The sequence below is a fragment of the Streptomyces sp. NPDC041205 genome, from assembly GCF_055591765.1.
Genome location: NZ_JBVIZH010000003.1, coordinates 111,020 through 167,132, shown reverse-complemented (window position 1 = coordinate 167,132; position 56,113 = coordinate 111,020). Strand labels below are relative to the sequence as shown.

At 73.1% G+C, this 56,113-nt stretch carries 47 protein-coding genes and 1 pseudogene (1 of these 48 only partly in view); 25 read left to right on the top strand and 23 right to left on the bottom strand.

Annotation, left to right across the window (positions count from 1 at the left end; genetic code table 11):
- Nucleotides 1-90: 90 nt before the first annotated feature.
- Both ACZ6BG_RS14930 and ACZ6BG_RS14925 read right to left on the bottom strand, forming a co-directional pair.
- Complete coding sequence (locus tag ACZ6BG_RS14930) at nt 91-339, bottom strand: holin (protein ID WP_469000658.1); 249 nt, start codon at nt 337-339, stop codon at nt 91-93.
- Nucleotides 340-593: 254 nt separating this feature from the next.
- The gene (locus ACZ6BG_RS14925) at nt 594-1,598 is read right to left on the bottom strand and encodes a LysR family transcriptional regulator (RefSeq protein WP_469000656.1); all 1,005 of its coding nucleotides are present in this window, start codon (nt 1,596-1,598) and stop codon (nt 594-596) included.
- A gap of 70 nt (nt 1,599-1,668) precedes the next feature.
- Here ACZ6BG_RS14925 and ACZ6BG_RS14920 point away from each other — a divergent pair, with 70 nt between their 5' ends.
- Together ACZ6BG_RS14920 and ACZ6BG_RS14915 are read left to right on the top strand one after the other, a co-directional pair.
- The gene (locus tag ACZ6BG_RS14920) at nt 1,669-2,346 is read left to right on the top strand and encodes a maleylpyruvate isomerase family mycothiol-dependent enzyme (RefSeq protein ID WP_469000654.1); all 678 of its coding nucleotides are present in this window, start codon (nt 1,669-1,671) and stop codon (nt 2,344-2,346) included.
- A gap of 122 nt (nt 2,347-2,468) precedes the next feature.
- The gene (locus ACZ6BG_RS14915; RefSeq protein WP_469000652.1) at nt 2,469-3,314 is read left to right on the top strand and encodes an SGNH/GDSL hydrolase family protein; all 846 of its coding nucleotides are present in this window, start codon (nt 2,469-2,471) and stop codon (nt 3,312-3,314) included.
- 284 nt (nt 3,315-3,598) lie between these two features.
- On the opposite strand, the gene ACZ6BG_RS14910 is transcribed toward ACZ6BG_RS14915, so the two are convergent.
- From ACZ6BG_RS14910 to ACZ6BG_RS14895, 4 genes are all read right to left on the bottom strand, one after another.
- On the bottom strand, nt 3,599-4,033 hold the full coding sequence (locus ACZ6BG_RS14910) for an SRPBCC family protein (RefSeq protein ID WP_469000650.1): 435 nt from the start codon (nt 4,031-4,033) through the stop codon (nt 3,599-3,601).
- On the bottom strand, nt 4,030-5,424 hold the full coding sequence (locus tag ACZ6BG_RS14905) for a carotenoid oxygenase family protein (protein WP_469000646.1): 1,395 nt from the start codon (nt 5,422-5,424) through the stop codon (nt 4,030-4,032). Before ACZ6BG_RS14905 ends, ACZ6BG_RS14910 begins: the two co-directional genes overlap by 4 nt.
- Nucleotides 5,421-6,785, bottom strand: coding sequence for an MFS transporter (locus ACZ6BG_RS14900; protein WP_469000643.1), 1,365 nt, complete (start codon nt 6,783-6,785; stop codon nt 5,421-5,423). Before ACZ6BG_RS14900 ends, ACZ6BG_RS14905 begins: the two co-directional genes overlap by 4 nt.
- 241 nt (nt 6,786-7,026) lie before the next feature.
- Entirely contained in the window at nt 7,027-7,716 is a 690-nt protein-coding gene (locus ACZ6BG_RS14895; protein ID WP_469000641.1) for a TetR/AcrR family transcriptional regulator, read from the bottom strand.
- 40 nt (nt 7,717-7,756) lie between these two features.
- Between ACZ6BG_RS14895 and purB the strand changes: the two genes are divergently transcribed.
- The gene (gene purB / locus ACZ6BG_RS14890; RefSeq protein ID WP_469000638.1) at nt 7,757-9,199 is read left to right on the top strand and encodes an adenylosuccinate lyase; all 1,443 of its coding nucleotides are present in this window, start codon (nt 7,757-7,759) and stop codon (nt 9,197-9,199) included.
- Nucleotides 9,200-9,257: 58 nt separating this feature from the next.
- On the opposite strand, the gene ACZ6BG_RS14885 is transcribed toward purB, so the two are convergent.
- Nucleotides 9,258-10,049, bottom strand: a complete 792-nt coding sequence (locus tag ACZ6BG_RS14885) for a DedA family protein (protein ID WP_469000635.1) — start codon at nt 10,047-10,049, stop codon at nt 9,258-9,260.
- Nucleotides 10,050-10,204: 155 nt separating this feature from the next.
- On the opposite strand from ACZ6BG_RS14885, the gene ACZ6BG_RS14880 reads away from it, so the two are divergent.
- Nucleotides 10,205-11,362, top strand: coding sequence for a sensor histidine kinase (locus tag ACZ6BG_RS14880; RefSeq protein ID WP_469000632.1), 1,158 nt, complete (start codon nt 10,205-10,207; stop codon nt 11,360-11,362).
- Entirely contained in the window at nt 11,353-11,997 is a 645-nt protein-coding gene (locus ACZ6BG_RS14875; RefSeq protein ID WP_469000627.1) for a response regulator, read from the top strand. Before ACZ6BG_RS14880 ends, ACZ6BG_RS14875 begins: the two co-directional genes overlap by 10 nt.
- Before the next feature lie 54 nt (nt 11,998-12,051).
- On the opposite strand, the gene lysA is transcribed toward ACZ6BG_RS14875, so the two are convergent.
- Together lysA and ACZ6BG_RS14865 are read right to left on the bottom strand one after the other, a co-directional pair.
- Nucleotides 12,052-13,359, bottom strand: coding sequence for a diaminopimelate decarboxylase (gene lysA, locus ACZ6BG_RS14870; protein WP_469002904.1), 1,308 nt, complete (start codon nt 13,357-13,359; stop codon nt 12,052-12,054).
- Between the two features lie 650 nt (nt 13,360-14,009).
- Nucleotides 14,010-14,537: an SAV_915 family protein gene (locus ACZ6BG_RS14865; RefSeq protein ID WP_469000625.1), complete on the bottom strand. Its 528-nt coding sequence runs from the start codon at nt 14,535-14,537 to the stop codon at nt 14,010-14,012.
- A gap of 210 nt (nt 14,538-14,747) precedes the next feature.
- Here ACZ6BG_RS14865 and ACZ6BG_RS14860 point away from each other — a divergent pair.
- A pseudogene (locus ACZ6BG_RS14860) lies at nt 14,748-15,358 on the top strand (endonuclease/exonuclease/phosphatase family protein).
- 172 nt (nt 15,359-15,530) lie between these two features.
- On the opposite strand, the gene ACZ6BG_RS14855 reads toward ACZ6BG_RS14860, so the two are convergent.
- Nucleotides 15,531-16,214, bottom strand: coding sequence for a response regulator (locus tag ACZ6BG_RS14855; protein WP_469000622.1), 684 nt, complete (start codon nt 16,212-16,214; stop codon nt 15,531-15,533).
- A 1,467-nt stretch (nt 16,215-17,681) separates the two neighbouring features.
- Between ACZ6BG_RS14855 and kdpB the strand changes: the two genes are divergently transcribed.
- From kdpB to ACZ6BG_RS14815, 8 genes are all read left to right on the top strand, one after another.
- Nucleotides 17,682-19,844: a potassium-transporting ATPase subunit KdpB gene (gene kdpB, locus ACZ6BG_RS14850; protein ID WP_469000618.1), complete on the top strand. Its 2,163-nt coding sequence runs from the start codon at nt 17,682-17,684 to the stop codon at nt 19,842-19,844.
- 400 nt (nt 19,845-20,244) lie between these two features.
- A complete protein-coding gene (locus ACZ6BG_RS14845; protein ID WP_469000615.1) occupies nt 20,245-21,054 on the top strand; it encodes an SDR family NAD(P)-dependent oxidoreductase in 810 nt (269 codons plus the stop codon).
- A gap of 17 nt (nt 21,055-21,071) precedes the next feature.
- Nucleotides 21,072-21,149: a 50S ribosomal protein bL37 gene (locus ACZ6BG_RS14840; RefSeq protein WP_469002901.1), complete on the top strand. Its 78-nt coding sequence runs from the start codon at nt 21,072-21,074 to the stop codon at nt 21,147-21,149.
- 253 nt (nt 21,150-21,402) lie between these two features.
- Nucleotides 21,403-22,248 (top strand): GNAT family N-acetyltransferase, encoded by an 846-nt coding sequence (locus tag ACZ6BG_RS14835; RefSeq protein WP_469000611.1) that lies wholly within the window; start codon nt 21,403-21,405, stop codon nt 22,246-22,248.
- A 155-nt stretch (nt 22,249-22,403) separates the two neighbouring features.
- The gene (locus ACZ6BG_RS14830) at nt 22,404-24,257 is read left to right on the top strand and encodes a methylmalonyl-CoA mutase family protein (protein ID WP_469000606.1); all 1,854 of its coding nucleotides are present in this window, start codon (nt 22,404-22,406) and stop codon (nt 24,255-24,257) included.
- Complete coding sequence (gene scpA / locus ACZ6BG_RS14825) at nt 24,254-26,488, top strand: methylmalonyl-CoA mutase (protein ID WP_469000604.1); 2,235 nt, start codon at nt 24,254-24,256, stop codon at nt 26,486-26,488. The genes ACZ6BG_RS14830 and scpA overlap by 4 nt, the downstream gene beginning before the upstream one ends.
- Before the next feature lie 12 nt (nt 26,489-26,500).
- Nucleotides 26,501-27,598, top strand: a complete 1,098-nt coding sequence (meaB, locus tag ACZ6BG_RS14820; protein ID WP_469000601.1) for a methylmalonyl Co-A mutase-associated GTPase MeaB — start codon at nt 26,501-26,503, stop codon at nt 27,596-27,598.
- On the top strand, nt 27,595-28,644 hold the full coding sequence (locus tag ACZ6BG_RS14815; protein ID WP_469000598.1) for an enoyl-CoA hydratase/isomerase family protein: 1,050 nt from the start codon (nt 27,595-27,597) through the stop codon (nt 28,642-28,644). The genes meaB and ACZ6BG_RS14815 overlap by 4 nt, the downstream gene beginning before the upstream one ends.
- A gap of 110 nt (nt 28,645-28,754) precedes the next feature.
- Here the strand turns inward: ACZ6BG_RS14815 and ACZ6BG_RS14810 are convergent, their stop codons facing one another.
- From ACZ6BG_RS14810 to ACZ6BG_RS14800, 3 genes are all read right to left on the bottom strand, one after another.
- Complete coding sequence (locus ACZ6BG_RS14810; protein ID WP_469000593.1) at nt 28,755-29,210, bottom strand: hypothetical protein; 456 nt, start codon at nt 29,208-29,210, stop codon at nt 28,755-28,757.
- A 120-nt stretch (nt 29,211-29,330) separates the two neighbouring features.
- A complete protein-coding gene (locus ACZ6BG_RS14805) occupies nt 29,331-30,074 on the bottom strand; it encodes an ABC transporter permease (RefSeq protein ID WP_469002899.1) in 744 nt (247 codons plus the stop codon).
- A complete protein-coding gene (locus tag ACZ6BG_RS14800) occupies nt 30,071-31,009 on the bottom strand; it encodes an ABC transporter ATP-binding protein (protein WP_469000588.1) in 939 nt (312 codons plus the stop codon). Before ACZ6BG_RS14800 ends, ACZ6BG_RS14805 begins: the two co-directional genes overlap by 4 nt.
- A gap of 108 nt (nt 31,010-31,117) precedes the next feature.
- Here ACZ6BG_RS14800 and ACZ6BG_RS14795 point away from each other — a divergent pair, with 108 nt between their 5' ends.
- The 3 genes from ACZ6BG_RS14795 to ACZ6BG_RS14785 all read left to right on the top strand — a co-directional run bounded on the left by ACZ6BG_RS14795 (nt 31,118) and on the right by ACZ6BG_RS14785 (nt 34,453).
- On the top strand, nt 31,118-32,356 hold the full coding sequence (locus tag ACZ6BG_RS14795) for a sensor histidine kinase (protein ID WP_469000581.1): 1,239 nt from the start codon (nt 31,118-31,120) through the stop codon (nt 32,354-32,356).
- A 179-nt stretch (nt 32,357-32,535) separates the two neighbouring features.
- Entirely contained in the window at nt 32,536-33,198 is a 663-nt protein-coding gene (locus tag ACZ6BG_RS14790; protein ID WP_385718928.1) for a response regulator transcription factor, read from the top strand.
- A 97-nt stretch (nt 33,199-33,295) separates the two neighbouring features.
- Nucleotides 33,296-34,453 (top strand): ROK family transcriptional regulator, encoded by a 1,158-nt coding sequence (locus ACZ6BG_RS14785; protein ID WP_289956303.1) that lies wholly within the window; start codon nt 33,296-33,298, stop codon nt 34,451-34,453.
- Between the two features lie 180 nt (nt 34,454-34,633).
- Here the strand turns inward: ACZ6BG_RS14785 and ACZ6BG_RS14780 are convergent, their stop codons facing one another.
- Both ACZ6BG_RS14780 and sigJ read right to left on the bottom strand, forming a co-directional pair.
- A complete protein-coding gene (locus tag ACZ6BG_RS14780; protein WP_469000578.1) occupies nt 34,634-35,395 on the bottom strand; it encodes a GntR family transcriptional regulator in 762 nt (253 codons plus the stop codon).
- Nucleotides 35,396-35,685: 290 nt separating this feature from the next.
- Complete coding sequence (gene sigJ, locus ACZ6BG_RS14775) at nt 35,686-36,576, bottom strand: RNA polymerase sigma factor SigJ (RefSeq protein WP_469000575.1); 891 nt, start codon at nt 36,574-36,576, stop codon at nt 35,686-35,688.
- A gap of 183 nt (nt 36,577-36,759) precedes the next feature.
- On the opposite strand from sigJ, the gene ACZ6BG_RS14770 reads away from it, so the two are divergent.
- From ACZ6BG_RS14770 to ACZ6BG_RS14760, 3 genes are all read left to right on the top strand, one after another.
- Nucleotides 36,760-37,617: an alpha/beta fold hydrolase gene (locus ACZ6BG_RS14770; protein WP_469000573.1), complete on the top strand. Its 858-nt coding sequence runs from the start codon at nt 36,760-36,762 to the stop codon at nt 37,615-37,617.
- 402 nt (nt 37,618-38,019) lie between these two features.
- Entirely contained in the window at nt 38,020-39,600 is a 1,581-nt protein-coding gene (locus ACZ6BG_RS14765; protein ID WP_469000571.1) for an alkaline phosphatase D family protein, read from the top strand.
- A gap of 183 nt (nt 39,601-39,783) precedes the next feature.
- A complete protein-coding gene (locus ACZ6BG_RS14760) occupies nt 39,784-41,268 on the top strand; it encodes a GNAT family N-acetyltransferase (protein ID WP_469000568.1) in 1,485 nt (494 codons plus the stop codon).
- Between the two features lie 84 nt (nt 41,269-41,352).
- Here ACZ6BG_RS14760 and ACZ6BG_RS14755 read toward each other — a convergent pair whose 3' ends face one another.
- Together ACZ6BG_RS14755 and ACZ6BG_RS14750 are read right to left on the bottom strand one after the other, a co-directional pair.
- The gene (locus tag ACZ6BG_RS14755) at nt 41,353-42,255 is read right to left on the bottom strand and encodes an NAD(P)-dependent oxidoreductase (RefSeq protein ID WP_469000566.1); all 903 of its coding nucleotides are present in this window, start codon (nt 42,253-42,255) and stop codon (nt 41,353-41,355) included.
- Nucleotides 42,256-42,372: 117 nt separating this feature from the next.
- Nucleotides 42,373-42,957: a TetR/AcrR family transcriptional regulator gene (locus tag ACZ6BG_RS14750; protein WP_469000564.1), complete on the bottom strand. Its 585-nt coding sequence runs from the start codon at nt 42,955-42,957 to the stop codon at nt 42,373-42,375.
- A gap of 122 nt (nt 42,958-43,079) precedes the next feature.
- Between ACZ6BG_RS14750 and ACZ6BG_RS14745 the strand changes: the two genes are divergently transcribed.
- The gene (locus ACZ6BG_RS14745; RefSeq protein WP_468482218.1) at nt 43,080-44,792 is read left to right on the top strand and encodes a DUF885 domain-containing protein; all 1,713 of its coding nucleotides are present in this window, start codon (nt 43,080-43,082) and stop codon (nt 44,790-44,792) included.
- Between the two features lie 72 nt (nt 44,793-44,864).
- On the opposite strand, the gene ACZ6BG_RS14740 is transcribed toward ACZ6BG_RS14745, so the two are convergent.
- Entirely contained in the window at nt 44,865-45,710 is an 846-nt protein-coding gene (locus ACZ6BG_RS14740; RefSeq protein ID WP_469000561.1) for an SDR family oxidoreductase, read from the bottom strand.
- Between the two features lie 167 nt (nt 45,711-45,877).
- On the opposite strand from ACZ6BG_RS14740, the gene ACZ6BG_RS14735 reads away from it, so the two are divergent.
- On the top strand, nt 45,878-46,255 hold the full coding sequence (locus tag ACZ6BG_RS14735) for a nuclear transport factor 2 family protein (RefSeq protein WP_469000559.1): 378 nt from the start codon (nt 45,878-45,880) through the stop codon (nt 46,253-46,255).
- A 23-nt stretch (nt 46,256-46,278) separates the two neighbouring features.
- On the opposite strand, the gene ACZ6BG_RS14730 is transcribed toward ACZ6BG_RS14735, so the two are convergent.
- The gene (locus tag ACZ6BG_RS14730; RefSeq protein WP_469000556.1) at nt 46,279-46,809 is read right to left on the bottom strand and encodes a rhodanese-like domain-containing protein; all 531 of its coding nucleotides are present in this window, start codon (nt 46,807-46,809) and stop codon (nt 46,279-46,281) included.
- A gap of 94 nt (nt 46,810-46,903) precedes the next feature.
- On the opposite strand from ACZ6BG_RS14730, the gene ACZ6BG_RS14725 reads away from it, so the two are divergent.
- Together ACZ6BG_RS14725 and ACZ6BG_RS14720 are read left to right on the top strand one after the other, a co-directional pair.
- Nucleotides 46,904-47,350, top strand: a complete 447-nt coding sequence (locus tag ACZ6BG_RS14725; protein ID WP_405655463.1) for an Lrp/AsnC family transcriptional regulator — start codon at nt 46,904-46,906, stop codon at nt 47,348-47,350.
- 61 nt (nt 47,351-47,411) lie between these two features.
- Nucleotides 47,412-48,179, top strand: coding sequence for an ArsR/SmtB family transcription factor (locus ACZ6BG_RS14720; RefSeq protein ID WP_469002895.1), 768 nt, complete (start codon nt 47,412-47,414; stop codon nt 48,177-48,179).
- 31 nt (nt 48,180-48,210) lie between these two features.
- Here the strand turns inward: ACZ6BG_RS14720 and ACZ6BG_RS14715 are convergent, their stop codons facing one another.
- The 3 genes from ACZ6BG_RS14715 to ACZ6BG_RS14705 form a co-directional block, all read right to left on the bottom strand.
- Complete coding sequence (locus ACZ6BG_RS14715; RefSeq protein ID WP_469000553.1) at nt 48,211-51,360, bottom strand: AAA family ATPase; 3,150 nt, start codon at nt 51,358-51,360, stop codon at nt 48,211-48,213.
- Nucleotides 51,357-52,520, bottom strand: a complete 1,164-nt coding sequence (locus tag ACZ6BG_RS14710) for an exonuclease SbcCD subunit D (protein WP_469000550.1) — start codon at nt 52,518-52,520, stop codon at nt 51,357-51,359. The genes ACZ6BG_RS14715 and ACZ6BG_RS14710 overlap by 4 nt, the downstream gene beginning before the upstream one ends.
- Nucleotides 52,521-52,637: 117 nt before the next feature.
- Entirely contained in the window at nt 52,638-53,870 is a 1,233-nt protein-coding gene (locus tag ACZ6BG_RS14705) for a DUF6777 domain-containing protein (RefSeq protein ID WP_469000548.1), read from the bottom strand.
- Nucleotides 53,871-54,065: 195 nt separating this feature from the next.
- Between ACZ6BG_RS14705 and ACZ6BG_RS14700 the strand changes: the two genes are divergently transcribed.
- On the top strand, nt 54,066-55,376 hold the full coding sequence (locus tag ACZ6BG_RS14700; RefSeq protein WP_469000545.1) for a streptophobe family protein: 1,311 nt from the start codon (nt 54,066-54,068) through the stop codon (nt 55,374-55,376).
- Nucleotides 55,377-55,391: 15 nt separating this feature from the next.
- On the opposite strand, the gene ACZ6BG_RS14695 is transcribed toward ACZ6BG_RS14700, so the two are convergent.
- Nucleotides 55,392-56,113 carry the 3' portion of a serine/threonine-protein kinase gene (locus ACZ6BG_RS14695; RefSeq protein WP_469000541.1) on the bottom strand. It continues 301 nt past the right edge of the window, so the window shows 722 of its 1,023 coding nt (coding positions 302-1,023); its start codon lies beyond the right edge, outside the window; it ends in the stop codon at nt 55,392-55,394.

The window sequence follows — 56,113 nt, the reverse complement described above, 5'->3', positions numbered from 1 at the left end:
GCGGGTGCGTTCGCGCCCGACGGCGGCGAGGTCGCTGGGGTGGCGGGCCGTTGATGGCGGGGTAGGCGCGGGGCTTCTGGGCGGGGTCCGTCAGAGGACGGGGCGGTGTCCGCTGCCGTCGGGGACCTCGGTGAGGCCGGGGCCGGGCGGGCCGATCTTCGCGGAGCCGAGCGCGGTCAGGACGGCGAGCAGCGCGGCCATCCCGGCCGTGCCGAGGGCTGCGCCCCACGCCACGTCGAGGAGGTCCGTCGCCCCCGCGACGAGGACGGCGGCGAGGGCCTGCGCGAAGGTCCGGACCGCGCGCTCGGCGGTGGCTTTCCAGAAGGCTGCGGTCCACATCACGGACCCCTCTCCGGTAGTGAGGAGCCGTTCTGCGAGTCCTCAACTAGCCCTATGTTCCCGGTGGTTGAGGAGCTGCGTCGAGAGTGTGGGAGGGGGGTTCTTCGGGGTTGCGAGGGGGGAGCGGCTTGGGTCTGGGAGGTGGGCGGGGCCGGGGCACGGGGGTTGGGGCCGGGGCGTGGGGCGGCTCGGTCCAGGGTGCAGGAGCGGTTCGGGTCCGAGGGGCGGGAGGGGGGCTCGGGGCCGGGGTGCGGTCAGGTCGGTTCCGGGGGTGTTTCCGTCTGTACGGGCAGTGCGGCGCGCAGACGCGTCAGGAACGCGCGGGCCGCGGGCCCCGCCGGGCCGTCCGTGCGCCAGGCGAGGCCGATCCGCCCGCGCGGGCAGGGCTCCTCGAACCCGATCACCCGCAGGCCCCGCGCCGCGGCGATCCGCGTGCCCGGCGCCGGGAAGACGGCCACGCCGAGGCCACGTACCGCGAGCTGGACCAGCAGCTGCGGCGAGGCCGCCTCGAAGGCGACCTGCGGCGCGAACCCCGCCCGCGTACAGGCACGTTCGAGCACGGCCCGCAGCCCGGTGCCGCGCGGCAGGCTGATCAGGGGGCGGCCGGCGAGGGCCGTCAGCGGGACGACCCCGTCGAGCGCGCCCGCCTCGCCGCTGCCGTCACCCTCGCCCTCGCGCTCGCCCTCACCCTCGCTGTCCGGCGGCGGCCCGGCCCGCGCCACGAGCGGGTCGTCCGGTGCCACCAGCGCCGCCAGGGGTTCGTCGATCACGACCTGCCAACTGACGCCCTGTGGCGGGGTGTCGTCGGCGAGACCGGCCAGGGCTATGTCGAGCCGCCCCTCGCGCACGGCCGCCAGCATCCGGTCCGAGGTGTCCTCGGTCAGGGCCATCTCGACGTGCGGATGCGCGTCGTGGAAGTCGGCGAGGACCGACGCGACGTCGTACTCGTGCGTGGCGGCGCCCGAGACGAGGCCGACGGTGACGCGTCCCCGCAGCAGCCCGGTGAACTCGTCGGCGGTCTGCCGTATCCCGTCGACCGCGGCCAACGCCGCCCGCGCGTACGGCAGGACGGCCGCGCCCGCCTCCGTCACGGTCACCGACCGGCCCGAGCGGTCGAGGAGCCGCTGCCCCAACTCCCGTTCCAACTGCCGGATCTGGGCGCTCACCCCGGGCTGGGCCACATGCAGCACGGCGGCCGCACGCGTGAAGTTGGCCTCCTCCACGACCGTGAGGAAGTACCGGAGCTGGCGAAGTTCCATAACTCAGGATGCTAGCCACGAGACGTACTGGCTCTTGGACTTATGGCGGCGACGAGCCGATCTTGGCTTCATGGGGAACTCACAGGGGAACTCACCGAACGCACCGGACATCTCGACCCACCACATCCGCACCGCCATCGCCGCCGAACGCCGGGACCTTGCCGACCTGCTCGACGGCCTGGCACCCGCGCAGTGGGACGCCCCGTCGCTGTGCGCGGGCTGGCGGGTGCGCGAGGTCGCCGCCCATATGTCGCTCGGCTTCCGCTATCCCCTCCCCCGCGTCCTCCTGGAACTGCTCAGGGCGGGCGGAAGCCTGCACCGCATGACGGACCGCCGGGCCCGCGCGGACGCGGCGGCGTTCTCCGCACGCGACCTCGCCGGATTCCTGCGGGACCACGCGGACCACCCATGGACCCCGCCGGTCGGCGGCTACGCGAGCGCCCTCGGCCACGACGTCGTCCACGGCCTCGACATCTGCGTGCCGCTCGGCCTCACCCGGCGGGTGCCGGAGGACCGCCTCCGTATCCTCCTCGACCACGTCACTCCGAAGTCGGCGAAGTTCTTCGGCGCCGACCTCACCGGCCTGGAGCTGCGGGCCGACGACACCGACTGGTCCTTCGGGTCGGGGGCGCGTCTTTCCGGCGACGCGCAGGACCTGCTGCTGGTGGCGTACGGGCGGCGGGTGCCCGCGGGGCGGCTGCGCGGTGAGCAGGCGGGACGCTTCACGGTGGTGGGGCAGGCCCACTGACCGGACGCGCCCGCTCCTCGCCGGACGGGCCCCTGACCGGACGGGCCAGGCCCGGGTCCGTCCGGACGGGCTCGGGTGGGGCCCGCGCGGGTGTACGGGCCCCGGGATACCATCACATCGCCATGCAGATCAATCCGCGCTACACGAGCCTCGTCGCCGTCGGCGACTCCTTCACCGAGGGCATGTCCGACCTGCTGCCCGACGGCAGCTACCGCGGCTGGGCCGATGTGCTGGCCGAGCGGCTCGCGGCCCGCACCCCGGGCTTCCGTTACGCCAACCTCGCCGTGCGCGGCAAGCTCATCGGGCAGATCGCCGCGGACCAGGCGCCCATGGCGGCCACGCTCGGCGCCGACGTGATCACCCTGGTCGGCGGCCTCAACGACACGCTGCGGCCCAAGTGCGACATGGGGCGGGTACGCGGCCTCCTGGAGCAGGCCGTGGAGACTCTCGCCCCGGCCTGCAAGCAGCTGGTCCTGATGCGCAGCCCCGGCCGCCAGGGCGCGGTCCTGGAACGGTTCCGCCCGCGCATGGAGGAGCTGTTCGCCCACGTCGACGACCTCGCGGCACGGCACGGGGCCGTCGTGGTCGACCTGTACGGGTCCCGGACGCTCGCCGACCAGCGGCTGTGGGACGTGGACCGGCTGCACCTGACGGCCGAAGGGCACCGCCGGGTCGCCGAGGCGGTGTGGCAGACGCTCGGCCACGAGCCGGAGGACGACTGGGACAGCCCGCTGCCGCCCCCCGTCGCCGCGCCCTGGATGGCCCGCCGCGTCGGCGACGTCCGCTTCGCCCGGCAGTACCTCGGCCCGTGGATCGGCCGCCGCCTCACCGGCCGCTCGTCCGGCGACGGCCGCTCGGGCCCCCAGGTCGACCCGGTGACGGGACGCGCGTTCTGGGTGACACCCGACGACTCGGCGGCACCGGGCCTCGTACAGACGTGGCGGCGCGTGGAGCCGGACGCGGCCTGACCGCGAGCGGCACGAGAAGCACGAGCCGCACAGGAAGCTGGGCCCTGCCTGACCGCGAGCGGCACAGGAAGCTGGACCCGGCCCGCCCGCGAGCCGCACAGGAAGCTGGACCCGGCCCGCCCGCGAGCCGCACAGGAAGCTGGACCCGGCCCGCCCGCGAGCCGCACGCGAAAACGGATGCGACCCGACCACGCACGGCTGGTGAAGCAGGACGCGCCCCGGTCCCGGGGTGGGCAGCACCCGAACGTCCGCCGCCCCTTACATCCGCCTCCCCCGCGTCCCGCTCACCCCTTCCCCCGCGCCGCCACCGTCTCCACGGCCTCCTTCAGCTCCGCCAGCCAGTCGATCAGGGACTGGGCCAGCAGCGCCCGCATCCCGTCGGGGTCGGCGTCGACCGGGGCACCGGTCCAGTACTCCTCGGTGACCACCGACGTGCCGCCCTCGGCCGTCGGCGCGAAGGTCCAGCGGTGCATGCCGTCGATGCCGGAGGTGGGCCCGCCCCAGGTGAGGGAGCGGTGTTCCTCGATGGCCACGACCGTGGACGTGATGTCCAGGCCGTGCGTGAGCCACTTGAACGACATGCCGACCTCCAACTCGCCCGAGGTCTCCGCCCGTTCGATGGCGCTGTGCCACAGGGGCCAGGCGGCAATGTCGGTGTGCAGCCGCCAGACGGTCTCGACGGGCGCGGCGATGGTGATCTCGTGGCGGGTGCTGATCATGCCGCACCGCCCACGGCGGGCAGGGCATCGGCGTCCACGTTCGCACCCGCGTCCACGTCCGCGATCCAGGAGCCGTGGATCCCGCTCGGCACCCGGCGCGGCAGCTCGACGACGGCGAGCGGCCCGGTGCCGGGGGCGGAGGCGTCGATGACGAGCAGCTGCGAGGCGTCCTTGACGAGGTCGCTGACCACGGTGAGCAGATAGCCCTCGTCCTCGCCGGTGGCGCCTTCGGCCGGTACGAAGACGGCCTCGCCGGGCATCCGGCCCTGCCCCATGGGGACCAGCTCGCGGCTGCCCGCGGTGTGGTCGTGTTTGACGATCGCGTACTCGTCGAGGTCCGGCCCCGGGAAGGCCACGGCGTAGCTGTAGCGGTGGAAGCGGCCCGTCAAGTCCTCGTTGACAGTGGGGAATTCGGTGATGAGGTCGTCCACGGGCTCCTCGACGGCGACACCCGTGGCCGGATCGAGTGTCCAGCGGTGGCCGGTCGCGCCGACCATGGGCTGCGGCGCGTGGCCGCGTGCCCCGATCCAGAACTTCCAGGTCTGCTCCCAGGCGCCGCGGTCGTAGCGCGGCCCGGTCAGCACGACACGGCCGCGCTCGTCCTCGTACGCGTTGGCGACGTGCAGGAGCGCGCCGGGCTCCACCTCGAACCAGCGCACCGTCGCGGGCCCGGTGCGCGGCATCACGCCGATGCGGGGCGTATAGGTGTCGCTCCAGCGGTACGGGATGCCGGAGTGCTCCTCGGCGTTGAAGACGACGGGCAGGTCCAGCCACACCACGTACCGCTCGGTGATCCCGAAGTCGTGCATCAGGGACGGCCCGGCACCCTCGACGACCTCACTGCGCACGATGTCGCCCTTGGCGTCGGCGACGTAGTACGTCAGGTGCGGCGGGAACGGCCCGTAGCCGAAGAAGTGCAGTTCGCCGGTCGCGGGGTCGGTCTTCGGGTGCGCGGTCATCGCCGTCTTCAGGCGGCCGCCGAAGTCGTGGGCGCCGACGGTGTTGAGCTCGGGCGTCAGCTCGTAGGGGAGGTTGGCCTCCTGGAGGGCGAGGATGCGGCCCGCGTGCTCGATGACGTGGGTGGCGGCGTCGCTGGCGCGGAGGTTCGGGATGCCGTCGACGCCCAGGTAGGGCACGCCGTCGAGGGCCGGGGTGCGCACCCAGCGGTTGCGGTACCACTCGGCGCGGCCGTCGCGCAGCCGGACGCCGTGGATCATTCCGCTGCCCTTGAACCAGTGGGTGGGGGTGACGCCGGGCCTGGGGTTGTGGCCGTTGCGGAAGTAGCGGCCGTTCAGCTCGGGCGGGAGGGTGCCGTGCACGGTCAGGCCAAGGGCGGTGGTCTCGTCGGTGACGGGTGTGTAGTGGCCGGTGAGATAGGGCTTCTTGGTCATGACGGGTTCCTCCTGGTGTGGTGGGTGGGACTGGTGAGCGTGGTGAGTGCCGCGACCGTCGTGAGCAGGGCGATGACGGCGGTGGCGGCGAACGCGGTGCGGTAGTCCCCTGGTGTGGGGGCGAGGAGGGTCAGCAGGGCGAGGCCGAGGGCGCCGCCGATCTGCCGGGTGGTGTTGACGAGGCCGCCCGCGAGCCCGGAGTCGGCGGCCGGCACCCCGTCGATGGCCAGCGTGGTGAGCCGGACGAACGCGACGCCGAGCCCCGCGCCGACCAGGACCGAGGGGCCGAGCAGGTCGACGGCGAAGGTGCCGTCGGTCCGGGCCAGGGCGAGCCAGCCGAGGCCGAACGTGAGGGCGGCGAGGGCGGCGCCGAGGCCCGCGCGGCCGGGCAGTCGGGGCGCGAGCGTGGACGCGGCGACGACGGTGAGCGCCAGCGGGAGCTGAGTGAGGCCCGCCGCCAACGCGCCGTATCCGAGCACTTGTTGCTGGTACAGCGGCAGGAAGTAGAAGAGCCCCACCCAGACCGCGCCGAGCAGCGTCATGGCGAGGTTGGCCGCCGCCACCCTCCCGGTGCGGAGCAGGCGCGGCGGTACGAGCGGGGTTCCGGTCCGGCGCTGGCGGTCGGCGAACAGGACCAGGAGCGCGAGGCCCGCCGCGGCGGCGAGGGGCTGCTTGGCGGTGAGCGCGTAGACGAGCGCCGTCAGGCCCGCGGTCGAGGTGATCGCGCCGACGACGTCGAGGCGGCCGCCCGTCGGCCGGTCGGCGGGGACCAGCAGGAGGGTCGCTCCGAGCGAGGCGACGGCGATCGGTACGACGACGAGGAACACCGCTCGCCAGCCGTACCACTCGGTGAGTGCGCCGCCAAGGATCACCCCGGCCGCGCCGCCCGCCCCGGACACCGCACCCCACACGCCCAGTGCCGCTCCACGCGTCAGGCCCGTGCCTCCCTGGGGCCGTGGGCCCGACGGGAAGATCAGCAGGACCAGCGCGAGCGCGGCGGGCGCGAGGAGCGCCGCGCCGACGCCCTGGCCGGCGCGGGCGGCGATCAGCGCGGCCGCGTTCGGCGCGAGCCCGGCGGCGAGCGAGGCGAGCGCGAACACCGTCGTCCCCGCCACGAACATCCGCCGCCGCCCGAAGAGATCCGCGAACCGGCCACCGGGCAGCAACAGCGCCCCGAAGGCGAGCACATAGGCGTTGACCACCCACGACAGCGCCCCGGACGACAGCCCGAGCCCTCCGGAGACGGCGGGCAACGCCACATTCACGATGGACGTGCTGAGCACGACGACGAACTGAGCCGTCGCGAGCGCCACCAGAGCCGGGCCCCGCTCCACCCCCGACGCCCGGACCGGCCGGGGCACCCGCCCCACCCCTCCTCTCCGCCTCTGTCCCCTCACGATGACATCCCCAAGTCCCTAGTCCCTAGTCCCTAGTCGCTAGCCCCTGGTCCCTGGTCTCTGACCCCTGGCCTCACGCCGAAGAAAGAGTGGTTAATCACTCACACTTCATCCCGAAAGAAGGACCACGCGCGTGTGTGGCCTTCCTATTGCGACACCCCCTGCCCCACCGCCCTCGGCGGCAGCGCGGAGAAGCTTCTGCGGCTCAGTAATGCCTGATGCCCGCCAGAAGCGTCCTCGTCCACGGCGCGTCCACTTCGAGCGCCCCGATCGAGACCGCCACATTGCACAGGAATCCCCTGGCGAAGAACTCCTGCACCTCGTCGTCCCGCGCACCGGACGCGGACCGCACATACTCCACAAGGCGTGCGTACATCCCCTGCACCGCCTCCCTGATCTCCGGCTCGCTGACCGCACAGTTGGCGTGCATCAGCACTTTCAGCAGGTCCTCGCGGTCCGCGATCAGGCGGGCGTACTCATCCCCCATCGCATACAGCACCTCCGCCGGATCCGCGCTCCCCACCTTCGCCACCGACTCGCCGAGCCGCTCACGGATCAACCGCGAGACATCCTCGACCACAGCCACGAACAGCGCCTGCTTGTCCGGGAACAGCCGGTACAGATACGACTGCGAGATCCCGGCACCCTTGGCGACCTCCGTCGTGGACGTCCCGTAGTACCCGCGCCCCGCGAACACCTTCGCCGCGGTGGCCAGCACCTCACCTCTGCGCGCCTCCGCCGTGGAAAGCTGCCGCGCCTTCGTCGCACCCATGTGAGTAATAGACCACTCACACCTCCACCTCGTCAACCCTTCATCAGCCACGGCTCCAGGCCCACAGCCCCGTCCCGGCCTCTCCCCCACCCTCCCCTTGTAGCTTCCGACGACGACAGCCATGGCGCTGGCCTGCAGAAACCGCCAGCTAGAATGGCCGACTGTGACTGCCGCGCCTGCAAAGCCCCGTATCCCGAACGTCCTCGCCGGGCGTTACGCCTCCACCGAGCTCGCCCTGCTCTGGTCGCCCGAGCAGAAGGTGAAACTGGAGCGCCGCCTCTGGCTCGCCGTCCTGCGTGCGCAGAAGGACCTCGGCATCGATGTGCCGGACGCCGCGATCGGGGACTACGAGCGCGTGCTCGACCAGGTCGACCTGGCCTCCATCGCCGAGCGCGAGAAAGTCACGCGCCACGATGTGAAGGCCCGCATCGAGGAGTTCAACGCCCTCGCCGGTCACGAGCACGTCCACAAGGGCATGACCTCGCGCGACCTCACCGAGAACGTGGAGCAGCTCCAGATCCGGCTCTCCCTCGAGCTGGTCCGCTCCCGCACGGTCGCCGTCCTCGCCCGCCTCGGCCGCCTCTCCGGTGAGTACGCCGAGCTGGTCATGGCCGGCCGCTCCCACAACGTCGCTGCGCAGGCCACCACCCTCGGCAAGCGCTTCGCCACTGCCGCCGACGAGCTGCTCGTCGCCTACCGCCGCCTGGAAGACCTCCTCGGCCGCTATCCGCTGCGCGGCATCAAGGGCCCCGTCGGCACCGCCCAGGACATGCTCGACCTGCTCGGCGGCGACGCCGAGAAGCTCACCGAGCTGGAAGGCCGCATCGCCGCCCACCTCGGCTTCGACCGCGCCTTCACCTCCGTCGGCCAGGTCTACCCCCGCTCCCTCGACTACGAGGTGGTGACGGCGCTCGTACAGCTCGCCGCCGCCCCGTCCTCGCTGGCCAAGACCATCCGCCTGATGGCCGGGCACGAACTGGTCACCGAGGGCTTCAAGCCCGGCCAGGTCGGCTCCTCCGCGATGCCGCACAAGATGAACACCCGCTCCTGCGAGCGTGTCAACGGCCTCACCGTCATCCTGCGCGGCTACGCCTCCATGACCGCCGAGCTGGCCGGCGACCAGTGGAACGAGGGCGACGTCTCCTGCTCCGTCGTACGCCGCGTGGCCCTGCCCGACGCGTTCTTCGCGCTGGACGGCCTCCTGGAGACCTTCCTGACGGTCCTCGACGAGTTCGGCGCGTTCCCTGCCGTCGTCGCCCGGGAACTGGACCGCTACCTGCCGTTCCTCGCCACGACCAAGGTACTCATGGCGTCGGTGCGGGCGGGCGTCGGCCGCGAGGAGGCCCACGAGGCCATCAAGGAGAACGCCGTCGCCTCCGCGCTCGCCATGCGTGAGCAGGGCGTCGAGCGCAACGAACTCCTGGACAAACTCGCCGCGGACTCCCGCATCCCGCTGGACCGCGTGCAGTTGGACGAGCTGATGGCCGACAAGCTCTCCTTCACGGGCGCCGCCAGCGACCAGGTCGCCGCGGTCATCGCCCAGATCGAGGCCGTCATCAAGGAGCACCCCGAGGCGGCGGCTTACACGCCGGGCTCGATTCTCTGAGGCATTCCCGTTCTCTGAGGCATTCCCGGGCGGGCCGTGGCCCGCGCACCCGGTGGGGTTAGCTCCTCGCCCGGTGCGCGCCGCGGCCCGCCTGGCGTATGCGGACCACCACGAACGCGATCACGGCCAGGGCGACCACGCCGAGGATCCCCTTCGAGTACAGGCCGACGGCATCCGTGACCTCGTGCCAGCGGGAGCCGAGGCCGTAGCCCAGCAGGACGAACACGCTGTTCCACAGCAGGCTGCCGACGGTCGTCAGGCCCAGGAACAGGGGCAGCGGCATCCGTTCTATGCCTGCCGGTATCGAGATCATGCTGCGGAAGATCGGGATCATACGGCCGAAGAACACGGCCTTGGTTCCATGCCGTTCGAACCACGCCTCCGTTTTCTCTATGTCCGCCGTCTTCACCAACGGAAGGCGCGCGGCGATGGCGACGGTGCGGTCGCGGCCGAGCAGTGCGCCCACCCAGTACAGCGCGAGCGCCCCGACGACGGAGCCGACCGTGGTCCACAGCAGCGCCGCGAGCAGGCTGAACTTGCCCTGGCTCGCCGCGAATCCGGCGAGCGGCAGGATCACCTCGCTGGGCAGCGGCGGGAACAGATTCTCCAGCGCGATGGCCACTCCGGCGCCGATCGCGCCCAGGGAGTCCATGAGGTCGGCGGCCCAGCCCGCTATACCGCCCGCGGGGGCGTCGGCGGGCGCGGCCGCGTATATGACGGAGCGGGCGGACCGAGCGGGCTCGGACACGGCCGAGGACGCGGTCACAGCCGCGGATGAGGCCGTGGCTGAGGCCGCTGCCGCCGCGGATTCGTACGCGGCGCTGAGTGTGTGCGAAGCGGTGAGGATCATGCCTTCGACGGTACGAACCCGCAGGCCACGCCGGTATGAGGACCGCCGCACAGTTGCGCTGCGGACCGCCGCAGACCCTCTCTGCGGACTACCGCAGCCAGCTTTGCGGTTTTCCGCAGTCCGCTCCGCGCACCGCTCGGCTAGCGTCATTGATCATGCGAAACTTTCTCGCCCGCCGACTGCGCGTCGCCGCCGGGGTCCTGCTCGGATCTCTCAGCGCCGTCGCCGAGTTGGCCATGACACTCGCGTCCGGGCTGTGGCTGCTCGTCACGCTCGGGCGGTCCGCCGACGACCGCCGTGGCGAGACACGGATACTCACGGTCGCCCGCTGGTGGGCAGAGTTGCAGCGCCGTCGGATGGCCCGCTGGTACGACACCGGCACCGCGGACCTGGCCGCGCCGCTGACCGGCATGCCCGCCCTGTCCTATGTGGCCACCCGCTGGACGGTGGGGCTGCTGGGCGGCGTGGTGCTGCTGGCCGCCGCGGTCGGCGCCGGCTATGCGTCACTGCTGGTGTGGGGCTGGTTCCTGATCGACTTCGACCTCGACCGGTGGTCGCTGACCGTCGCACCCGCCGCGTTCGGCGGTCTCTTCCTGCTCTTCCTGTGCATACAGGGCGTGCACGCGGTGGCGCTGATGGACGAGCAGCTCATACGCCACTTCCTCGGCCCCAGCGACCGCCAGACCCTGGAGCGCCGCATCGGCGAGCTGGCCAAGAGCCGGGCCGGCGTCGTGGAGGCCGTCCACGACGAGCGGCGACGCATCGAGCGTGACCTGCACGACGGCGTCCAGCAGCGCCTGGTCGCGCTCGGCATGCTGCTCGGCCGGGCCCGCCGCACCCCGGACCCGGAGAAGTCGTCGGAGCTGCTCCGGCAGGCCCATGAGGAGTCGCAGCAGGCGTTGGTGGAACTCAGGGACGTGGCGTGGCGCGTGTATCCGGCGGCGCTCGACGAGGGCGGGCTGGCCGCCGCACTGGAAACGGTCGCCGAGCGTGCCGCGATACCCGTCCGGCTCTCCTGCGAGTTGCGGGACACCCCGCCGCCGACAGCGCAGGCGGTCGCCTACTTCGTCGCCGCCGAGGCCGTGACGAACGCGGTCAAGCACTCCGGCGCCGGGCAGGTCACGGTGCGGGCCGACCGTGCTGGTGAGCTGCTGCGACTGCGGGTCGAGGACGACGGCAGGGGCGGAGCCGACGCCTCCGGCAGTGGGCTGCTTGGCCTGAGCCGGAGGATCGCGGCGCTCGACGGTACGTTGTCCGTGGCCAGCCCGGCCGGAGGTCCCACAGTCATCACAGCGGAGCTGCCATGCGCGTAATACTCGCCGACGACTCGACGCTGCTGCGTGAGGGGCTGACCCGGCTGCTCGTCGAGGAGGGGCATGAGGTGACGGCGTCCGTCGGGGACGCGGAGGCTCTGCTCGAAGCGATCGCCGCCGATCCGCCGGACGCCGCCGTGGTGGATGTGCGGATGCCGCCGACACACACCGACGAAGGGTTGCGGGCCGCGCTGGAGATCCGCAAGAACTGGCCGGACACGGGTGTCCTGGTGCTGTCGCAGTACGTCGAACGGCGTTACGCCACGGACCTGTTGACCACGGCCACGGAAGGGGTCGGATATCTGCTCAAGGACCGGGTCGTGCAGGTCGACGAGTTTCTGGACGCGCTCGATCGCGTGGGTGCGGGCCGGACGGCCTTCGACCCGGAGGTCGTGCGCCAGTTGCTGACGTTCAGCCGCCAGGTGGACCCGTTGCAGCGGCTGACCGACCGGGAGCGGGAGGTCATCGCCAAGATGGCGCAGGGGCATACGAACGCGGCCATCGCGAAGCAGTTGCACGTCTCGCAGAGCGCCGTCGAGAAGTATGTGAACGCCATCTTCGACAAGTTGGAGCTGACCGACGTCACCGGCTACAGCCGCCGTGTGCTGGCGATCCTGCGCTTTCTCGGCACGTGACGCCGACGGGGCGGGTGCCCGGCCGCGCCGACGTCCGGCCTTGAGAGCGCGGCCCTAGAGGCCGACGTCCCGGCTGCGGAAGTCCTCCAGGGACTCGCGGCGCACGAGGAGTCGGGCGTGGCCGTCGGCGACGGCGACCACCGGGGGCCGGCCGACGAGGTTGTAGCCGGAGGCCATCGACAGGTGGTAGGCGCCCGCGACGGGGACGGCGAGGAGGTCCCCGGGCCGGGTATCGGCCGGGAGTTGGACGTCGGCGGCGAGCACGTCGCCCGCTTCGCAGTGCCGGCCGACGACGGTCACGGGTGCGGACGCGGCGGTGGAGCGGCGGCCGATGAGCCGCGGCAGATAGCGCACGCCGTACAGCGCGGGCCGCGGGTTGTCACTCATGCCGCCGTCGACGGCGACGAAGGTGCGGTCGCTGGTGCGCTTGACCGACAGGACCCGGTAGAGGGCGACGCCCGCGGGGCCCGCGATGGCGCGCCCTGGTTCGACGACCAGGCGGGGTACGGCGAGGCCGGCGGCGGCGCAGCTCTCGGTGAGTTCGGCGCGTACCTTGCGGGCGAGGGTGGTGATGTCGAGGGCGTCCTCGCCGGGGCGGTAGGCGATGCCGTGGCCGCCGCCGAGGTCCAGTTCGGGGAGCGTGATGCCGTGGTGGTCCTTGATGCGGGCCATCAGCCCGACGAGGCGGCGTACGGCGCACAGGAACGGCTTGTCGGAGGTGATCTGGGAGCCCAGGTGGCAGTGCAGGCCGACCAGTTCCAGGCCGGGCTGGTCGAGGATGCGGGCGATGGCGTGCTGGGCGGAGCCGTCGGTGATGGACAGGCCGAACTTCTGGTCGTCCGTGCCCGTCTGGATCTTGCTGTGGCCGCCCGCGGCGATGCCGGGGACGACGCGGACCAGGACCTTCTGGCGGCTGCCGGGCGGTACGGCCGCGGCGAGACGGGCGATTTCCGAGGCGCTGTCGATGACGATGCGTCCGACGCCGAGGCGCAGAGCGGCGCGCAGGTCCTCCGGGCTCTTGGCGTTGCCGTGCAGGACGATGCGGGCCGCCGGGAAGCCGGTGGTGACGGCGAGTTCGAGTTCACCGGCGGAGCAGACGTCGAGGCCCAGGCCCTCCTCCTCGACCCAGTGCGCCATGGCACGGCACAGGAACGCCTTGGCCGCGTACAGGACGTCGGTGTCGGGGAAGACGTGCAGATAGGTGCGGCAGCGCTCGCGTACGTCGGCTTCGTCGAGGAGGTAGGCGGGGGTGCCGAAGCGGTCGGCGATCTCGGTGAGCGGTACGCCGCCGACGGCCAGGCCTCCGTGCGCGAGCCGCGTGGTGGAGATCGGCCACACGGTCAGGTCGTCGGCCGCGTCCATGGGCGGGGCGTCGACGGTGACCGGGGGGTGGCCGGGTGTCGCGGGGATGTCCGCAAGGGTCATGGCTGGCTTCTCTTTTCGCCTCGTCGTCTTCACGTCGTCGTCTTCACGTCGTCCTCGTCCCGGGCGCGTGGTGCTCTCGGCGGGACGCCGTCGTGCTCGCCTCGTGGGCATCGGCCGCTCGCGCCCGTCGGGCTGTCCAGTCCCGCCCCGTCGGACCGCCCGGTCCCGCCCCGTCGGGCCCGTCCAGTCGCGCTCCGTCGGGCTGCCCCGGCGCCGGGGGGGGCAGATCTTGCGTCTCGGTGACGTCAGTGGCATCAACGACGCCGGGGACGTCGCTGGTGGCTGCGGCACCAGCGGGCGCGTCGTCCGTGGCGCCTCCGGCGGCGTCGACGTCATCAGCGGCCGCGGCTTCCTCGGCGCCTGCGATGGCTGGTCTCCGCGGCCCGTCGGCGCCGAGTCTCCGGTGCCAGTTCTCGGGCTGCCAGTTCTCGGACTGCGGAGACCTTGTCGTCCGGTGTGCGGGGACCGGGTCCTCAGGTGCGGGAACTCGGTCCTCAGGTGCGGGAACCCGGTTCCCAGGCGTGGGTAGCGGTCCCCGCGCACGGGAGCGCTGTCGAGCACCACCCTCGGCCCGAGGAACCGCTGGTTCAGCCGATCCAGGCGGTCAGCGCGCCGACGACCGCCGCCGCTCCGGTGACGCGCAGCGCTCCGACGGCCTGGGGGTCCCAGTCCCGCCAACGGGAGACACGCGGGCCGGTGTCCGCGGAGGCGGCGACGGGCCGGGGTGCGGCGGGCGTGAGCCGTGGGGCGGACGAGGCGGGGGTGCGCCGGGGAGCCGGGGAGCCCGGAGTGCGGCCGGTGGTGGTGGAGGTGCGGTCCGTTGATGCCGAGCGGGGCGTGAGGCAGGGGTCGACGGTGACCCGAGGGACGCCGAGCGGCTCGGTGAGCGCACGCAGGGCGGGTTCGGAGAGCCGGATCCAGGGCTGCCGGGCGCCGAGTTCGTCGGTGAGGCGTTGCGGTGTCGTGAAGGCGACGGCCGTGCGGCCGCCGACAGGGGTGCGGAACAGGCGGGCGACACAGCCCGCGGGTCCCGGCCGGACGGGAACGAACAGCGGTCCGGCCGGGCCGCGTTCGGAAGGCTCGGGGTCTTCTCCGCACACCAGTTGCTGCGTCATGGGATTCCTCCTTGAGGAGCCTCGGCAGGCCCTCGTCGGGTTGGGCGGTCGCCGTGGACCCGGCGGCGAGCACCGGGCACACAGTGACGGTATGCCCGGCACGGGGTGTCAACCGACCGGAAATGACGAGCCGTTGACGGTGATTCGGCGCACGCTGACACTCTGCTGACGCGTGGCCCGGCTCGGGGACCCGGGCGAGTGGGGACGTACGTGCGCATACTGACGTGGAACGTATGGTGGCGGTACGGGCCCTGGGAGCAGCGGCGGAAGGCGATTCTCACGGTGCTGCGCGAGCTGCGGCCGGACGTCGTCGGCCTGCAGGAGGTCTGGGAGCGGGGCGGCGAGAACGTCGCCGGGAGGCTCGCGGACGAGTTGGGCCTGCGCTGGACGTGGGAGCCGTCGCGGGCGCCGGGGCGATGGCAACGGCGGATCGGTGATCCGGAGGCGGCGATCGGCAACGCGGTCCTCAGCCGGTGGCCCGTCGTGGACCGGGCCGTCGCACAACTGCCCCCGTCGGACGGGGGAGGAGGACGACGGCCGCCGTGCCGGGGCAGTCGCTCCTGGACTCCTGGGAGTATGCCGAGCCGGGCGCGGCGGCCGCCACCTGGGACGCGGCGAACCCGTACGTGGCGCCCTCGTACGACCCGAGCGTTCGGATCGACTACATCCACGTCGGGCCACCGGGCCCCGGCTGCCTCGGCGCGGTGCGCTCGGTGCGGCGCGCGGGCGACGGCCCGGTCGACGGTGTCTGGCCGTCCGACCACGCGGCAGTGGTCGCCGACCTGCGGGACAGCGGGGCGTCGGCCGACAGCGTCTCCTGAGCCCGACCGCGGCAGGGTCACCAGCCGCACCCCGCGCGCCGGACAGCCGCACCCGCAGCCCGGACAAGCGGTCGGCCGCAGCCCGGACAAGCAGCCGCCCTCACCCCGCACAAGCGGCTGACCTCACCCCGCACGCGCGACAACCGCACCCCGCACACCCGGGGCACCATCCCTACCCCTCGAACCGATACCCCATCCCCGGTGCGGTGATCAGATGCCGGGGATGCGCCGGATCAGGCTCCAACTTGCGCCGCAGTTGCGCCATATACACCCGCAGGTAGTTGGTCCGCGTGCTGTGCGAAGGCCCCCAGACCTCGCCGAGCAGTTGCTGCTGGCTGACCAGGCGGCCGCGGTGGCGGACCAGGACTTCCAGGAGGTGCCACTCGGTGGGGGTGAGACGCACGGCGCGGCCGTCCCGTAAGGCCTTCTTGGCGAGCAGGTCGAGGGTGAAGCCCTCGGTCTCGACGAGCGCGGAGGTCTCGCCGCGCTCCTCGGAGCGGGTTCTGCGGGCGGCGGCCCGCAGCCGGGCGAGGAGTTCGTCCATGCTGAACGGTTTGGTGATGTAGTCGTCGGCGCCCGCGTCGAGCGCCGCGACCTTCTCGTCGGAGGCCTGGCGGGCGGACACGACGAGGATGGGGGCGCGGCTGAAGCCCCGCAGCCACCGCACCACGTCGATGCCGTCCATGTCGGGCAGCCCGAGATCAAGGAGGACCACGTCCGGCGGACGTGCCGCGGCCAGACGCTGGGCCGTGCCCCCGTCGACCGCAGCGTCCACCTCGTACTTGCGTGCCTTGAGGTTGATCTCCAGAGCCCGTACGAGCTGTGGGTCGTCCTCGACCACCAGCACCCGGGTCATCGGTGTGCCGCCTCCTGAAAGTGCGTGCGGGCCGAGCCCACAAGATTGTGCGGTCCTCTGAAGCAAAGCGCCCACCAGCGGGTTCACCGTCTCTCTTGACGTCTCTCATACGGCGGCCGGGACACCGTTGACGCCTCTCTTACGTTTTGGCCATGACTCGTTCACGGGGTCGCCGCACACCGCGGGAGCTGATCATTCCGGTGTGCCCAGGCCGCAGTTCGCGCGCAGCGGCTGCACACCTGTCATCAGGCCGTCGAGACCGCGGCCGCGCCACATGGCGGCGAGGGCCCGTGCTGCGGACGGCGAGGACCCGCCGCGCGTTCCGCTTGAACGCCTCGCGGATGGTGTGCCCACCACGCGCTGGACCCGGTCCCCGACTCACGGCCGCAGACGGAGAGTTGACGAGCCCGCCTCCCCGGAACTCGGCCAGCCTCCGCGGCGGCGCGTTCGCCGGGGAAGGTGATGTTGTCGAGGTCGCGCCGGAACTCGCCGGTGAAGGGCAGGACGCGGCGGTCGGAGCGGTGGGCGCGCCAGGTCTCGTCGAGCCGCGTGTCGTGCGTGGCGGCGTGGTGCCGGGAATGCCGTACAGGTTCTGCGACTTGGCGAAGAACGAGTTCCGGCACTGCCCGCGCCGGTCCTTCATCAGCAGGTAGCGGCTCTCGTCGGCGTTGGCGTCGTACACCGTGGCGTGGGCACGCGACGGTGCCACGACGGAGTCGAAGCCGTCGCGCCGCGCGAGGTGCCGTCGGAGCGCGGCGAGGACCGCGATCAGCTCAGCAGGGCCGCGGCCTTGCCGCCGGAGCGGACGTCGTCCTCCAGGGCGCGCCCGACGAGTTCCTGGTAGCTGCGCAGGGCCGCGCTGGTGGTGCGGGCGCATCACGGTCGGCCACGGCGCCCCAGGCACCGAGCGCGGCGAAACCCGCCGCGGTGAGCAGCGCCGCGAGCGCTGCGGCGAGCAGCGACAGCACGGCGCGGAGCAGCCGCAGCTAGAGCCGGAGCCAGACCGGCGGCGACGACGACCCCAGGCGGTGTAAGTGCCGCCGGGCGTCCGGTCGTTGCGGACGCCCGGCCCGCGGCCCCCCTCTGAGCCGCGGGTCGGGACGTCCGTTCGGACGGACGACCGGATCATGATGTGCGGCTGGCACAGCCCCGGCCCCCGCGTCTGGACTGTGCGTACTGCCGGAGGTGATCGTCACGCGCCCTCCGACCTCACATCACGGACTCGTTCGCCCGTTCCCCCGTGGTGATCAGTCTTGGGTCCACCGCGGCGCTTCCCGGTTTTGTTGACGCCCCCCTGATGCGCCACCAGGCCTTCTTGACGAAGGCTTGACGGATGGCCACGAGGGGCTGTCAGGGGGTCGTAAATTCCCTGCTGCGAAGGTGATTTGGCGAGGTGCGGACCGCTAGCTTCCTCTCCGCACGGCCGCGCTCCGTGGCCGCTCCCCCACCAGAAAGTCACCTTCACCGATGCTTCCCGCCGCCCCGCAGCAGGCTCCCCAGGCGCCCGAGAGCCAGTCGTCCGGGCGCAGTCCCGAGAGCCGTCCCGGCCGTCGGCGCGTCCGCCCCGGCGGCCTCGTCGATCCCGTGCAGGTCCTGAAGTCGTTCCCCGACGCACTGCACAAGCTGCGCCCGCGCGCGCTGGTCAAGAACCCCGTGCTGTTCGTGGTGGGCTGCGGCGCGGTGATCACGACGGGGACCGCGGTGTTCGACCCGTCGGTGTTCTCGTGGATCATCAGTGTCTGGCTGTGGCTGACCCTCGTCTTCGCGAACCTCGCGGAGGCGGTGGCGGAGGGCCGGGGCAAGGCGCAGGCGCTCGCGCTGCGCAAGGCGCGCACGGACACGGTCGCCCTGCGGCTGCGGCACAACTGGCGGGTGGGCACGGATCTGCGGGACGCGGAGACGGAGGCGGTGGCCGCGACCGAGCTGCGGCCCTTCGACTTCGTCCTGGTCGAGGCGGGCGAGCTGATCCCGGCGGACGGCGATGTGGTCGACGGGGTCGCGGCGGTCGACGAGTCCGCGGTCACGGGTGAGTCGGCACCGGTCATCCGCGAGTCGGGCGGCGACCGCAGCGGCGTCACGGGCGGTACGACGGTGCTGTCCGACCGGATCGTCGTGCGGGTGACGTCGCGCTCCGGCCACTCCTTCCTGGACCGGATGATCTCCCTAGTCGAGGGCGCGTCACGACAGAAGACGCCGAACGAGATAGCCCTCAACATCCTGCTCGCGGCGCTCACCATCGTGTTCGTGCTGGTCGTCGTGAGCCTGCAGTCGATGGCTTCGTACGCGAACGCGGCGCAGCCCACGACCGTGCTCGTCGCGCTCCTCGTGACACTGATCCCGACGACGATCGGCGCGCTCCTCTCCGCCATCGGCATCGCGGGCATGGACCGGCTCGTGCAGCGCAACGTGCTCGCCATGTCGGGCCGGGCCGTCGAGGCCGCGGGCGATGTGAACACGCTGCTGCTCGACAAGACCGGCACCATCACGCTCGGCAACCGCGAGGCGGACGCCTTCATGCCGCTGCCCGGTGTCGACGAACTGCACCTGGCGGACGCCGCCCAGCTGTCGTCGCTGGCCGACGACACGCCCGAGGGCCGCTCCATCGTCGTGCACGCCAAGAACAAGTACGGGCTGCGCGCACCGGCGCAGGGCGAGCTGGCCAACGCGCAGTTCGTGGAGTTCACCGCCCAGACCCGGATGAGCGGCATCGACCTGCGCTGGGACAACGGCGCCGCCTGCACCATCCGCAAGGGCGCGGCCAGCCAGGTCATCACCTGGGTGGAGCTGCGCGGCGGCCAGGTACCGCCGCAGGCCCGGATGTTCGCCGACTCCGTCGCCGCGGCCGGCGGGACTCCGCTCCTTGTCGCCGTGCACGACTGGGACGGGCCGCGCGTCCTCGGCGTGGTGCAGCTCAGGGACGTGGTGAAGAACGGCATCCGGGAGCGGTTCGCCGAGCTGCGCCGCATGGGCATCCGCACCGTCATGATCACGGGTGACAACGCGCTCACGGCGCGCGCCATCGCCCGGGAGGCGGGCGTGGACGACTTCCTCGCGGAGGCCACGCCCGAGGACAAGCTCGCCCTGATCAAGCAGGAGCAGGAGGGCGGCAAGCTGGTCGCGATGACGGGTGACGGCACGAATGACGCGCCCGCGCTCGCGCAGGCCGACGTCGGCGTGGCCATGAACACCGGTACCTCGGCCGCCAAGGAGGCCGGGAACATGGTGGACCTGGACTCCAACCCGACCAAGCTCATCGAGATCGTGGAGATCGGCAAGCAGTTGCTGATCACCCGCGGCGCCCTGACCACCTTCTCGATCACCAATGACGTCGCGAAGTACTTCGCGATCATCCCGGCGATGTTCGCGGGGGCCTATCCGGGCCTGGAGTCCCTGAACATCATGGGGCTGCACAGTCCGAAGTCCGCGATCACCTCGGCGATCATCTTCAACGCCCTGATCATCGTCGCGCTGATCCCGCTCGCCCTGCGCGGCGTGCGCTACACCCCCGCGTCCGCGCACGACCTGCTGCGGCGCAACCTGGCGGTCTACGGACTCGGTGGGCTCGTGCTGCCCTTCCTCGGCATCAAGCTGATCGACCTGGTGGTGTCGACGATCCCGGGACTCAGCTGACGCCCGTTTCCCGAGACCGGTTCCCGGACATCTTCCCGGACGTCTTTCCCGACCGCCCCTGCCAGACGCACCTCCCGGAGGTCCGTCCCGGACATCCGTCCCGGACGCCTCCGCGGGGCCCCGCATCAGGGCCCCGTCAAAGCCCGTGAGCAGCGCTTGAAGCGCAGCTCACGGGCCAGTTAGATGGTCGACGTGAACTGCTTCGTGCGCCATGACGACCGGCCGCCTCATACGGCGGTGCCGGTCTCGCGCCCTGTTCACAGCACGGTGCGCTGACGCCGCACCGCACCCTCCTCCGCCGTGACCGGCGCTCCTGAAGAGCGCGCACGGCCATTTCGTATCGCATGCCGCGAGCCCTCACCGGGGGCTGCCCCGGCATGCCTCCACCACAGGATCAGACATGTCTTCTGCCTCTCTGTCCGGGCGCACCGCGCTCGTCACCGGAGCCACCTCCGGCATCGGCTACGAGACCGCGCGTCTCCTCGCCGAGCGCGGCGTCACCGTGCTCGTGCACGGCCGCACCGCCGACGATGCCCAGGCCGCCGTCGACAAGCTCATCGCCATGGCCGGCGTCGACGCGTCGAAGCTGCGTGCCTTCGCCGCCGACTTCACCCATCTGGAGGAAGTCGAGCGGCTCGCCGAGCGGGTCGTCGCCGAACACCCGCACCTGGACGTCCTGGTGAACAACGCGGGCATGGCCGCGCCGGAGCGCCACACCATCACCGCCGACGGCAACGAGATCGCCTTCCAGGTGAACTTCCTCGCCCACTTCCTCCTGACGGGCCTCCTCGAGCCGTCCCTGACCAGCGAGCCCGGCGGCCGCGTCGTCAACGTCTCCTCGTCGCTGCACCGCACCGCGTCCATCCAGTGGAGCGACCCGAACCGCGCCCGCCGCTACTCCCGCCTCGCCGCCTACGCCCAGTCGCAGCTCGCGCTCACCGTCTTCGCCGCCGACCCGCGCGTGACCGCCGTGTCCGTGCACCCCGGCGTGTGCGACACCGCGCTCCTGCCGCTGTACGCCCACGAGGGCACGTCGGCCGCCGAGGGCGCGGAACACGTGGTGCGCCTGTGCGACCCGGCCACCGAGATCGTCAACGGCGCGTACTACGACCGCTCCGAGCGGGTCGAGCCCGCCGCGGCCGCCCGGGAGGACCGCACCGTCAAGCGCCTGAACAAGCTCGCCGCCCTGCTGGTCGGCCACAACTCTTGAAGGGGGAGAACGCCTAGATGTCCAAGCGCGCACGCAAGAAGAGGGCCCGCCGCAAGAAGAAGTCCAACCACGGCGGCAAGGCGGGTCAGGGCTAATCTGCCGCCACACGGCCAGCGGTGCGGTCCTCCCGATCCGGAGGACGCACCGCTGTCTCGTGGCAACACCGCTCGATCACATGGCAGCACCGCTGCACTCGTGGCAGCCCGGCACCGCCCCCGCCCCACGCACCTCCCGCCCACCCCACGCACCTCCCGCCCGCGCCGCGCCCCGGCCGACCCCCGCACCACCCAGCCCCCCCCCGGCACCCCTGCCCCGCCCACCCCACCAGAGCCCCCGGAGGACCGCCCCGTGATCCCGCTCCCGCGGCACCGACTTCCCGCCCTCACCGACTGGTTCGCCGCCGGGGCCCCCGGAACGGCCGCGCTGCCCGAGCACGTCCGCACGCACGGCACCGGCCAGTGGTGGGCCGACCGCACCGACGCGCCGCGCGCCCTCGCGGTGTCCTGCGCCGGTCACGTCCTGCTCGGGGGCGACCCGCGTGCCGTCTCCCCGGACGGCCTCGCGCAGTTCAGCGCGAGCCATGTCGTGGCCTCGGCGCGGTTCCTGCCCGTGCTCGGCGCCGCCTTCGACCGCCTCGTGCCCGACGAGCGCATGGTGTACGTCCACCGGGAGCGCGTCGCCGCGCCCCGGCCGCCGCGCGGGGTGCGGGTGCGCCGGGTGACGGGCGACGACGCGCTCGCGCTGGCGGCGCTGTGGCCGGACGCCGACTGGATCCACGCCAGTTGGGGCGGCCCCTCGGCGCTCGCCGCCTCCGGGCACGCCGTCGCCGCCTTCGACCGCGGCGACCGGGTCGTGGCCGTGGCGTGCTCCTACTTCGCGGGCGACGCGTATGAGGACGTGGCCGTGGCCACCGCGCCCGAGCACCGCCGCAAGGGCCTCGCGCACGCCTGCGTCGCCGCCCTCACCGCGGACATTTCGGCCCGCGGCCGCACCGCGAGCTGGTCCTGCGCCCGCGACAACCGGCCCAGTCGCCTGCTCGCCTGGACGGCTGGATTCCGCTTGCACCGCGAGTACACCCATTACGTCACCGCCGACGCTCCTCGCGGCACCGGCGCCGTCGTCCGCGAAAACGCCGTACAGGGGTTGGTCCCGGCCCAGGCCACGCCGCGAATGTCGGCGAAAACCCCTGCTTGAGGGCGTGCGGCGGACAGATACGACCCCTATGAAACCCCTATATATTACCCACTGGTAATAACTTGCGGGCCGTCCGAGTTCAAGACTGACGGGGAGAGTGCAAGGTCACAGCGGTGCCCCGGCACCGGGCCCTGATTGAGCCCTAGCATCGGAACATGACGGTCCTGCCTGACGACGGGCTTTCCCTGGCCGCCGAGTTCCCTGATGCGACCCATGAGCAGTGGCAGCGCCTGGTGGAGGGCGTACTGCGGAAGTCGGGTAAGGACGTATCGGGGGCGGCGGCGGAGGAAGCGCTGTCCACCGCGCTCGAGGACGGGCTCAGCACCCGCCCCCTGTACACCGCCCGTGACGCCGTGGCCGATGTCGGCCATCCGGGTTTCGCCCCGTTCGTACGCGGCGGGCGCGCCGCGGGCGGTGCCGCGACCGGCTGGGACGTACGGCAGCGGCACGCGACAGGCGACCCGGCCCGCACGAACGAATCAGTCCTCGCCGACCTCGAGAACGGCGTGACGTCGCTGTGGCTCACCCTCGGCCCGGACGCGCTGCCCGTCTCCGGTCTGGAGCGGGCGCTCGACGGCGTCTATCTGGACCTGGCCCCCGTCGTGCTCGACGCCGGAGCCGATGTCGAGGCCGCAGCCGGTGAGTTGCTGCGCCTGATCGAGGCCGCGGGCGTCGCCAAGGACGCGGCGCGCGGCAACCTCGGCGCGGACCCGCTGGCGTACGAGGCGCGCACGGGCACGGAGTTGGGCACGGACGCGTCGGTCGAGCTGGCGCGGCTGTGCGGCCGAGAGTACGGCGGCCTGCGCGCGCTCACGGTGGACGCGCTGCCGTACCACGAGGCGGGCGGCTCGGCCGCGCAGGAGCTGGGCGCGTCCCTGGCGACGGGCGTGGCCTATCTGCGCCTGCTCACCGGCGCGGGCCTCACCCTGCAAGAGGCCTGCGCGCAGCTGGAGTTCCGGTACGCGGCCACGGCCGACCAGTTCCTCACCATCGCCAAGCTCCGCGCGGCCCGGCGCCTCTGGGCGCGCGTGGCGGAGGCGAGCGGCGACGTCGACGCGGGCGCGCAGCGTCAGCACGTGGTGACCTCGCCGGTGATGATGGCGCGCCGCGACCCGTGGGTGAACATGCTGCGCACGACCGTGGCCTGCCTGAGCGCGGGCGCGGGCGGCGCCGACGCGGTCACGGTGCTGCCGTTCGACCACTCCCTGGGCCTGCCGGACGCGTTCGCGCGCCGCATCGCCCGCAACACCTCGACGATCCTCCTGGAGGAGTCGCACCTGGCGCGGGTCATCGACCCGGCGGGCGGCTCGTACTACGTGGAGCGGCTCACCGACGAACTGGCGCACGCCGCCTGGGACTTCTTCCAGGAGATCGAGCGCGCGGGCGGCCAGGCGGCGGCCCTGCGCTCCGGCATGCTCGGTGACCGCCTGGCGGCGACCTGGGCGGAGCGCGGCAGGAAGCTCGCCAAGCGCCGCGAACCCATCACGGGCGTCAGCGAGTTCCCGAACCTCGCCGAGAAGCCCGTGGCGCGCGAGAGCGCACCCGCCGGGCCGACGGGCGGCCTGCCGCGGGTGCGGCGCGACGAGGCGTACGAAGCCCTGCGCGCCCGCTCCGACGCCCACCTCGCCGGGACCGGCGCCCGCCCCAAGGTGTTCCTGGCCGCGCTCGGCCCGGCCGCCGCGCACACCGCCCGCGCCACGTTCGCCTCGAACCTCTTCCAGGCGGGCGGCGTCGAGGCCGTGCACGACCCGGTCTCGGTGGACGCCACGAGCGCCGCCGACGCCTTCCGGGCCAGCGGCGCGCGCGTCGCCTGCCTGTGCTCCAGCGACGCCCTGTACGCGGAGGAGGCGGACGCGGTCGCCGCCGCGCTGAAGTCGGCGGGCGCTGAGCGGGTATTCCTCGCTGGACGGCCCGGTGAGTTCGGGGACGTCGACGCCTATGTCTTCGCCGGCTGCGACGCCGTGGCCGTGCTCACCTCCACCCTCGACCTCATGGGAGTGGCGCCATGACGATCCCCGACTTCTCCGGCATCGGCCTGGAGCCGGACGCGGCCCCGCGGGGCTCCGCCGAGCAGTGGCGCGCCGCGGTCGAGTCGACCACCGGCAAGGACGCCGACGACCTGCTGTGGGAGACCCCGGAGGGCATCGCGGTCCAGCCGCTGTACACGGGCGCCGACCTGGAGGGCCTGGACTTCCTGGGCACCTACCCGGGCGTCGCGCCGTATCTGCGCGGCCCGTACCCGACGATGTACGTCAACCAGCCCTGGACGATCCGGCAGTACGCGGGCTTCTCCACGGCGCAGGAGTCCAACGCCTTCTACCGCCGCAACCTCGCGGCGGGCCAGAAGGGCCTGTCCGTCGCCTTCGACCTGCCGACCCACCGCGGCTACGACAGCGACCACCCGCGGGTGACCGGTGACGTCGGCATGGCGGGCGTGGCGATCGACTCGATCTACGACATGCGGCAGCTCTTCGACGGCATTCCGCTGGACAAGATGACCGTGTCGATGACGATGAACGGCGCCGTGCTGCCCGTCCTTGCGCTGTACATCGTCGCCGCCGAGGAACAGGGCGTGCCGCCGGAGAAGCTGGCGGGGACCATTCAGAACGACATCCTCAAGGAGTTCATGGTCCGCAACACCTACATCTATCCGCCGAAGCCCTCGATGCGGATCATCTCCGACATCTTCTCGTTCACCTCGCAGAAGATGCCGCGCTACAACTCCATCTCGATCTCCGGCTATCACATCCAGGAGGCCGGTGCGACGGCCGACCTGGAACTGGCCTACACGCTCGCCGACGGCGTGGAGTACCTGCGGGCGGGGCGCGAGGCGGGCCTGGACGTGGACGCGTTCGCGCCGCGCCTGTCGTTCTTCTGGGCGATCGGGATGAACTTCTTCATGGAGGTCGCCAAGCTGCGCGCGGCGCGCCTGCTGTGGGCGAAGCTGGTCAAGCAGTTCGACCCGAAGAACGCCAAGTCCCTTTCGCTGCGCACCCATTCGCAGACCTCGGGCTGGTCACTGACCGCCCAGGACGTCTTCAACAACGTGACGCGCACCTGTGTGGAGGCGATGGCGGCGACGCAGGGCCACACCCAGTCCCTGCACACCAACGCCCTCGACGAGGCCCTGGCCCTGCCCACGGACTTCTCGGCGCGCATCGCCCGCAACACCCAGCTCCTGCTCCAGCAGGAGTCGGGCACCTGCCGGGTCATCGACCCGTGGGGCGGCAGCGCGTACGTGGAGAAGCTGACGTACGACCTGGCGCGCCGTGCCTGGCAGCACATCCAGGAGGTCGAGGCCGCGGGCGGCATGGCGCAGGCCATCGACGCGGGCATCCCGAAGCTGCGCGTCGAGGAGGCTGCCGCGCGCACGCAGGCCCGCATCGACTCCGGGCGGCAGCCCGTGATCGGCGTGAACAAGTACCGCGTGGACAGCGACGAGCAGATCGAGGTCCTGAAGGTCGACAACTCATCGGTGCGCTCCCAGCAGATCGAGAAGCTGCGGCGGCTGCGCGAGGAGCGCGACGAGGCCGTCTGCCAGGACGCGCTGCGCAAGCTGACCGCGTCGGCCGAGCGCGGCTCGGGCCCCGGCCTCGAGGGCAACCTCCTCGCGCTCGCGGTCGACGCGGCCCGCGCGAAGGCCACGGTCGGCGAGATCTCCGACGCCCTGGAGAAGGCGTACGGGCGGCACGCGGGCCAGATCCGTACGATCTCCGGTGTGTACCGCACCGAAGCAGGCCCGTCGCCGTCCGTGGAGCGCACTCGCGCGCTGGTGAAGTCCTTCGAGGAGGCCGAGGGCCGCCGTCCGCGCATCCTGGTCGCCAAGATGGGCCAGGACGGTCACGACCGCGGCCAGAAAGTCATCGCGACCGCCTTCGCCGACCTGGGCTTCGACGTCGACGTCGGCCCGCTGTTCCAGACGCCCGCGGAGGTGGCGCGGCAGGCCGTCGAGGCGGACGTGCACATCGTCGGCGTCTCCTCGCTCGCGGCGGGGCACCTGACGCTGGTTCCGGCGCTGCGCGCGGAGCTGGCCGAGGAGGGCCGCGAGGACATCATGATCGTCGTGGGCGGCGTGATTCCCCCGCAGGACGTCGAGGCACTGCACGAGGCGGGCGCGGCGGCGGTGTTCCCGCCCGGCACGGTCATCCCGGACGCGGCGTACGACCTGGTGCGGCGGCTCGCCGCCGGGCTCGGCCACGAACTGCCCGGCGAGGCCGCTTCCGGCAGTGCCGAGCTGTGAGCCGCTGAGCCCATGGCACCGAGGATCGATCTCGACACTTATGTGAAGGGCGTACTCGACGGCAAGCGCGCGCACATCGCGCGGGCGATCACGCTCGTGGAGTCCACCAGGGCCGAACACCGCGTGCTCGCCCAGCAGTTGCTGACGCAGTTGCTCCCGCACTCGGGGCGGGCGCGGCGCATCGGCATCAGCGGCGTTCCGGGGGTCGGCAAGTCGACGTTCATCGACGCGCTCGGCACGATGCTGACGTCCCTCGGCCATCGCGTCGCGGTGCTCGCCGTCGACCCCTCCTCGTCGCGGACGGGCGGCTCCATCCTGGGCGACAAGACCCGGATGGAACGCCTGGCGGTGGACCCGATGGCGTTCGTGCGGCCCTCGCCCACGGCGGGCACGCTCGGCGGCGTCGCGAAGGCGACCCGCGAGTCCGTCGTGGTGATGGAGGCGGCCGGGTACGACGTGGTGCTCGTGGAGACCGTCGGCGTCGGCCAGTCCGAGACGGCCGTGGCGAACATGGTCGACACGTTCCTGCTGCTCACCCTCGCCCGCACCGGCGACCAGCTGCAGGGCATCAAGAAGGGCGTCCTCGAGCTGGCCGACGTGATCGCGGTCAACAAGGCGGACGGGCCGCACGAGCGGGACGCGCGCTCGGCGGCGCGTGAGCTGGCGGGCGCCCTGCGGCTCATGCACCCGTCGGACGCCGCCTGGACGCCGCCCGTGCTCAGCTGTAGCGCCCGCGAGTCGAAGGGCCTCGACACCCTCTGGGACCGGCTCGAACAACATCGCGCGCTCCTGGACTCCACCGGCCGCCTCGCCGCGAAACGCCGCGACCAGCAGGTCGACTGGACGTGGACGATGGTCCGCGACGAGCTCCTCGGCCGCCTGCACGCGCACCCCGACGTGCGGCGCCTCGCGCCCGACCTGGAGCAGCGCGTACGGGAGGGGACGCTGACGGCGACGACGGCGGCGGAACGGATCCTGGACGCGTTCCAGGGGCCGAGCGGCGGCGACGAGAGCGGCGACGCCGGCACGAGCGACACCGGCACGAGCGACACCGGCGGCAAGAGCCCCGGCAACGGCAGCGGCGGCAACAAGGAGGACTCGGCTCAGTGAGTGTCGACGCACCGCCGGTGCTGACGCGGGTCGAGGGCCGCGCGGGCCGTATCGTCCTGAACCGTCCGCGCGCCCTGAACGCGCTCGACCACCCGATGGTCCGCCTCATCGACGAGGCGCTCACGGCGTGGGAGCACGACGACGCGGTCCGCACGGTGGTCGTGACGGGCGCAGGTGAGCGCGGTCTGTGCGCGGGCGGTGACATCCGGGCCGTGCGCGACGACATCCTCGCGGGCGGCGGCGCGGCGTCGGCGGCGTTCTGGCACGACGAGTACCTGCTCAACGCACGGATCGCGCGCTACCACAAGCCGTATGTGGCGGTGATGGACGGCTATGTCATGGGCGGCGGTGTCGGGGTCTCGGCGCACGGCGACGTGCGCGTCGTCACCGAGCGGTCCCAGGTCGCCATGCCCGAGACGATCATCGGCTTCGTCCTCGACGTCGGCGCCACGCATCTGCTGACGCGGGCGCCGGGCGAGCTCGGTACGCATCTGGCGCTGACCGGCACGTCGGTGGGCGCGGGCGACGCGCTGCTGTGCGGCCTCGCCGACCACTACGTACCGTCGGAGCGCCTCGCGGACTTCACGGCGGCACTCGCGGACACCGACGTGCCGGACGCCGTGCGGGCGTACGCGGATACCGCCCCGGAGGGCGAACTCGCCGCGCGCCGCGGGTGGATCGACTCCTGCTACGCCGCCGACTCGGTGGAGGAGATCGTCGACCGCCTCCAGTCCTGCGGCGAGCGGGCGGCGAAGGAGACCGCCGAGATCCTGCTGTCGCGCTCCCCCACCGCGCTGAAGGTCACGTTGGCCGCGCTGCGCCGGGCACGTGCCCTCGGGTCCCTGGAGGAGGCGCTCGACCAGGAGTACCGGGTGTCGTGCGCCTGTCTGACGGCGCCCGACTTCCCCGAAGGGGTGCGGGCCCAGGTCGTCGACAAGGACCGCGCTCCGCAGTGGGCGCCCGCCGAGCTGGCGTCGGTCACCGAAGCGGACGTGGAGCGGTTCTTCGGGCCGGGCGTGTACGGGGAGTTGGGGCTCGGCTCCTGAACGTCGGAGCTCGGCTCCTGAACGTTGAGGCTCGGCTCCTCAACGGAGACGGCCACGTCGCCCGGAAGACGGCCCCGTGCTCCGGACGGCCCGCGCCCGCCCGCCGCGCGCTACGGCGGGTCGACCTCCGTGATCACGGCGAGGAGCTGGACCGCCAGGCGCTCGCCCCAGCGGGCGACGCCCAGGGCTATCCACTGCCCGTCGGCCCGCCACAGGTGGACGTCGGGGACGGACTCGCTGAGCGTGGCCCATGGGTCGGGGACCGACGCGCCCACGCCGTCGGCCTCCTGGGCCATGACGCGGATGAGGACACTGGTCAGGCCGAAGTCCCGCGGCTCGCCCCAGCGCTCGGCGAGGAGCACCCTCAGGGCGTCGCGCTCGGACTCGCACCGCGCCTCCGTCTCCTCGTGCGCCGTGCCGTCGTCGTCCCACAGCTGGTCGTACGTCGACAACTCCGCGACGTGGAAGCCGGGTCCGCCGTAGCCGTGCTCCGACCTGCCGGGCGCCTCGGGGAAGTCCCGGGCGCGCAGCAGGTCGATCGCGGCGAGGTGGTCTGCGCTGCTCATGGCATCCAGTAAAGCCGTTGCCACCGACAATTGGTCGTCCGTCAGGCATCGGACGGCTGACGAGGACTCAGCGGCCCGCGCCCGCGCCCTCGTAGCGCCTCATCACCCCGTCCCGCCTTCTCACGCGTCCCGCCTCCGCACCGCCCACCACCCGGCCGCCAGCGACGCCGCCGCCCACAGCGCCGTCACCCCGAGTCCCGGCCAGGGACCGAGCATCCCGTCCGGGGCCTCGTGCAGGATCTGCTGCCCGGCCCGGTCGGGCAGGAACTGGGCCGCGCCGCCCGCCATGTCACCGATCACGAACGGGACGATCAGGGTGAACGGGATCAGCACGCTGAGCACGGCCACACCGCTGCGCAGCACCGCCGCGAGGCCCGCCGCGAACAGTGCCATCAACGCGAGGTAGACCCCTCCCCCGACGCACGCGCGCACCGCCCCGGGGTGGCCGAGCCCGATGGAGTACTCCCCGAGGAAGGCCTGGCCGCCGAGGAAGGTGGTGAAGCTGGTGACGAGCCCCACCAGGAGCGCCGCCGCACCCAGGACGGCGGTCTTCGCGCCGTAGAACAGACCGCGGCGCGGCACGGCGGCCAGCGAGACGCGCAGTGCGCCGTTCACGTACTCGGAGCTGACGGCCGTGGCCCCGAAGCTGATGGCGGCGACCTGCCCGAAGTTGAAGGCGTAGAAGGCGTCGAAGAGGGGTTCGGCGTCGGCGTTGTCGGCCTCCGCGCGGCCGACGGTGGCGAAGACGAGGACCGTGATGGCGACGGTCGCCACGAACACCGCGAGGAGCGAACCGACGCTCCCCCGCAGCGACTTGATCTTGATCCATTCGGAGTGCAGCACGGCGGACGTGGACACGGTCAGGCCTCCTGGAGAGGTGTGGGAGCCGCGGCGGACGCGGAGAACTCCGTCTCGGCGGCGGTGAGCGCGAGGTAGGCCTCCTCCAAGGAAGCTTCCTCGTCGGCGAGTTCGAGGATCGGCACGCCCGCGTCGGCGGCGAGCCTGCCGATCTCCTCGGCCCGGACGCCGTCGACCGTCCAGCGGCCGTCGCCCGCCGCGGTCAGCTCGTGCCCCGCGCGGGCGAGGGCCGCGCGCAGCCGGGCCGGGTCGGAGGTGCGCGCCCGGACCCTGGGCCGGCTGCGGGCCGCGATGAACTCCCGCATCGGGGTGTCCGCGAGCAGCCTGCCGCGGCCGAGGACCACCAGGTGGTCGGCGAACGTCGCGGTCTCGTTCATGAGGTGGCTGGACACCAGGACGGTGCGGCCCTCCCGGGCCAGACCGCGCATCAGCTCACGGATCCAGATGATCCCTTCGGGGTCGAGCCCGTTGGACGGCTCGTCCAGGAGCACCACGGCGGGGTCCCCGAGCAGCGCGGCGGCGATCCCGAGGCGCTGCCGCATGCCCAGGGAGTACGTCTTCACGCGGCGCCCCGCGACGGCCGTCAGGCCGGTCTCCTCCAGGACCTCGTCCACGCGCCGCGGGGCGATCCGGTTGCTCGCGGCGAGCGCGAGCAGGTGGTTGCGGGCGGTGCGGGACCCGTGGGCGGCCTGCGCGTCGAGCAGGGCGCCGACCTGGCGGAGCGGTTCGTCGTACGTCGCGTACGGGCGTCCGCCGACGGTCGCGGTGCCGGACGTGGGCCGGTCGAGGCCGAGCAAGAGGCGCAACGTGGTGGACTTTCCGGCGCCGTTGGGGCCGAGGAAGCCGGTGACCTGGCCGGGGCGGACGCTGAACGTCACGTCGTCCACCGCGCGGGTGGTGCCGTACTCCTTGGTGAGCTGTTGGACGTCGATGCTGGTCATGGGGACAGCGTCGCGGTGCGGGCGGCCCTGTGGCTTCCCCCGCCCGAGGAGATCGTCTCCCCCGTGCGGGGGAGCCGGGCCCTGCGCGGGTGCTGGCACGATGACGGCATGCCCCGCTTCCTGCGACCGCTCACCCGCGCGGTCACGTACACCCGCTGGCTGCACGTGCTCGTCGGCTGTGTCGCCGGTTTGACGTGCGCGTCGGTCTACGGGATGTCGGACGCGAAGGTCCTCGACGTGTTCGTGGGGTTCTTCGTGCTGCCGGTCCCCCTGGGGGTCGCGGCCGGTCTGGTGCCGGCGATGCGCCGGGCCGAGGGCCTGCAGGCCCGGCTGATGCTGTTCCCCGGCGCCCACGCGCGCGGGGCGGCCGGTCCGCACGACGCGGCGCCCACCGGCTCCGGTGTCTCCGTCATGCCGTCGGCCTCCTGGAACGAGCGCTGCCGCACGGCGCTCTGGCTCGGTCTGCGGATCGAGGCGGGCTCCGCGATGGCCTTCGTGACCTGGTTCTTCATGGGGCAGACACTGGCGTTGATCGGCGCGACGGCGCAGGAGCGCACGGCGGATCCGGCGCTGGTCCTGCCCGCGCTCGCCGACGGCCCCTGGTGGACGGACGCGCTGCTCGTTCCCGTGCCGTTGCTGATCCTGCTGGGCTTCGTGGTGGCGGTGGGGCACTTCATGACAGCCGTCGCCGGGCGCCTCCTCGGCCCCTCCCCCGCCCAGCGCCTCGCCGCCCTGGAGGAGCGCACCGAGCAGCTCCTGGAACGCAACCGCATCGCCCGCGAACTGCACGACTCCATCGGGCACGCCCTGACCGTCGCGGTGGTGCAGGCGGGTGCCGCGCGGGCCGCCGCCGACCCGGCGTTCACCGAGCGCGCCCTGGAGGCCATCGAGGACACCGGCCGGCACGCCCTGGAGGACCTGGAGCGGGTGCTCCGGGTGCTGCGGGAGGACGGACAGCCCGGGCGGCAGCGGCCGACGCTCGTGGACGCCGACCGGCTCCTGGACTCCGCGCGCACGTCGGGCGTGAAGGTCGAGGCCGAGGTGACGGGTCCGGTGGACCAGCTGCCGGGGCCGGTGTCGCGCGAGGGCTACCGCATGCTCCAGGAGTCCCTGACCAACGTCCTGCGGCACGCGGGCCCGGTGCCGGTACGCGTCCGGGTCACCGCCGACGACAGCCTGCTCACCCTCGACGTGCGCAACGCCCTGTCGGGGCCCGCGACGTCCACCGGGCGCGGCGGCAGCGGCCTGCGCGGGATTCGCGAGCGGGCGACGCTGCTCGGCGGCCAGGCGCACACGGGACCGCACGACGGCGACTGGCGGGTCCGCGTCGAACTGCCCCTGACGTGAGGGCACGCGGCCTCTGGCATGAGGGCAGTGGGCCTCTGACGTGACGGCACGGTCTACGTAGAGGCCGACTTCCTACGTAGACACCCACTTTCTCGGAGAGGCCCACTTCGGCTTCTGCGTACAGGCGCACTTCGACACTCCACGGCGTACGGAAAGAGCTCGTGATCTACGCTGACCGGATGCCGGTCACCGTCCTGCTCGTCGACGACGAGCCCCTCGTCCGCGCGGGTCTGCGCGCCGTCCTTGAGGCGCAGCCCGACATCGAGGTCGTCGGCGAGGCGGCGGACGGCGCCGCCGTGATCCCCCTGGTCCGGGAGCTGCGGCCGGACGTGGTGGCCATGGACGTGCGCATGCCGCTGCTCGACGGCATCGAGGCCACCCGCGCGGTCCTGCGCACGGTCACCGACCCGCCCAAGATCGTCGTCATCACGACCTTCGAGAACGACGAGTACGTGTACGAGGCGCTGCGGGCGGGCGCCGACGGCTTCCTCCTGAAGCGCGCCAGGCCCGCGGAGATCGTGCACGCGGTGCGCCTCGTCGCCGAGGGCGAGTCGCTGCTGTTCCCGGCGGCGGTGCGGGAGCTCGCGGGCTCCCACGGGCGGCAGCGGGGCAATCCGGACGCCCGGGCGGCCCTGGAGCGGGCCGCGCTGACAGGGCGCGAGGAGGAGGTGCTGCGGCTGATGGCGCGCGGTCTGTCGAACGCGGAGATCGCGGCGCGCCTCGTCGTCGGCACCGAGACCGTGAAGTCGCATGTGAGCTCGCTGCTCGCGAAGCTCGGGGCGCGCGACCGGACCCAGGCCGTGATCACGGCGTACGAATCCGGTTTCGTCGCGCCGGGCTGAACCCGCCTCCTTCCGGGCGGCCTGATCGGCACTCGCCCCGATCGGTGGCTTCCGAGTACTCTTCGCCCATCATGCGCATGGGATGGAAGGACGGACGTTGGGGCGGCTGACCGGCGGAGATCCTTCTCTGCTACGGCGGATCAACTCCGCGGTCGTGCTGCACGCGCTGCGTGCGGCGGATTTCGCGACACTCACCGAGATCACCCGGGTGACGGGGCTTTCCCGGCCCACCGTCGAGGGCGTGGTCGAAGGGCTCAGTGAGGCCGGGCTCGTCGTGGAGACGGACGCGGACGAGGGGGGCGCCCGGCGGCAGGGTCGACCGGCGCGGAAATTCCGGTTCCGGGCGGAGGCGGGACATCTGCTCGGTCTGGAGATCGGTCCGCACCGCGTCGCCGCCGTACTGTCCGACCTCGACGGCAAGATCCTCGGGACGGCGGCGAAGGACGTGTCCGAGACCGCGTCCGCCGACGAGCGCCTGGAGCGGGTGCGTGGCTCCGTCGCCGACCTGCTGCGCCGCGCGGGCGTCTCACGCGGCTCGCTGCGCGCCGTCGGCGTCGGGAGCCCGGGGATCGTGGAGGCCGATGGGTCGGTCCGGCTGAGCACGGCGCTGCCGGGCTGGACGGGCCTGCCGTTGGGCGAGCGGCTCCGGCGCTCCTTCAAGTGCCCGGTCCTGGTGGAGAACGACGCGAACGCGGCGGCGGTCGCCGAGCACTGGAAGGGCGCGGCGACGGAGTCGGACGACGTGGTGTTCGTCCTGGCCGGGCTGAGCCCCGGTGCTGGTTCGCTGATCGGCGGGCGGCTGCACCGGGGGTACGGCGGGGCGGCGGGCGAGATCGGCGCGCTGCATCTGCTGGGCCGCGAGGTGACGCCGGAGACGCTGCTCTCGACCACGGACGAGCCGCTGCACCCGCTGGACGAGCAGGCGGTCGCGGAGGTCTTCGCGCACGCACGCGAGGGCGACGAGCGGGCGCTGGCCGCGGTCGACCGCTTCATCCGCCGTCTGGTGCACGACGTGGCCGCGCTGGTCCTCGCGCTCGACCCGGAGCTGGTCGTGGTGGGTGGCTGGGCGGCGGGCCTGGACGGCGTCCTGGAGCCGCTCCACCAGGAGCTGGCCCGCTACTGCCTCAGGCCGCCCCGGGTGACGCTGTCGATGCTCGGCGAGGCTGCGGTGGCCACGGGCGCGCTGCGGCTCGCGCTGGACCACGTGGAGGAGGAACTGTTCGCGGTGGAGGGCACGGTGACCGCGCGGCAGTAGGGCACGGCGGCCGCCGTCAGGTGCCGCCGCCAGACGTCCGACAGCGCCGGAGGGCGTTCGAAGACGGGCTCTCGGACAGTCCCGGAACGGGCTCTCGGACAGTGTTCGAAGGCGGGGCCTTCCTCTCGACGGATCGAGAGGAAGGCCCCGCCTTCGAAGTGTCCGGTCGCTTCCTGGTGCTCAGGAAGCCCGCTGCTCCGGCCCGTGGTGGATCTCGACCGCGCCCTGGTCGCCGAAGGTGAGGCGGCAGGTGTCCGCGCGGTACGTCGCCATGGAGAGCGCCGCCGTGCGCCCGCCGACGAGGAAGCGCGTGGTGACGACCAGGACCGGGGCGCCGGGCAGGCGGTCCAAGGCCTTGGCGTCGTCCGCGCGGGCGGAGCCGAGCTCGACGGAGCGGTCCTGGCCCTCCAGGGCGAGGCGGCCGAGCTCGCGCAACACCGCACGCGCGCGTGCCGCGCCCGCGGGGGCGTCGATCGCGGAGAGGTCGGGGACCGATCCCGCCGGGACGTACAGCAGCTCGGCGGCCACGGGCTGGCCGTGGGAGACGCGGGTGCGGCGGACCGTGTGCACCGGCTCGTCCGGGTCGATGTCCAGGGCGCGGGCCACCTCGGCGGGCGCGGGCGCCAGCTCGCTGTCCGCGGGCTGCCAGGCGTCCCCGGCCGCGCCGGGCCAGGTGCCCTGGGCGGAGCCGACGGCCACGCCCATGCGGGGCGGGGCGACGGTCGTGCCGACACCGCGGCGGCGCTGCAGGCGTCCTTCCAGTTCGAGCTGTTCCAGTGCCTGGCGGAGCGTCGCGCGGGCGACGCCGAACCGGGCCGCGAGGTCGCGCTCGTTGGGCAGGATCTCGCCCACGGCGAACTCGGAGTCCAGTGCTTCGCTGAGCACGGTCTTGAGGTGCCAGTACTTCGGCTCCGGCACCGATTCCAGCTGCGTGGTCCCCACCCTGTCCTCCGCAATCGCCGTGCGCAGGCGGCTTTTTCGCGCCTTGTTTATTAAAGGTTCCTGCACTATCTCAGCGACGATAGAGCCGCGCTCACCCTTGGTCAAGACCAATCCTGAGTCCGTTACAGCCCGCAGTGAAGTGGTGCCACAGAGCATTCACGTGCTGTTCGCGCGTGGTCGACACCTGACGTGCGGGCGTGACGCAATCCGATACGTCCCCACCGGGCGCGCACACGGCACAGCCCCCGCCCGGTGCACGGGCGGGGGCTGATTCGCGCGGGTCGGGGGCGCTAGGCGCCGAGCCCCACGAGCTTGTCCGGATTCCGCACGATGTACACGCGCCGGATGTGTCCGTCGGAGATCTCCAGCTGGATGACGCTGTCGGGCTTGCCGTCGGCGACGAACAGGACGGACTGGACGCCGTTGATCTCCAGGTGGCGGATCTCGAACTCGGCGTGCTCCGCGAGGCCCTTGCGTGCCGCGCCCACGATGAAGCGGCCCACCTTGTCGGCGGACTCCACGACCCGCAGGGGCGCCCTGGCCTTGCCGCCGCTGTCGCCCACCAGGTCGACGTCGGGCGCGAGCACGGACATCAGCCCGTCCAGGTCGCCGTCCACTGCTGCGGCGAGGAAGCGCTCGGTGAGGTCGCGGCGCTCGGCCGGGTCGACCTCGAAGCGGGGGCGCCCCTCCTCCACGTGCTTGCGGGCGCGCCCGGCGAGCTGGCGCACGGCGGCCTCGCTGCGGTCGAGCGTCTCGGCGATCTCCGCGAACGGGAACCCGAAGGCCTCGCGCAGCACGAACACCGCGCGCTCCAGCGGCGACAGGGACTCAAGGACGACGAGCACGGCGAGCGACACGGAGTCGGCGAGCACGGCCTTCTCGGCCGTGTCGGGCACGGTCGGCCCGAAGTCGGTGACGAGCGGCTCGGGCAGCCAGGGCCCGACGTACGACTCGCGGCGCGACTGGGCGTGGCGCAGCCGGTCGATGGCGAGGCGGGTGGTGATCCGCACCAGGTAGGCGCGCGGTTCGCGCACGTCCTCGCGTTCGCCCGCGGACCAGCGCAGCCAGGCGTCCTGGACGACGTCCTCGGCGTCGGCCACCCGCCCGAGCATGCGGTAGGCGACGCCCATGAGGACAGGCCGGTGCTCTTCGAAGACGTCGGTCGCGATGTCGGTAGCCACGACACCATCCCAACCGACGGATCTGCTCATGTCCACCTCCGTCGGGCAAGCGGACGAGGATCACACCGGGCTCGGGGCGGGCCCGCCCCCGGACGCGGCCTCAAGTCGGCGACGTCGCACTCTTGAAGTCCTCGCTACTGGGCGGTAATTGTTGCTGACAAGGTGTCTAAGTCAGGAGCAGTCATGGCCGCACGGATGGCAGGGGCAGCAGAGGCCGCAGAGGTGTCGTTCACCGTCGAGTCGCCCCGCGGGCCGCGCTCGGTGACGGTCTCCTACCAGCGCTCGGGCACCGGGGCGCCGCTGCTCCTGCTGCACGGCATCGGCCACCACCGCCAGGCCTGGGACCCCGTCATCGGCGTTCTCGCGGCCGAGCGGGACGTGATCGCCGTGGACCTGCCCGGCTTCGGCGCCTCCCCGGCGCTGCCGGACGGACTCGCGTACGACCTCTCGACGGTGGTGCCGACGCTGCACGCCCTGTGCGGGGCCCTGGGCGTCGAACGGCCGCATGTGGCGGGCAACTCGCTGGGCGGGCTGCTCGCGCTCGAACTCGGCCGGGAGAAACTCGTACGGTCCGTCACCGCGCTGTCCCCCGCCGGGTTCTGGAGCGAGGCTGAGCGGCGGTACGCGTTCACGACGCTGCGCGCGATGCACGGGATCGCGCGCCGCATCCCCCTGCCGACGGTCGAGCGATTGTCCCGGAGCGCGGTCGGCCGGACCGCGCTCACCAGCACCATCTACGCCCACCCCGGCCACCGTTCCCCGGAGGCGGTGGTCGCGGAGACGCTGGCGCTGCGCAACGCCACCGGCTTCCACGAGACGCTGGCCGCGGGGCGGGACGTGCGCTTCCGTGACGACGTGCCGGAGCTGCCGGTCACCGTCGCCTGGGGCACCCGCGACCGGCTGCTGCTGCGCCGCCAGGGCCTCCGCGCCAAGCACGCCATCCCCGGGGCCCGGCTCGTCCGGCTGCCCGGATGCGGGCACGTCCCGATGCACGACGACCCGGCACGGGTGGCCCGCGTCATCCTCGACACCAGCCGCTGACGTCCACAGGCCGAGCGCGGGCCGTCGACCCCAGGAGACTCAGGGACTCCCGGAGTCGGCCCACGCGCGCGTGCTGAACACCGCGGAGGCCGCCGGGGCCAGGACAAGTCGCGGGATTCGACCCACGCGCGTGCTGAACACCGGGCGACGACCGTCCGGAACATCGTCGTCTCCGTAGATCTCCGTCTACGGAGAGCCGTCTCCACACAGCGGTCTACGTAGACGACGATGACGATCAGACCCTCCTCCGTGCGCCGGGGCTCGGCGCGAGTCGGTGTCCGGCGCGGCGGTTCCCTTGGCCCCATGGGCGGTTGTTCACTTGTGGTTCGCGTGGGCGCCGTGGCGCAGCAGTACACGTGGCACTGCACATCCGACCGATTCGCCGTCCCTGGAGGCGTCTTCATGTCACACCGTCCGTCGAGCCCGTCCCCGCGCCGCCGCAGCCTGCTGCGCGGTTCGCTCGTCGTGCCCGCGGCGCTCGCCGTGCCCGCGCTGTCCGGCGGGGCCCCGGCGCTCGCCCTGCGGGGCCGTCCGAGCGCCGACTGGGGAGTGCAGGCCGGTGACGTGGGCGCGCACTCGGGGCTCGTGTGGGTGCGCTCCGACCGGCCCGCCCGCATGATCGTGGAGACGTCCGCCACGGAGTCGTTCCGGCGGCCGACCCGCTGGCACGGCCCGCTGCTCGGCCCCCGCACCGACTTCACCGGCACCACGCGGCTGCGCGGGCTGCCCTCCGGTGAGCAGATCCACTACCGCGTGCTCCTGGCCGACCCCGACGACCCGCGCCGCACGGGGAAACCGGTGACCGGCACGTTCCGCACGACCTCGCTCAGACGCCGGGACGACGTGCGCTTCCTGTGGTCGGGGGACATCGCGGGCCAGGGCTGGGGCATCAACCCGGAGCTCGGCGGCTGGCGGGTGTACGAGGAGATGCGCGGCCGCAACCCCGACTTCTTCCTGTGCAGCGGCGACAACATCTACGCCGACGGCCCCATCCAGGCGACCGTCAAGCTGCCCGACGGCCGGGTGTGGAAGAACATCACCACGCCGGAGAAGTCGAAGGTCGCCGAGACCCTCGCGGAGTTCCGCGGCAACTTCCGGTACAACCTGCTCGACGAGCACCTGCGCCGGTTCAACGCCCAGGTGCCGTCCATCGTGCAGTGGGACGACCACGAGGTGCGCAACAACTGGTACCCGGGGCAGATCCTGGAGGACGCGCGCTACACGGAGAAGGACGTGGACGTCCTGGCGGGGCGTTCGCTGCGGGCGTTCAGCGAGTACTACCCGATCTCCACGCAGCGCCCCGGCGACCGCGACGGGCGGGTGTACCGGGTGCTCCGGCACGGCCCGCTCCTGGACGTGTTCGTGCTCGACATGCGCACGTACCGCAACGCCAACTCGCCGAACCGGCAGCCCGAGGACGCCACCGGCATCCTGGGCGCCGAACAGCTCGCCTGGCTGAAGCGGGAGCTGTCGCGCTCGCGCGCGGTGTGGAAGGTCATCGCGTCCGACATGCCGCTGGGCCTGGTGGTCGGGGACGGCCAGACGAACTTCGAGGCCGTCGCGCAGGGCGACCCGGGCGCGCCGCTCGGCCGTGAGCTGCAGATCGTCGAGCTGCTGCGGCACATCAAGCACCGCCGGATCACGGGCACGGTGTGGCTGACGGCCGACGTGCACTACACCTCGGCGCAGCACTACGACCCCTCGCGCGCCGCCTTCAAGGACTTCGCGCCGTTCTGGGAATTCGTGTCCGGGCCGCTCGCCGCGGGCGGTTTCCCGGCCGTGAAACTCGATGGAACCTTCGGCCCGGACCAGTCGTTCGTCAAGGCGCCGGACCGAGCCAACACATCGCCGGCGGAGACACCGCCCTACTACGGAGAGGTGGACATCGACGGCGATAGCGGCGAGTTGACGGTGCGACTGCGGCAGCAGGGCGGAGGCGTGCTCTTCACCAAGGTGCTGCAGCCGGGACGCGTGGGCCAGTGACGACCCGCGCGGGTGCGGACCGGCCGCGTCCGGTCCGCACCCGCGCGGACCGTTGCGGGCATACGGGGGACAGCAACGGACAACCGGGGTGAGCAAAGAGTAATGAAACGGACAGAACCGCTCTTAACCCATCAGTCACAAACCGTTCGTGATCACGCAACACCCTTCGGCCAGAGTGACTGCATGAGTGCTGACATGTCTGATGTGACGCGCAAGAGGCACGGCAGGCCGGTGCACCACTGGCGCCGGGATGTCGTCGAACTCGCCGCCCTGTTCACGGCCGTGGCCGTGGCGGACGCGGTGGCCAATCTCGTGGGGCACGGCCCGAACGGGCCCGAGCTGCTCCTCGTGTCGGCCGTGATCCTGGCGGCCACGGCCGGGTTCCACACATGGTGGGCACGGCGCCACACGCATGCGCCGCCAGGCGCGGAGAGCCCGGATACGGGCGCCCTGCCGCTCCCGGTCCAGGACGGAGCCGGGGCCACCACCGACACCACGACCGCCGGGGCGACGCCGACCACGTCCGCCCCGACCACACCGCATGCCGCCGACGCGACGGCCGACCCTCGGCCCGAGCCGACGACCCTGTGGCGCATGCGCACGACCGTGCGCGACGCCCCCGGCTCGCTCGCCGTGCTGTGCACGGCGCTGGCGCGGGACAGCGTCGACATCCTGAGCCTGCAGACCCACCCGCTGGCCGACGGCACGGTCGACGAGTTCCTGCTGCGGGCCCCGGCGGCACTGCCCGCGGCGGACCTCACGCGCACGGTCTCCCGCGCGGGGGGATCGAGCACCTGGATCGAGCGGGCCGACGCCCACGACCTGGTGGACGCGCCGACGCGGATCCTGGGCCTGGCCACGCGCACGGCCCTGGACGCGGCGGAACTGCCGCTCGCGCTGCGCCAGTTGCTGGGCCGGTGCACCATCCGCTCCCTGCCCGCGGGGCCGGGGCAGGCGGAGCGCGCACTGGAGGAAGCGGCGCCCGTCGAGGGCGTACTGGACGGGACCGTGCTGCGGCTGCGGGCCCCCGAAGGCGGAGTGATCACGGTCGAGCGCCCGTATCTCCCGTTCACCCCCACGGAGTTCGCCCGCGCGCGGGCGCTCGTGGAGCTGGACACCCGGCTCGGCCCGCGCATCCCGCGCGGCCAGGACGTGCTCACGCTCCCCGAGGGCAGCGACATCACGGTGAGCCGCGCCGACACGGGCGACCTCAAGGCCGCGAAGGACATGCACGAGCGCTGCTCGAAGCGCACCCTGGGCATGCGCTACCACGGCCCGGTCAACGACGCCGACCGCTATCTCAACCACCTCCTGAGCCCGCGCTTCGGCCGTACGCTCGCGGCGCGCACCGCGTCCGGCCGTGTCGTCGGCCTCGGCCATCTGCTGTGGGACGGCGACGAGACGGAGATCGCGCTGCTCGTCGAGGACGACTGGCAGCGTCGCGGCATCGGCGGCGAACTGCTCAGCCGTCTGGTCTCGATGGCGATCGAGGCGGGCTGCGAGAGCGTGTACGCGGTCACGCAGTCGTCCAACACCGGCATGGTCGCCGCGATGCGCGGTCTGAACCTCCCGCTGGACTTCCAGATCGAGGAGGGCACGCTGGTCATCACCGCCCGCCTCGACGCCACACCGGCCCGGTCGCAACTGCCGTACGACAGCCACCAGTAGCGTCCAGGACCGCCGACGCGGTCCAGCCGCGACGGAGGCCCGCGCCCTCGCGCGAGGGTGCGGGCCTCCGTCGCGCGGAGCCCGTCAGACCTCCGCGCCCGGGTTCCGCCCCGCGCCGGTCCGGGCCACGAGGTACGAGGCGGCCATGTCCTTGTCACCGTGCCCGGCGTCGGCCGCGCGCCGGAACCGGGCGAGCCCGGCGGCGCCGACATCGGCCGCCACCCCGGCCGACTCCGCCGCCGCCACGACGAGTTCCGCGTCCTTGACGGAGTTGCTCACGGAGAAGCTGGCCACGTAGTCGCCCGCGCGGATCGCGGCGGCCTTGGCCTGGAAGAACGGGCTGTCCAGGGGGCCGCCCGCGACCGCGTCGACGACGAGCGCCGGGTCCACGCCCAGCGCCTCGGCCAGGGCGAGGCTTTCGGCGGTGCCGTGCGTGAGGGCGAACACGAGGCTGTTCAGGGCGAGCTTGAGGCGGCTGGCCGCGCCGGGCTCGTCGGAGACCCAGACCGTGCGCGTGCCGATCGCGTCGAACACCAGGCGCGCGAGCTCCAGCGGCTCCCCGGCGGCCCGCGGCCCCGAGGCCAGGACCACCAACGCGCCGTTCTCCGCGGGCTGCTTGGTGCCCTGCACCGGCGCGTCGTACAGCACGAGCCCGTACGCGTCCGCGAGCCGCGCGAGCCCGTCGATCTCCTGCGCGCCGACCGTGCTCAGCTGCACCCACACCGCGCCCCGGGCCAGCGCGGGGGCGGCCGCGGCCAGCGTCTCGCGCACGGCGGGCCCGTCCTTGAGGACGGTCACCACGACGTCGGCGCCCGCGACCGCCTCGGCCGGGGTGCCGCACACCTCGACTCCCTCGTACACGGCGAGGGGCTCCGCCCTGGCGTGGGTCCTGTTCCAGACGCGCACCGCGAAGTGCGCCCGCAGATGGCGCGCCACGGGCGCGCCGATGATCCCGGCGCCGAGTACGGCGACCTTCTTCTGCGCCATGTGCGTCCTCCTCGAAGAGACTGTCATAATTGACTGATCGTTCTGTTATTGAGGCGTGAGAATCCGCCGCCCGGGACAAGACGCGCCGGGGCGGGCAGAGTCGGGTCCGGTGAACGCCTACGCCAGCAGCGCCAGCGCCTGTCGCGCCGCCGCCCGCACGCGGGCCTCGCCGCCGGAGACCTTGCCGACCACCCGCATGCCCTGGAGCAGCACGAGCAGCAAGCGGGCGAGGGCGTGCGGATCGCGGTCCTCGGGGATCTCCCCCTGAGCCCGCGCGCGGGTGAGCGCGGCGTGCAGCAGGGTCTCGATCTGCTCCCAGTTCAGCTCGACCCTGCGGTCGGCCGCGGGGTCGTGCGGGGCCAGTTCCGCCGCCGTGTTGGTGACGAAGCAGCCCGCGAGCCGGGTGTCCGGCGCGGACGACTCGGCCACGAAACGGTCCAGCAGGGCGCGGATGCCCGGCAGTGCGGGGCCGGGCCGGGAGAGCTCGTCGAGCAGCAGCGGGTCGTTCAGTTCCGTATAGCGGTCCATCGCCTTCAGATACAGCTCGTGCTTGTTGCCGAAGGTCGCGTAGATGCTGGCGCGGCCGATGCCCAGATGCTCGACGAGGTCCGCCATGGACGTCGCCTCGTAGCCACGGCTCCAGAACAGGTCGAGCGCGGCCCTGAGCGCGACGTCGGGGTCGAATTCCTTGGTCCTCGCCATACGGCGGACGCTAGCCCCAACTGGAACGGTCAGTCAACTAAAGGACGGATGATCGCCGCCGCACCTGGTGCGGCGCCCACGCGCCCGTGACGTGCGGCCCTGTCCCGTACCAGGATGTCCGCATGTCAGACACGAACATCACCCCCACGGCCGCGGGCTCAGGACCGCTGCCCCGCGAGGTCGCCGACACCTACGTCGACGAGCTCATCGCCCTTGACCCCGTCACCGGCACCTACCTCGGCGTCAAGGAGAGCAACAGCAAACTCCCCGACCTCTCCCCCGCGGGTCTTGACGCCCTCGCGGCGCTCGCGCGCACGACGCTGGCGCGGCTCGACGAGGCGGAGGCGCGCCCGGGCGCCGACACCGACGTGGAGCGGCGCTGCGCGCGGCTGCTGCGCGAGCGGCTCACGGCGGAGCTGGCCGTGCACGAGGCCGACGAGGGCCTGCGCGCCGTCGGCAATCTGCACACCGCGCCGCACGCGGTCCGCGAGATCTTCACGGTGACCCCGATGGACACGGACGAGGACTGGGCGGCGATCGCGGAGCGGCTGCGGGCGGTGCCCGGCGCGTACGAGGGCTACCGCGCCTCCCTCGAACTCGGCCTGGAGCGCAAGCTGTTCGCCGCGCCCCGGCCGACGGCGACGTTCATCGAGCAGCTGACGCAGTGGGCGGGGGCCGAGGGCGGGCCCGGCTGGTACGAGGAGTTCGCGGCGGACGGCCCGCAGGCGCTGCGGACCGAGCTCGACACGGCGGCGAAGGCGGCGACCGGCGCGGTGGTGGCGCTGCGCGACTGGATGCGGGACGTGTACGCGCCCGCGATCGAGGGCGCGCCGGAGGTCGTGGGCCGCGAGCGCTACGCCCGCCTCTCGCGCCACTTCAACGGCACGGACCTGGATCTGGACGAGGCGTACGCGTACGGCTGGGCCGAGTACCACCGGCTGCTCGGCGAGATGCGGACCGAGGCCGAGAAGATCCTGCCGGGCGCGGCCACGCCGTGGGTGGCCCTTGCGCACGTCGACGAGCACGGCGCGCACATCGACGGGGTCGACGAGGTCCGGCAGTGGCTGCAGGACCTCATGGACGAGGCGATCGAGGCGCTGGACGGCACCCACTTCGAACTCGCCGAGCGGGTGCGGAAGGTGGAGTCGCGGATCGCCCCGCCCGGCGGCGCCGCCGCCCCGTACTACACCGGACCCTCCGAGGACTTCTCGCGGCCCGGCCGGACCTGGCTGCCCACCATGGGCGAGACCCGCTTCCCCGTGTACGACCTGGTGTCCACCTGGTACCACGAGGGCGTGCCCGGCCACCATCTGCAGCTCGCGCAGTGGGCGCACGTCGCCGAGAACCTGTCCCGCTACCAGGCGACCGTGGGCATCGTCAGCGCCAACGCCGAGGGCTGGGCCCTGTACGCGGAGCGCCTGATGGACGAGTTGGGCTTCCTCACCGACCCCGAGCGGCGCCTCGGCTACCTGGACGCGCAGATGATGCGCGCCCTGCGGGTCATCGTCGACATCGGCATGCACCTGGAGCTGGAGATCCCCGCGGACTCCCCGTTCCACCCCGGCGAGCGCTGGACCCCCGATCTCGCCCAGGAGTTCTACGGGGCGCACTGCAGTCGGCCCGCGGACTTCGTCGAGAGCGAGATGACCCGCTATCTGACGATCCCCGGCCAGGCCATCGGCTACAAGCTCGGCGAGCGCGCCTGGCTGCTCGGCCGCGAGAACGCGCGGCGGCGGCACGGGGACGCGTTCGACGCGAAGGCGTGGCACATGGCGGCGCTGTCGCAGGGGTCGCTGGGGCTCGACGACCTGGTGGACGAGCTCTCGGCGCTGTGAGGCGGGCGGGGCGGGCGCCTTCACGGCTCCCCGCCCCGTCCCACCCCCTCAGCGCCGGCGTCTGGCCCGCCGTCAGCGCCGGAAGCCGCCCTCCGAGTCGATGACCTGCCCCGTGATCCACTCGGCCTCGTCCGTCGCGAGCCACGCGATGAGTCGGGCCGGGTCGTCGGGCATTCCCCAGCGGCCCGCGGGGAAGAGCGCGGCGATGTCGTCGTACGCCTCGCCCGTGAGGTAATCCGTGTCCACGGGGCCGGGGTTGACGGTGTTCACGGTGACGGCGAGGTCGGCGAGCGCGGTGGCGAGCGAGCGGGTCGCCGAGGCGAGGGCGCCCTTCTGCAGGCCGTACGCGATCTCGCCCGGCATGCCGCCCGCGATGTCCTGGCCGGACGTCATCATCATGACGCGGTCGCCGGGCGTGCGCGGCGCGAGACCGGCGCGCAGCCTCGCGAACGCCTGCACGAGCAGGATCACCGAGCGGGTGTCGACCGCCCAGTGCGCGTCGAGCATGGACGCGTCGATCTCGTCGAGGGTGCCGTCCCGGCCGCTGCGGGCGTGGTTGACGACGAGGACGTCCAGGCGCCCGCCGAGCGCGTCGGCCGCCCTGGCGACGAGTTCGGCGGGCGCGGCGGCGTCGGCGAGGTCGGCGGGGCCGTGACGGACGCGGGCGTCCGGGTCGGCCTGCGCCGCGCGCACGGAGGCGGCGACGTCATCCGGCCGGTCGGCGCCCCAGGGCATCTCGGCGTCGTGCGGCACGTGGTGGTGCAGATAGACGCTCGCCCCGTACGCGGCGAGTCGGCGGGCGACGGCGTGGCCGATGCCCCCGCGACGGCTCGCGCCGGTGACGAGGGCGGTGCGCCCCCGCAACGGCAGCGGGTCGCGGCGGAGTTCGACGGCGGTGGGCTGGGGAAGCTGGGGCATGGCAGATCAGGATGCGGCTCACTGCGCGCGGACGCACGTGATTAACGCGGGCACTTGATTAACGCGGGCACGTGATGATCCAAGGTGGCGGGACCTGCCACGGCGCGAGGGCCCAACCGAGCGTGGGCGAACGCCCGTTGTCAGTGGCTGCTGCCACGATTTTCGTCATGACACCTACGGAGATCGTCACGGCGTTGTGGGACCGCATGGAGGCACGGGACTGGGCGGGGGTGGGGGCGCTGCTGGCCGAGGACGTCGTCGTCGAGTGGCCGGTCAGTGCCGAGCGCATCGTCGGCAGGAACAACTACCTGCGCGTGAACGCGAAGTATCCGGAAGGCTGGTCGATCCGCCTGCTGCGGATCGTCGCGGACGGCGACACGGTGGTCTCCGAGGTGGAGGTGCCGCACGAGACCATGGGGATACACCGCGTGGCCTCGTTCTGGACCGTGTGGGACGGACGGATCGTGGCGGGCCGCGAGTACTGGAGCGAGGTCGGCGCCGACCCGTCGCCCCCGTGGCGGGCGGACTTCGTGCAGCCGATGTGAGCCGGGCCCCGCCCTGCGCACGCTCAGCAGCCGCAGTCCTCCCCGTCGGCGGGAGCCGTCAGCGGGTCGGCGGCGCGCCGCTCGGGGCCCTCCCAGTTCTCGTACGCGAAGCCCTCCCTGACCCAGTACTCGAAGCCGCCGAGCATCTCCTTGACCTGGAAGCCCAACCGGGCCAGGGCCAGGGCGGCGCGGGTCGCGCCGTTGCAGCCGGGGCCCCAGCAGTACGTGACGACCGGGACCGACTTGTCCAGGATCTGCTCGGCCTGGGTCGGGATGAGCGCGGTGGGCAGGTGCACGGCGCCGGGGACGTGGCCCTGGTCCCAGGACGCGGTGGAGCGGGAGTCGAGGACGACGAAGCCGAGGTCGCCGCCGTCGGCGAGCGCAGAGGCGACGTCGGACACGTCCGCGTGGAAGGCGAGGCTCGCGCCGAAGTAGGCGGCTGCCGCGGCGGGGGCGGCCGCCGGGACGCGCAGGACGGCGTTCGTGACGGCGGAGTTCGCAGCGTTCGTGCTGGTCGCGGCGTTCGTGAGGCTTGCGGAAGTGGTGTGGTTCATGGCCAAAAATCTATGGCCAAGGGCCGCTGCCCTGAAGGGGCGATTCCCTGTCCACCTCTTGATCAGCCGGGGTTTTCCCTGTTTCCTCTCGGACATGACCGCTTATTCCACGGACGCCACCGACTGGCGCATCCTCGACGTCCTCCAACGGCAGGGCCGGGCCAGTTACGCCGAGCTCGCGCGCGCCGTCTCCATGTCCCCGAGCGCGGTCACCGAACGCGTGCGGCGCCTGGAGGAAGCCGGTGTGATCCAGGGCTACGCGGCCGTGGTCGACCCGGAGCGCCTCGGCCTGCCGGTGCTCGCGTTCGTACGGCTCCGCTATCCGAACGGCAACTACAAACCGTTCCACGACCTGGTCGACGCGACGCCGGAGATCCTGGAGGCGCACCACGTCACCGGCGACGACTGCTTCGTCATCAAGGTCACCGCGCGCTCGATGCGACACCTGGAGGAGGTGTCCGGCAAGATCGGCGCCCTCGGCTCGGTGACGACGAGCGTCGTCTACTCCTCTCCGCTGACCAGGCGGCCCCTGGGGCAGTGAGGCGGCACCCCCTGTTTGACGTGCAGGCTCCTGCTTGCATGATGGAGGGGTGAGAACCGACATGGACAAGGTCTTCAAGGCCTTGGCCGACCCCACCCGCCGTCTCCTGCTCGACCGGCTGCACGAGAACAACGGCCAGAGCCTGGGCGAGCTGTGCGAGGACGTGCGGATGTCCCGCCAGGCGGCCACCCAGCACCTCGGGCTGCTGGAGGCGGCCAATCTGATCAGCACGGTCCGGCGCGGCCGCGAGAAGCTGCACTACCTCAATCCGATCCCGCTCCAGGAGATGCAGGAGCGGTGGATCGACAAGTTCGAGCGGCCCCGCCTGCGCGGGCTGAGCGCACTGAAGCAGAAGGCCGAGACCGCCATGAGCAGCAAGCCCGACTTCGTCTACACGATCTACATCGAGGCCACCCCGGACAAGGTGTGGGAGTGCCTGACCGACGAGGAGGCGACGGCCGCCTACTGGGGCCATCGCAACGTCTCCGACTGGCAGCCGGGGTCCGCGTGGGAGCACCGGCGCCTCGACGGCTCCGGCGTCGCGGACGTCGTCGGGACCGTCGTGGAGTCGACCCCGCCGCGGCGCCTGGTCGTGACCTGGGCACCTCCGGGCGAGGAGCGCCCCGGCGGCCCCTCACAGGTCACCTTCGACCTCACGCCGCACGGCGACACCGTCCGGCTCACCGTCACCCATGAGAACCTGCGCGACGACACCGAGCGCCGCCGCGCCGCGGGCGGCTGGTCGATGGTCCTGTCGAACCTGAAGACGTACGCCGAGACGGGCGAGCCGCTGCCGGTGTCCCTGTGGTCCGGCGGCGACCGGAACTGACCGCCGCACCTCGGGCCTCGGCCCTCGCCCCTCAGGCCCCGCCCCGCTGCCGCACCACCGACCCCGCCCTGCCCTTCACGACCTCGAGCTGCGCGTGCACCCGGCGCCGCAGGTCCGCGACGTGGCTGACGATGCCCACGCTGCGGTCCCGCTCGCGCAGGGCGTCCAGGACGTCGAGGACCTCGTCGAGCGTCTGGTCGTCCAGGGAACCGAAGCCCTCGTCGACGAAGAGGGTGTCCAGGCGCACGCCGCCCGCCTCGTCCGTGACGACGTCCGCGAGGCCGAGGGCGAGGGCGAGGGAGGCGAAGAACGTCTCGCCGCCGGAGAGGGTGCTCGCGTCGCGCTCGCGGCCCGTCCACGCGTCGACCACGTGCAGGCCGAGGCCCGAACGGCCGCGGCCGGTGCGGTCGTCGGAGTGGACGAGGGTGTAGCGGCCCGACGACATGCGGTGCAGGCGCGCCGTCGCGGCGGCGGCGACCTGCTCCAGGCGGGCCGCGAGGACGTACGACTCCAGGCGCATCCGGCGTTCGTTGTCGGCGGAGGTGCCCGCGGCCAGCGTGGCGAGGCGCGCCACGCGGTCGTGCGTCTCGCGCAGCGGGGCGAGGCGCCGGGCGGCGGCGGCCGAGCGGGCGGAGAGCCGGTCGAGTTCGGAGCGGCGGCGGGCGGCGGCGTCGCACGCGGACGCGACGGTGCGCACGCGTGCGGCGGCCGTGGCTGCGGCGGACTCGGCGGCGGCGAGCGGCGCGGGGGGCCGCTGCGCCGCGGCGGCCGCGTCGGGCTCGGCGAGCAGCGCGCGGACGGCGGCCTGTTCGTTCTGCCAGGCGTCGATGCGGTGCTGGAGCTCGCGGTGGCCGGAGTCGTCGAGGAGGGCGGCCGACGCGGCGGCCGGGGTGTCGAACCCGGCGCGGTAGGCGGCGTCGGCGAGCCGGGCGTCGGCGTCCTTGAGGCGCTGGGCGGACTCGTCGGCGGCGCGCGCGGCATCGGCGGCCGCGGTGAGGAGGGCGGCCTGGCGCTCCAGTTGCGCGGCGCGCTGGGCGACGCTCGCGGCGGTGCCGCGCGCACGGGCCAACTCCTGCTCCAGTCCCGCCTGTTCGGCGGCGATGGCGTCCCGGAGGGCGGCGCGGGAGTCGACGCGGCGGGCGGCCTCCTGCTGCGCGGTGACGCGGCGGTCGTGCTCGCGCTCGGCCTGGGCCAGCTCCTCGCGGGCCGCGTGCAGCCGCGACGCGCGGCCGCGGGCCTCGGTGTGGGCGTGCCGCAACTCCTCGACGGCCGCGGCGAGTTCGGCGACCGGTGTGCCGGATGCGGCCGCGGTGGCGGCGGCGAGCGACTCCCGTACGGCGGCGAGGTCCCGCTCGGCCGTGCCGCGCGCCTCGTCCGCGCGCTGGTGGGCGGCGAGGGCGGCCTCTTCGGCGGCGCGGTCGACGTGGCCCGCGGACTTCCGCGCGGGGGCGGGGTGTTCGGTGCCGCCGCAGACCGCGCAGGGCGCGCCGGGTTCGAGATGCGCGGCGAGTTCGGCGGCGATGTCCGCGAGGCGCGCCTCCTTGAGGCCGAGCCAGTGCTCGCGGGCCGATCCGGCGTGCTCGCGGGCGGCGAGGGCGCGTTCCTGGGCGGCGTCGGCCTCCTGGGCGAGGCGGTCGCGGCTGCGGGCGGCGTCGAGCTTCTCCTGCGCGGGCTGGAGCCGTCCCGCCAGGTGTTCGGTGCGGGCGGTGGCGTCCTGGGCGTCCTCGACGGCCTCGCGCAGCCGGGTCCTGCGGGCGTCCCAGTCGGCGAGCCAGCCCCCCGCGTCGGCGAGGAGTTCGTCGTCGGCCCGCTCCTGCTGGTCCAGGTCGGCGCGCTGAGCGGTCAGTTCGGCGAGGCGCGGCTCGGCGCGGCGGGCGGAGGCGAGGCCGCCGAGATCCTCGCTGACCCGGCGCGCGGCGCTCGCGAGGCCGGCGGCGCCCTCGTCGGCGTACGTGGCGGGGAGGTACGCACGCGCGCGTGCCTCCTCGGCCGTGGCGCGCCGGTGCTCCTCGTCGGCCTCGGCGCGCAGGGCGAGGGCCGGGGCGACGGTCTCGGCCTTGCGGGCCCGCTCCATACGGGCGGTGAGCTGCCGGTGGTCGTCGGCGCGCGCCTCCAGCCGGGCCGCACGCTCCGTGGCGTCGGCGAACCGCCGTTGGAGCCGCGCCAGTTCGCGTACGTCGTCGAGCTCGGCGGTCGCCGCCGCGTGCGCGGACTCGGCGTGGGCCAGGGCGCTGCGGGCGACGTCGAGGCGCTCGCGGGCGCCCGCGCGGGCCACGGCGGCCCAGGCGAGCACGGCGTCCGCGAGCCCCGGGTCACCGGGGGCGGCGTCCGGCAGCGGCAGCTCGGCACCCGCGCCCCCTGCCTCCGTCGCCTGCTGCATGCGGTGCGCGTCCGCGAGCAGTTCCGCGTCGCCCGCGCGCACCCGCGCCTCCGCCGCGCGCCGCTGCTCGGCGAGCCGCGCCTCGACGGCGGCGAACCGGCGGGTGTCGAAGAGCCTGCCGAGGAGCTTGCCGCGGGCCTCGGCGTCCGCGCGCAGGAAACGGGAGAAGTCGCCCTGCGGCAGCAGGACGACCTGGCAGAACTGCTCCTTGCTCATGCCGAGGAGCTGGCTGATCTCCTCGCCGATCTCCTGGTGGGAGCGGCTGAGGTCCTTCCAGCCGCTCGCGCCGCCGGAACCGGCGGAGGTGCCGCCCACGCTGGAAGCCCCGTCGACACCCGAAGGCCCATCGGCGCCCGAAGCCCCGTCGGAGCCCACGCCGGAGGCCGCACCGGCACCCGCGCCGGAAGCCCGCTCGGCCCCCGCCACACCCCCGTACTCCCGCAGCCAGCTCTGCGCCTTGTCCGTCGTCGTGCCCGTGCCGCGCTTCTTCGGGCGCTCCCAGGGCGGCTGCCGGGTGATCTCCAACCGGCGTCCGGCGACGGTCAGTTCGAGGCGCACCTCCGTGCGGGTGTCGGGGCTCGCGTGGTCGCTGCGCAGCGTCGCGCCCTGGCCGCCGCCCTGGCGCGGCCCGGGGACGGAGCCGTACAGGGCGTAGCAGACGGCGTCGAGGACGGAGGTCTTTCCGGCACCCGTCGGGCCGTGCAGCAGGAAGAGCCCGGCGGCCGATAGCTCGTCGAAGTCGATGTCCTGAGTGGTGCCGAACGGCCCGAAGGCGGTGATCCGCAGCCGGTGCAGCCTCATCGGGCCACCTCGCGGAGCACGTCGTCGGCGCGGACGGCGTCGAAGGCGTCCCGCAGCACGTCCCGCTCGCCCGCGTCGGGGCCCGCGCCGCGCACATGCGTCACGAAGTCCTCCGCGATCTGCTGGTCGTCGCGGCCCTTGAGCCGCTGGGCGTACGACACGTCGGGGTCCTCGGGGGCGCGGTCCGGGTCGAAGGCGAGGCTGAGGGCGTGCGGGAAGCGCTCGCAGAGGCGGGCCATGGGGTCGTCGGGGCGCACCGGGTCGGTGAGCGTCGCCTCGACCCAGGCCTCCTCGTGGCGGGCGAGGTCCGGGTCGGCGAGCAGCGTCTCGATGTCGCCCCGGATCCGGGCGAGGGGCCGCGGCACCGGGCAGTCGATGCGCTCGGCCTCGATCTCCCCCGCCGCTCCGAGGTCGATGAGCCACATGCTCTTGCGGTGGGCGGACTCCGAGAAGGAGTACGGCAGCGGGGAGCCGCTGTAGCGCACGCGCTCGCTGATGGTCTGGCTGCCGTGCAGGTGGCCGAGCGCCACATAGTCGACGCCGTCGAAGACTCCGGAGGGCACGGCGGCCACACCGCCGACCGTGATGTCCCGCTCGCTGTCGCTGGCCTCGCCGCCGGTCACGAAGGCGTGGGCGAGGACGACGGCCCTGGTGCCCGGCGTCCGGGCGGCCAGGTCGGCGCGCACCCGCTCCATGGCGGCGCCGAGCACGGCCTCGTGGCCCGCTCTGCGCACCCCGAACTCGTCCTTGACCAGTGCCGGTTCGAGGTACGGCAGGCCGTAGAAGGCCACGTCCCCATGGGCGTCGGTCAGCACCACGGGCTGCCCGCAGTTCGCGGGGTCCGTCCGCAGGTGGATGCCCGCGCGGCCGATGAGCCCGGCGCCGACGCCGAGGCGGCGCGCCGAGTCGTGGTTCCCGGAGATCATCACCGTCGGCACGCCGAGGTCGGCGAGCCGGTGCAGCGCGTCGTCGAACAGCTCGACGGCGGCGAGCGGCGGCACCGCCCTGTCGTACACGTCTCCCGACACGACGACGGCGTCCACCTCGCGCGCACGGGCCGTGGCGACGAGGTGGCCGATGAACTCGGCCTGGGCGCCGAGCATGTTCACGCGGTGGAACGCCCGGCCCAGATGCCAGTCGGACGTGTGCAGAATTCTCAAGACGCCGCTCCGGCCCGCATGCTCGCTTTCCCCTCCTGTGCCCCGGATCGAGGACCGTCCCAGCACGGGCCTCGCCGACAGCACCCACCACGCTAGCGCCTCTCGGCACCTGCTCGATCACGAACCTCCATACGCCCCTGGCGACGGCGGCGATTCCGGGGAGCGGTACTCGGGCGACCGCTCCTGCTCCGCGGACGGCGAGGAGGACGCAGACGAGGCGGACGATGCGGACGGCGAGGACGGCTCGCCGGAGGACGGGGAGGGTGACGGCGAGGAGGACGAGGGCGAGGGGGACATGGACAGGGACGCGGACGGGGACGGCTGGTTCACCGGCGGCTCCGTCTCCTTGTCGCCGGCGCCCGTGTCGCCCTTGTCACGCTCGAACCACTTGCCGCTCTTCGGGTCGTACATGACGAACACGTTCACGACATGGGCGGCGGGCGCCACGAACACGACGTCCGACGAGCGGTACCCGGGCCAGGCGTCGCCCGTCCGCTTCGGGGTGCCCTGCTGCGCGACGGGGGGCAGCAGCGGGTTGCCGCAGGCGCAGCGCACCCGCGGCACCCCCCGGTCGTCGACGAGTACGGCGGTGCCGGCCTGGAGGACCGCCTGGTAGGCGGTGGGGGCGCCGTCGCGGTAGCCGTGGTTGGTGACGCGGGTGTCCATGCGCAGTTGTGCGGGCGTGAGCGCCCGCAGGTAGGCGGGGACGGCGGCCGCGTCGATGTCGAGGACCGAGGCGAACGCCTTGTTCTTCGCCGGGGCCTTCCCGAGGACGTCGACCTGCTTCTCCACGTCGCAGGCCCCGACCTTGCGCGTCCCGCCGTAGAGGCCGGGGGCGGAACCGTCGACGCCGCGCGTCACGTTCGCCGACGCCGAGGTACTGGCCACGGGCGTCGGGGACGGCGGGGTGTCGTCGTCCCGGGCCGTCGACTCGGTGAAGGGATCCGGGCCCGACTTCCCCGCGGCCTGGAGGAGGACCTCGCCGCGGGACTCCTTGGTGCCCTCGGGCCGGGTGAGGACGACGGTCAGCACCACGGCGGCCACGACGGCGAGGCCGATCATCGCCACGCGCGGCGCCGACTTCCACCAGGGGCGGTCCGGCTCCGGGCCACCGCCGGGACCCTCGGGCGGCTCGTGCGATCCCCCGCCCCCGTCCCCGCCCCGGCCCCCGCCCGGTCCCTGGCCGCCCGGCGGGCCCGAAGGCCGATCCCCGCCGGGCGGCGGCGTCGAACCGGGCGGGCCCGCGCCCGGGGTGCCGCTCTGCTGGGTGGCGCCCGGCTGCGAGGGGCCCGAGAGCGGGCCGGAGGGGGGTCCTGTGGGACGACCTGACGACGGCGGCTCGACGCTCACGAAGACTTCTCCCCTGCGTAGGGTGCGACGAACGGATCTGGTCACGCTTTCCACTGTTTTATGCGACTTATTCCGTCAGGCGTCCATTGTGCGTACCGATTCCTGAGGACCCACAGGCCGACGCGGGGGCCCACAAGCCGACGCGGTCGGCCCTCCCGAGGGGCGCCCCGGCGCGGGGCTGCTTAGCGTGACAACGTGAGTCACCAGACGCCGCCCGGCCGGGCAGGCACGCAGCGCGCGCCGCAGAGCCGACGGGACCCCCACGGCTGGCCGCACGCCCTCCTCGCCGTGGTCGCCGCCCTGGTGGCCATGACCGTCGTCGCCGCGCTCGGACTGTGGGCCGCGGGAGCCGGGGACCTGCCCGACGGCGCGTTCCTCTCCGTGGTCGCCGCGGTCGTCGTCATGGCGGGCGGCGGCTCCGTCGGGCTTTCCGGCGGCGCCGGGGGGATCGCCGACACGGACGCGGGACTCTCCGTGGTTCCGCTCTCGGTCTCCCTCGTGGGCGCGCTGGTGATCGCCGCCGGATTCCTCAGGCCGCTGCGGCACCGGGCCGTCGCCGACGCCAAGGAGCTGGTCGGCTGGGCCGCCCGGATCGCGCTGTTGTGGGTCCTGCTCCTCGTGGGCCTCGGCCTGCTGGCCCGCCACCGGTTCACCATCGAGCTCGGGGAGGGGACCGCGGCCGACATCGGTGACCTCCTCGGCGCCTCGCCCAAGGTCGGGTTCGAGACGGATGTGCCGCCGACCCTCGTGTTCGGCCTGCTGTGGCTGGCGGGTGTGTTCGCCATGGCGCTGCTGGTCTCGCGCGGAGCGCCGCTCCCCGCCCGCCTGGTGCGCTTCCAGGAGTCGGTGCGCCCCGCGGCGTACGCCATGGTGGTCCTGCTGCTCGCGTACGTCGCCCTGGGGCTCGTCATCGGCGTGGGCGTGGCGGCGACGCAAGGGCACACCGCCGAGACCCTCGCGGTGCTGCTGCTGGGCCTTCCCAACCTCCTCTGGCTCGCCTTCACCCTCGGGCTCGGCGCGTCCTGGGAAGGCCGGGTGGACGGGCCGTTCGGGTTGCCCATGCCGCGCGTCCTCGACCAGGTCCTGCGGACACCGAGCGACTCCACGCTCAGCCTGCGGACGCTTTCCGACCACGACGACCGGGTGTGGTGGCTGCTGGTCGTCGCGGCGGTGATGGTGCTGGGGGCCGCGTTCCTGATGGCGGCGCGCTCGCCCGCCCGGATGCGGGCCTGGCAGCACGCCGTGCACATGGCGGTGGCGCTGGCCCTCACGGTGCTCACCGTCTGTCTGCTGGCCGGGGTCTCCGCCCACGCCGGTCTTTCGCTCCTCGGCATCGGGGACCTCGGCGGCGGCCTGACCGGCCTCGTGAAGCTGCGGCCGCACCTGGGGACCGCGCTGCTGCTCGCGGTGGCCTGGGGCATGGTCGCGGGGTTCATCGGCGGGCTGCTGGCGCGGCGGGTCCACCGGCGCGGCGAGGTGGGGCAGGCCAACGCAGACCGACGCTGAGGGGCACTGACGGTCCTACCCGGGCAGCCGCCGGAAGACCGGCCGGGCCCAGATCGGCGGTTCCGGAGGCGCCCCCGGATCGGCCGGTGCCCCCACGACCTGAAGGTCGACCTGCGTCGGCGGGTGCCCCTGGGCGCTGCTGCCCGTGACCGCGGCGCGCAGCGCGGCCACGAACTCCAGGCAGGAGCCGTACCGCTCGTCGGGGCTCTTGGCCAGCGCCTTCGCGAGGACCCCGTCGAGGGCTCCGGGGCTGCCGGGGCGCTGCTCGGTCAGGCGCGGCGGCTGGTCGTACTGATGGGCCCAGAGCAGCGCCATGTCGTCGTCGCGCTGGAAGGGCGGCCCGCCGGCCAGGCTCTCGTGGACGACGCAGGCGAGGCTGTAGACGTCGCACCTGCCGTCCACGGGGCGGCCCGAGATCTGCTCCGGCGCGACGTAGTCGAGCGTTCCGACGAACTGGCCCACGGACGTGAACCCGGTCAGCGAAAGCGACTTCTTCGTCAGGCCGAAGTCGGTGAGGTAGACGTGCTCCGGGTGGTCGCTGTCCGTGCCCTTGGCCACGAGGATGTTGCCGGGTTTGACGTCGCGGTGGACGAGTCCGTGGTCGTGGGCCGCGTCGAGCGCGGACGCGACCTGCGCGGCGATGCGCAGGGCCGTGCCGACGGGGAGCGGACCCGAACGGTCGAGCAGATGGCGCAGGTCGAGCCCGGGGACGTAGCGCATGGCGATGTAGAGCACAC

Excerpts from the sequence above, each read along its gene's own strand:
- meaB (WP_469000601.1), top strand. The coding sequence starts at position 26,501 with ATGGCACCGAGGATCGATCTCGACACTTATGTGAAGGGCGTACTCGAC.
- kdpB (WP_469000618.1), top strand. The coding sequence starts at position 17,682 with ATGCTTCCCGCCGCCCCGCAGCAGGCTCCCCAGGCGCCCGAGAGCCAG.
- ACZ6BG_RS14880 (WP_469000632.1), top strand. The coding sequence starts at position 10,205 with ATGCGAAACTTTCTCGCCCGCCGACTGCGCGTCGCCGCCGGGGTCCTG.
- ACZ6BG_RS14895 (WP_469000641.1), bottom strand. The coding sequence starts at position 7,716 with ATGGCTGTCGTCGTCGGAAGCTACAAGGGGAGGGTGGGGGAGAGGCCG.
- ACZ6BG_RS14830 (WP_469000606.1), top strand. The coding sequence starts at position 22,404 with ATGACGGTCCTGCCTGACGACGGGCTTTCCCTGGCCGCCGAGTTCCCT.
- ACZ6BG_RS14855 (WP_469000622.1), bottom strand. The coding sequence starts at position 16,214 with ATGACCCGGGTGCTGGTGGTCGAGGACGACCCACAGCTCGTACGGGCT.
- ACZ6BG_RS14845 (WP_469000615.1), top strand. The coding sequence starts at position 20,245 with ATGTCTTCTGCCTCTCTGTCCGGGCGCACCGCGCTCGTCACCGGAGCC.
- ACZ6BG_RS14770 (WP_469000573.1), top strand. The coding sequence starts at position 36,760 with ATGGCCGCACGGATGGCAGGGGCAGCAGAGGCCGCAGAGGTGTCGTTC.
- ACZ6BG_RS14930 (WP_469000658.1), bottom strand. The coding sequence starts at position 339 with ATGTGGACCGCAGCCTTCTGGAAAGCCACCGCCGAGCGCGCGGTCCGG.
- ACZ6BG_RS14885 (WP_469000635.1), bottom strand. The coding sequence starts at position 10,049 with ATGATCCTCACCGCTTCGCACACACTCAGCGCCGCGTACGAATCCGCG.
- ACZ6BG_RS14795 (WP_469000581.1), top strand. The coding sequence starts at position 31,118 with ATGCCCCGCTTCCTGCGACCGCTCACCCGCGCGGTCACGTACACCCGC.
- ACZ6BG_RS14910 (WP_469000650.1), bottom strand. The coding sequence starts at position 4,033 with ATGATCAGCACCCGCCACGAGATCACCATCGCCGCGCCCGTCGAGACC.
- ACZ6BG_RS14875 (WP_469000627.1), top strand. The coding sequence starts at position 11,353 with ATGCGCGTAATACTCGCCGACGACTCGACGCTGCTGCGTGAGGGGCTG.
- ACZ6BG_RS14755 (WP_469000566.1), bottom strand. The coding sequence starts at position 42,255 with ATGGCGCAGAAGAAGGTCGCCGTACTCGGCGCCGGGATCATCGGCGCG.
- ACZ6BG_RS14745 (WP_468482218.1), top strand. The coding sequence starts at position 43,080 with ATGTCAGACACGAACATCACCCCCACGGCCGCGGGCTCAGGACCGCTG.
- ACZ6BG_RS14715 (WP_469000553.1), bottom strand. The coding sequence starts at position 51,360 with ATGAGGCTGCACCGGCTGCGGATCACCGCCTTCGGGCCGTTCGGCACC.
- ACZ6BG_RS14810 (WP_469000593.1), bottom strand. The coding sequence starts at position 29,210 with ATGAGCAGCGCAGACCACCTCGCCGCGATCGACCTGCTGCGCGCCCGG.
- ACZ6BG_RS14865 (WP_469000625.1), bottom strand. The coding sequence starts at position 14,537 with ATGACGCAGCAACTGGTGTGCGGAGAAGACCCCGAGCCTTCCGAACGC.
- ACZ6BG_RS14920 (WP_469000654.1), top strand. The coding sequence starts at position 1,669 with ATGGGGAACTCACAGGGGAACTCACCGAACGCACCGGACATCTCGACC.
- ACZ6BG_RS14925 (WP_469000656.1), bottom strand. The coding sequence starts at position 1,598 with ATGGAACTTCGCCAGCTCCGGTACTTCCTCACGGTCGTGGAGGAGGCC.
- ACZ6BG_RS14750 (WP_469000564.1), bottom strand. The coding sequence starts at position 42,957 with ATGGCGAGGACCAAGGAATTCGACCCCGACGTCGCGCTCAGGGCCGCG.
- ACZ6BG_RS14765 (WP_469000571.1), top strand. The coding sequence starts at position 38,020 with ATGTCACACCGTCCGTCGAGCCCGTCCCCGCGCCGCCGCAGCCTGCTG.
- ACZ6BG_RS14730 (WP_469000556.1), bottom strand. The coding sequence starts at position 46,809 with ATGAACCACACCACTTCCGCAAGCCTCACGAACGCCGCGACCAGCACG.
- ACZ6BG_RS14790 (WP_385718928.1), top strand. The coding sequence starts at position 32,536 with ATGCCGGTCACCGTCCTGCTCGTCGACGACGAGCCCCTCGTCCGCGCG.
- lysA (WP_469002904.1), bottom strand. The coding sequence starts at position 13,359 with ATGGACGCGGCCGACGACCTGACCGTGTGGCCGATCTCCACCACGCGG.
- ACZ6BG_RS14760 (WP_469000568.1), top strand. The coding sequence starts at position 39,784 with ATGAGTGCTGACATGTCTGATGTGACGCGCAAGAGGCACGGCAGGCCG.
- ACZ6BG_RS14720 (WP_469002895.1), top strand. The coding sequence starts at position 47,412 with ATGGACAAGGTCTTCAAGGCCTTGGCCGACCCCACCCGCCGTCTCCTG.
- scpA (WP_469000604.1), top strand. The coding sequence starts at position 24,254 with ATGACGATCCCCGACTTCTCCGGCATCGGCCTGGAGCCGGACGCGGCC.
- ACZ6BG_RS14740 (WP_469000561.1), bottom strand. The coding sequence starts at position 45,710 with ATGCCCCAGCTTCCCCAGCCCACCGCCGTCGAACTCCGCCGCGACCCG.
- ACZ6BG_RS14725 (WP_405655463.1), top strand. The coding sequence starts at position 46,904 with ATGACCGCTTATTCCACGGACGCCACCGACTGGCGCATCCTCGACGTC.
- ACZ6BG_RS14800 (WP_469000588.1), bottom strand. The coding sequence starts at position 31,009 with ATGACCAGCATCGACGTCCAACAGCTCACCAAGGAGTACGGCACCACC.
- ACZ6BG_RS14905 (WP_469000646.1), bottom strand. The coding sequence starts at position 5,424 with ATGACCAAGAAGCCCTATCTCACCGGCCACTACACACCCGTCACCGAC.
- ACZ6BG_RS14915 (WP_469000652.1), top strand. The coding sequence starts at position 2,469 with ATGCAGATCAATCCGCGCTACACGAGCCTCGTCGCCGTCGGCGACTCC.
- ACZ6BG_RS14840 (WP_469002901.1), top strand. The coding sequence starts at position 21,072 with ATGTCCAAGCGCGCACGCAAGAAGAGGGCCCGCCGCAAGAAGAAGTCC.
- ACZ6BG_RS14735 (WP_469000559.1), top strand. The coding sequence starts at position 45,878 with ATGACACCTACGGAGATCGTCACGGCGTTGTGGGACCGCATGGAGGCA.